This is a genomic window from Luteolibacter rhizosphaerae, assembly GCF_025950095.1.
Lineage (GTDB): Bacteria > Verrucomicrobiota > Verrucomicrobiia > Verrucomicrobiales > Akkermansiaceae > Haloferula > Haloferula rhizosphaerae.
This window is the reverse complement of record NZ_JAPDDR010000009.1, coordinates 1-56919: the sequence shown is the minus strand read 5'-3', so window position 1 is coordinate 56919 and position 56919 is coordinate 1. Positions and strand designations below refer to the sequence as shown.

The 56919-nt window shown below is 62.7% G+C and carries 48 protein-coding genes and 2 tRNA genes (1 of these 50 only partly in view); 22 read left to right on the top strand and 28 right to left on the bottom strand.

Going from position 1 to position 56919, the window contains the following annotated elements; genetic code table 11:
* The 3 genes in view from OJ996_RS17355 to OJ996_RS17345 are tightly spaced (each overlapping or abutting the next) and all read left to right on the top strand, a layout consistent with a single transcriptional unit that may run on beyond the window.
* Positions 1-1451, top strand: partial view of a Wadjet anti-phage system protein JetA family protein gene (locus OJ996_RS17355; protein WP_264514903.1) — the 3' portion only. Its footprint begins 1 nt before the window's first position; the window shows 1451 of its 1452 coding nt (coding positions 2-1452); only part of the start codon is in view: it crosses the left edge, with 2 bases visible at positions 1-2; the stop codon is at positions 1449-1451.
* On the top strand, positions 1448-2119 hold the full coding sequence (locus OJ996_RS17350; RefSeq protein ID WP_264514902.1) for a DUF4194 domain-containing protein: 672 nt from the start codon (positions 1448-1450) through the stop codon (positions 2117-2119). Before OJ996_RS17355 ends, OJ996_RS17350 begins: the two co-directional genes overlap by 4 nt.
* The gene (locus OJ996_RS17345) at positions 2116-5499 is read left to right on the top strand and encodes an SbcC/MukB-like Walker B domain-containing protein (RefSeq protein WP_264514901.1); all 3384 of its coding nucleotides are present in this window, start codon (positions 2116-2118) and stop codon (positions 5497-5499) included. The genes OJ996_RS17350 and OJ996_RS17345 overlap by 4 nt, the downstream gene beginning before the upstream one ends.
* A gap of 62 nt (positions 5500-5561) precedes the next feature.
* Here OJ996_RS17345 and OJ996_RS17340 read toward each other — a convergent pair whose 3' ends face one another.
* Positions 5562-6182 carry a hypothetical protein gene (locus tag OJ996_RS17340; protein WP_264514900.1) on the bottom strand — a complete coding sequence of 207 codons (621 nt, stop codon included), beginning with the start codon at positions 6180-6182 and terminating at the stop codon, positions 5562-5564.
* A gap of 30 nt (positions 6183-6212) precedes the next feature.
* On the opposite strand from OJ996_RS17340, the gene OJ996_RS17335 reads away from it, so the two are divergent.
* Entirely contained in the window at positions 6213-9020 is a 2808-nt protein-coding gene (locus OJ996_RS17335; RefSeq protein ID WP_264514899.1) for a discoidin domain-containing protein, read from the top strand.
* Here the strand turns inward: OJ996_RS17335 and OJ996_RS17330 are convergent, their stop codons facing one another.
* Complete coding sequence (locus OJ996_RS17330) at positions 9021-10217, bottom strand: MFS transporter (protein WP_264514898.1); 1197 nt, start codon at positions 10215-10217, stop codon at positions 9021-9023.
* Between the two features lie 151 nt (positions 10218-10368).
* Positions 10369-10459, bottom strand: a tRNA-Ser gene (locus OJ996_RS17325).
* A gap of 127 nt (positions 10460-10586) precedes the next feature.
* On the opposite strand from OJ996_RS17325, the gene OJ996_RS17320 reads away from it, so the two are divergent.
* The 5 genes from OJ996_RS17320 (at position 10587) to OJ996_RS17300 (ending at position 14881) form a co-directional block, all read left to right on the top strand.
* Positions 10587-11015 carry a hypothetical protein gene (locus OJ996_RS17320; protein ID WP_264514897.1) on the top strand — a complete coding sequence of 143 codons (429 nt, stop codon included), beginning with the start codon at positions 10587-10589 and terminating at the stop codon, positions 11013-11015.
* A gap of 146 nt (positions 11016-11161) precedes the next feature.
* Positions 11162-11623 carry a MarR family winged helix-turn-helix transcriptional regulator gene (locus tag OJ996_RS17315; RefSeq protein ID WP_264514896.1) on the top strand — a complete coding sequence of 154 codons (462 nt, stop codon included), beginning with the start codon at positions 11162-11164 and terminating at the stop codon, positions 11621-11623.
* Positions 11620-12357 (top strand): laccase domain-containing protein, encoded by a 738-nt coding sequence (locus tag OJ996_RS17310; protein ID WP_264514895.1) that lies wholly within the window; start codon positions 11620-11622, stop codon positions 12355-12357. Before OJ996_RS17315 ends, OJ996_RS17310 begins: the two co-directional genes overlap by 4 nt.
* Positions 12354-13196 (top strand): 4-(cytidine 5'-diphospho)-2-C-methyl-D-erythritol kinase, encoded by an 843-nt coding sequence (gene ispE / locus OJ996_RS17305; protein WP_264514894.1) that lies wholly within the window; start codon positions 12354-12356, stop codon positions 13194-13196. The genes OJ996_RS17310 and ispE overlap by 4 nt, the downstream gene beginning before the upstream one ends.
* Before the next feature lie 32 nt (positions 13197-13228).
* A complete protein-coding gene (locus OJ996_RS17300; RefSeq protein WP_264514893.1) occupies positions 13229-14881 on the top strand; it encodes a hypothetical protein in 1653 nt (550 codons plus the stop codon).
* Between the two features lie 13 nt (positions 14882-14894).
* Here OJ996_RS17300 and OJ996_RS17295 read toward each other — a convergent pair whose 3' ends face one another.
* The gene (locus OJ996_RS17295; protein WP_264514892.1) at positions 14895-20564 is read right to left on the bottom strand and encodes an FN3 associated domain-containing protein; all 5670 of its coding nucleotides are present in this window, start codon (positions 20562-20564) and stop codon (positions 14895-14897) included.
* Positions 20565-20688: 124 nt separating this feature from the next.
* Positions 20689-22092, bottom strand: coding sequence for a pyruvate kinase (gene pyk / locus OJ996_RS17290; RefSeq protein ID WP_264514891.1), 1404 nt, complete (start codon positions 22090-22092; stop codon positions 20689-20691).
* Positions 22093-22252: 160 nt separating this feature from the next.
* On the opposite strand from pyk, the gene OJ996_RS17285 reads away from it, so the two are divergent.
* Positions 22253-22693, top strand: coding sequence for a hypothetical protein (locus OJ996_RS17285; protein WP_264514890.1), 441 nt, complete (start codon positions 22253-22255; stop codon positions 22691-22693).
* Between the two features lie 78 nt (positions 22694-22771).
* Here the strand turns inward: OJ996_RS17285 and OJ996_RS17280 are convergent, their stop codons facing one another.
* The 7 genes from OJ996_RS17280 to OJ996_RS17250 form a co-directional block, all read right to left on the bottom strand.
* The gene (locus OJ996_RS17280; protein WP_264514889.1) at positions 22772-22984 is read right to left on the bottom strand and encodes a hypothetical protein; all 213 of its coding nucleotides are present in this window, start codon (positions 22982-22984) and stop codon (positions 22772-22774) included.
* Between the two features lie 118 nt (positions 22985-23102).
* A tRNA-Lys gene (locus OJ996_RS17275) sits at positions 23103-23178 on the bottom strand.
* Between the two features lie 98 nt (positions 23179-23276).
* Complete coding sequence (locus OJ996_RS17270) at positions 23277-24383, bottom strand: lactonase family protein (RefSeq protein ID WP_264514888.1); 1107 nt, start codon at positions 24381-24383, stop codon at positions 23277-23279.
* A gap of 33 nt (positions 24384-24416) precedes the next feature.
* Positions 24417-24980, bottom strand: a complete 564-nt coding sequence (locus tag OJ996_RS17265) for a hypothetical protein (protein WP_264514887.1) — start codon at positions 24978-24980, stop codon at positions 24417-24419.
* A 99-nt stretch (positions 24981-25079) separates the two neighbouring features.
* Complete coding sequence (uxaC, locus tag OJ996_RS17260; RefSeq protein WP_264514886.1) at positions 25080-26480, bottom strand: glucuronate isomerase; 1401 nt, start codon at positions 26478-26480, stop codon at positions 25080-25082.
* 67 nt (positions 26481-26547) lie between these two features.
* The gene (locus OJ996_RS17255; RefSeq protein WP_264514885.1) at positions 26548-27162 is read right to left on the bottom strand and encodes a Pr6Pr family membrane protein; all 615 of its coding nucleotides are present in this window, start codon (positions 27160-27162) and stop codon (positions 26548-26550) included.
* Complete coding sequence (locus OJ996_RS17250; protein ID WP_264514884.1) at positions 27152-27523, bottom strand: winged helix-turn-helix transcriptional regulator; 372 nt, start codon at positions 27521-27523, stop codon at positions 27152-27154. Before OJ996_RS17250 ends, OJ996_RS17255 begins: the two co-directional genes overlap by 11 nt.
* 76 nt (positions 27524-27599) lie before the next feature.
* Between OJ996_RS17250 and OJ996_RS17245 the strand changes: the two genes are divergently transcribed.
* Positions 27600-28196 carry a DinB family protein gene (locus OJ996_RS17245; protein ID WP_264514883.1) on the top strand — a complete coding sequence of 199 codons (597 nt, stop codon included), beginning with the start codon at positions 27600-27602 and terminating at the stop codon, positions 28194-28196.
* A 10-nt stretch (positions 28197-28206) separates the two neighbouring features.
* Here the strand turns inward: OJ996_RS17245 and OJ996_RS17240 are convergent, their stop codons facing one another.
* The gene (locus tag OJ996_RS17240) at positions 28207-29091 is read right to left on the bottom strand and encodes a LysR family transcriptional regulator (protein ID WP_264514882.1); all 885 of its coding nucleotides are present in this window, start codon (positions 29089-29091) and stop codon (positions 28207-28209) included.
* Positions 29092-29178: 87 nt separating this feature from the next.
* On the opposite strand from OJ996_RS17240, the gene OJ996_RS17235 reads away from it, so the two are divergent.
* Entirely contained in the window at positions 29179-29841 is a 663-nt protein-coding gene (locus OJ996_RS17235) for an NAD(P)H-dependent oxidoreductase (RefSeq protein WP_264514881.1), read from the top strand.
* Between the two features lie 480 nt (positions 29842-30321).
* On the opposite strand, the gene OJ996_RS17230 is transcribed toward OJ996_RS17235, so the two are convergent.
* The gene (locus tag OJ996_RS17230) at positions 30322-31131 is read right to left on the bottom strand and encodes a class I SAM-dependent methyltransferase (RefSeq protein WP_264514880.1); all 810 of its coding nucleotides are present in this window, start codon (positions 31129-31131) and stop codon (positions 30322-30324) included.
* A gap of 94 nt (positions 31132-31225) precedes the next feature.
* On the opposite strand from OJ996_RS17230, the gene OJ996_RS17225 reads away from it, so the two are divergent.
* Complete coding sequence (locus OJ996_RS17225) at positions 31226-32236, top strand: methyltransferase (protein ID WP_345783794.1); 1011 nt, start codon at positions 31226-31228, stop codon at positions 32234-32236.
* Here the strand turns inward: OJ996_RS17225 and OJ996_RS17220 are convergent.
* The gene (locus OJ996_RS17220; protein ID WP_264514878.1) at positions 32233-32478 is read right to left on the bottom strand and encodes a hypothetical protein; all 246 of its coding nucleotides are present in this window, start codon (positions 32476-32478) and stop codon (positions 32233-32235) included. The two genes, OJ996_RS17225 and OJ996_RS17220, sit on opposite strands and share 4 nt — an antisense overlap.
* A complete protein-coding gene (locus OJ996_RS17215) occupies positions 32475-32918 on the bottom strand; it encodes a hypothetical protein (protein WP_264514877.1) in 444 nt (147 codons plus the stop codon). The genes OJ996_RS17220 and OJ996_RS17215 overlap by 4 nt, the downstream gene beginning before the upstream one ends.
* Before the next feature lie 112 nt (positions 32919-33030).
* On the opposite strand from OJ996_RS17215, the gene OJ996_RS17210 reads away from it, so the two are divergent.
* A complete protein-coding gene (locus OJ996_RS17210; RefSeq protein ID WP_264514876.1) occupies positions 33031-34140 on the top strand; it encodes a nucleoid-associated protein in 1110 nt (369 codons plus the stop codon).
* An 86-nt stretch (positions 34141-34226) separates the two neighbouring features.
* Here OJ996_RS17210 and OJ996_RS17205 read toward each other — a convergent pair whose 3' ends face one another.
* A complete protein-coding gene (locus OJ996_RS17205; RefSeq protein ID WP_264514875.1) occupies positions 34227-35594 on the bottom strand; it encodes a basic secretory protein-like protein in 1368 nt (455 codons plus the stop codon).
* A 255-nt stretch (positions 35595-35849) separates the two neighbouring features.
* On the opposite strand from OJ996_RS17205, the gene OJ996_RS17200 reads away from it, so the two are divergent.
* Entirely contained in the window at positions 35850-36593 is a 744-nt protein-coding gene (locus tag OJ996_RS17200; protein ID WP_264514874.1) for a dienelactone hydrolase family protein, read from the top strand.
* Here OJ996_RS17200 and OJ996_RS17195 read toward each other — a convergent pair whose 3' ends face one another.
* Complete coding sequence (locus OJ996_RS17195; protein WP_264514873.1) at positions 36594-37883, bottom strand: cellulase family glycosylhydrolase; 1290 nt, start codon at positions 37881-37883, stop codon at positions 36594-36596. It abuts the gene before it with no gap.
* Between the two features lie 97 nt (positions 37884-37980).
* Between OJ996_RS17195 and OJ996_RS17190 the strand changes: the two genes are divergently transcribed.
* From OJ996_RS17190 to OJ996_RS17180, 3 genes are read left to right on the top strand one after another with little or no spacing between them, the layout of a single operon-like run.
* The gene (locus OJ996_RS17190; RefSeq protein WP_264514872.1) at positions 37981-38469 is read left to right on the top strand and encodes an RNA polymerase sigma factor; all 489 of its coding nucleotides are present in this window, start codon (positions 37981-37983) and stop codon (positions 38467-38469) included.
* Positions 38466-38918: a hypothetical protein gene (locus OJ996_RS17185; RefSeq protein ID WP_264514871.1), complete on the top strand. Its 453-nt coding sequence runs from the start codon at positions 38466-38468 to the stop codon at positions 38916-38918. Before OJ996_RS17190 ends, OJ996_RS17185 begins: the two co-directional genes overlap by 4 nt.
* Positions 38919-38939: 21 nt before the next feature.
* Positions 38940-39893 carry a S1C family serine protease gene (locus tag OJ996_RS17180; RefSeq protein WP_264514870.1) on the top strand — a complete coding sequence of 318 codons (954 nt, stop codon included), beginning with the start codon at positions 38940-38942 and terminating at the stop codon, positions 39891-39893.
* 34 nt (positions 39894-39927) lie between these two features.
* Here OJ996_RS17180 and OJ996_RS17175 read toward each other — a convergent pair whose 3' ends face one another.
* On the bottom strand, positions 39928-41202 hold the full coding sequence (locus OJ996_RS17175; RefSeq protein WP_264514869.1) for a putative sensor domain DACNV-containing protein: 1275 nt from the start codon (positions 41200-41202) through the stop codon (positions 39928-39930).
* A 66-nt stretch (positions 41203-41268) separates the two neighbouring features.
* On the opposite strand from OJ996_RS17175, the gene OJ996_RS17170 reads away from it, so the two are divergent.
* A complete protein-coding gene (locus tag OJ996_RS17170; protein WP_264514868.1) occupies positions 41269-42237 on the top strand; it encodes a glycosyl hydrolase family 18 protein in 969 nt (322 codons plus the stop codon).
* An 11-nt stretch (positions 42238-42248) separates the two neighbouring features.
* Here OJ996_RS17170 and OJ996_RS17165 read toward each other — a convergent pair whose 3' ends face one another.
* The 7 genes from OJ996_RS17165 to OJ996_RS17135 form a co-directional block, all read right to left on the bottom strand.
* Positions 42249-43865, bottom strand: a complete 1617-nt coding sequence (locus tag OJ996_RS17165; RefSeq protein ID WP_264514867.1) for a S8 family peptidase — start codon at positions 43863-43865, stop codon at positions 42249-42251.
* A gap of 69 nt (positions 43866-43934) precedes the next feature.
* Positions 43935-45533 (bottom strand): DmsC/YnfH family molybdoenzyme membrane anchor subunit, encoded by a 1599-nt coding sequence (locus OJ996_RS17160; RefSeq protein ID WP_264514866.1) that lies wholly within the window; start codon positions 45531-45533, stop codon positions 43935-43937.
* A gap of 42 nt (positions 45534-45575) precedes the next feature.
* Complete coding sequence (locus OJ996_RS17155; RefSeq protein ID WP_264514864.1) at positions 45576-47339, bottom strand: NirA family protein; 1764 nt, start codon at positions 47337-47339, stop codon at positions 45576-45578.
* A gap of 136 nt (positions 47340-47475) precedes the next feature.
* Positions 47476-48345: an ABC transporter ATP-binding protein gene (locus tag OJ996_RS17150; RefSeq protein WP_264514863.1), complete on the bottom strand. Its 870-nt coding sequence runs from the start codon at positions 48343-48345 to the stop codon at positions 47476-47478.
* A 36-nt stretch (positions 48346-48381) separates the two neighbouring features.
* Positions 48382-49311: an ABC transporter ATP-binding protein gene (locus OJ996_RS17145; protein WP_264514862.1), complete on the bottom strand. Its 930-nt coding sequence runs from the start codon at positions 49309-49311 to the stop codon at positions 48382-48384.
* Between the two features lie 21 nt (positions 49312-49332).
* The gene (ntrB, locus tag OJ996_RS17140) at positions 49333-50217 is read right to left on the bottom strand and encodes a nitrate ABC transporter permease (protein ID WP_264514860.1); all 885 of its coding nucleotides are present in this window, start codon (positions 50215-50217) and stop codon (positions 49333-49335) included.
* A gap of 79 nt (positions 50218-50296) precedes the next feature.
* Positions 50297-51583 carry a CmpA/NrtA family ABC transporter substrate-binding protein gene (locus OJ996_RS17135; protein ID WP_264514859.1) on the bottom strand — a complete coding sequence of 429 codons (1287 nt, stop codon included), beginning with the start codon at positions 51581-51583 and terminating at the stop codon, positions 50297-50299.
* 258 nt (positions 51584-51841) lie between these two features.
* Here OJ996_RS17135 and OJ996_RS17130 point away from each other — a divergent pair, with 258 nt between their 5' ends.
* Both OJ996_RS17130 and OJ996_RS17125 read left to right on the top strand, forming a co-directional pair.
* Positions 51842-52393, top strand: coding sequence for a TetR/AcrR family transcriptional regulator (locus OJ996_RS17130; RefSeq protein ID WP_264514858.1), 552 nt, complete (start codon positions 51842-51844; stop codon positions 52391-52393).
* 14 nt (positions 52394-52407) lie between these two features.
* Entirely contained in the window at positions 52408-53547 is a 1140-nt protein-coding gene (locus OJ996_RS17125) for an MFS transporter (protein ID WP_264514857.1), read from the top strand.
* Between the two features lie 2 nt (positions 53548-53549).
* On the opposite strand, the gene OJ996_RS17120 is transcribed toward OJ996_RS17125, so the two are convergent.
* Complete coding sequence (locus tag OJ996_RS17120) at positions 53550-55190, bottom strand: bifunctional protein-serine/threonine kinase/phosphatase (protein ID WP_264514856.1); 1641 nt, start codon at positions 55188-55190, stop codon at positions 53550-53552.
* Positions 55191-55269: 79 nt separating this feature from the next.
* Complete coding sequence (locus OJ996_RS17115; protein ID WP_264514855.1) at positions 55270-56475, bottom strand: MFS transporter; 1206 nt, start codon at positions 56473-56475, stop codon at positions 55270-55272.
* A 260-nt stretch (positions 56476-56735) separates the two neighbouring features.
* On the opposite strand from OJ996_RS17115, the gene OJ996_RS17110 reads away from it, so the two are divergent.
* The coding region (locus OJ996_RS17110) for a transposase (protein ID WP_264513051.1) at positions 56736-56919 on the top strand (184 nt) is incomplete at its 3' end.

The window sequence follows — 56919 nt, the reverse complement described above, 5'->3', positions numbered from 1 at the left end:
TGTTCGGCGAGCTCCTCTCCACGGCCCTGTTCCGCGAAACCCGCGGTGCCGGTTTCTTCCGTGTGCTCGCCGGAAAGAACGCCCCGTTTTATGTCGATGTTCTTGATACTCTGGAGCGCGAGACCTCGGAACGCGCCGAGGGAGTGGCCCGGGAGGAAGCCATCGCCCTGATCGCCGAAACCCTCGAACGCCACCCCGGCCTGGAGTTCGACCCCGATCCCGAATTCGACGACAGCACGCCACGCGAAACCCGCGAGCGCGCCCGTCTCCTCTTGGAGCAGCTCCTCAAATACCGCTGGCTGGAGGAGCCGCCGCGCCGCGACTGGCGCCGCAAGATCCACTTTGACGCCCACGGTGCCACCCTCATCACCGCCCTGCGGAAGATTGCTTGGCCGGATGCCGCCGTCTTCACCGACAAGCTCGTCGGCGTTTGCGCCATGCTCGCCGATGAAATCGAGCTCGCGGAGCGCCCTTGGCAGACGGTCGAGAACTGCCTGTCGAGCGTCCGCGAGGGCCTGAACGAGCTGCGCTCGATGCAGAAGTCCGTCCAGCGCTTCACCCGCCGCCAGTTGGAGGAGGAGACGCTTCAGGGGAATCTCTCCGTGGTCTTCGACGACTATTCCGAGCAGATGTCCCACTCCTGCTACGCGGCCTTGGTCCGTTCGCGTCTGCCCCTGCGTCTGCCGGAAGCCGTCCGCCGTATCGCAGATCGTCTTGCGGCGGATGGCGGCGCGCTCGCGGAGATGCAGACGGAAGTGCTCCGCCGCCATCCGGAGATGGGCGCGGATGTTGCCCGCGCGAAAGTCCATCAGGCACTCGATGAACTCTCGGAGCTTCTTGAGCGCGTCTTGCCGATGGCCGATGAGATCGACCGCCGCACCGCCGATTTCACCCGCCGCTCGCTCGCCCGCTTCCGCTACTTGCAGGACGTCACCGGGGAGCGCCGAACCGAGCTGAAGGGCTTCTTTGAGCAGGTGAACCGCCTCGCCGCGGGCAAGCGCCTATCCCAGCTCTCCGGCGCGCTCCCGGATCTCCCGGATCTTTTGCTCCCGGCCGTGAAGCTTCCGGCGGGGCTTGATTCTCTCCACACGCCACCCCTCCGCCGCACCCCGGTGGAGCAAGAGGCTTTCGAGGACAGCGTGGTCGATAGCGACCGCCAGGCCGGGCTCCGCGATATGGAGCGAGCCCTTCGTGAGACCCTCTCGGTCCAGCGCGCGAATGCCTTCGTGAAATCCCTGCCGGGCGGGAAAGGGGACCGCATCGAAAGCCATGAACTCGCGGTCGAGGGGGATCGCGGCCTCACCGATCTCATCTCGCTCCTGCTTCACTCGGAGTCCGCCGAAGCCCGCTACCGGCTCGAAGTACGACGCGTCTCGGAGGAAAACGAACCACCTCCCGTGGACACCTTGCAGGACTGCCGCATCGAACGTTTCGCCATTATCAAGAAGTGACCGATCCCTCTCCAGATTCCGCCTTCGTGGAAGACGCGCCGAAGGGCCTCCTCAGCCTCCCGGAACAGGAGCGCGAGCGCTTGTCGGAGGCCCTGCAAGAGCTGCTCGCCTCAGGCTCCATCAATGGCCTCGAGCCCTCGCAGACTGCCCTCTATCACTGGTGTCGGCAGTATCTTGAATGGCTGCAGGAAATCGCCGCCCTCTCCGGTTTGGATGTGGCTCTTCTCCATGAAGAGCGCCTCGTGCAGGCCACGCCCCGCATCGCTTCGCTGCGTCTTCGTCTGCGGCAGGATGCCACCTTGGTCTGGCTCGCCCTCTGGTATGCGGCGGATGTCCGCTGGCGGGACGAGGGGCAGGACCAGGCTTTCCTCTCGGTCGCGGAGTTGAATGATCTCCTGCAGGACCAGCTCCTTCCGGATGCCACGGCCGTCATCCCGCGCGCCCGTCTCCGTGAGATCCTACGCCAGGCCGTGAAGTTCAATCTGGTCCGTCTTGAGGCCGCGGAGCCCTTCGAGGAATCCGGTATCGAGATCCTCCCCGCCATCCGCCGCGTCATTCCCTTCCGAGATCTCGCCGCTTGGGCGGAAACCGCCGCCGCTTTCGGGCGGGTCGAAAAGCCCGCCGATGCGGTGGAAGAAGAGCTTCAAGCTGTCGAAGAAGAATCATGAGCCGCGCCATCCGTCTCTCAAAGCTCCATGCCCTGAATTGGTATGGCTATCGCGATTCCCTTGAGGTTAAGGGGAATCTCGTCCTCGCCGGGGTCACGGGTTCGGGGAAGTCCATCCTCATGGACCTCCTCATGCTCGTGCTGGTCGGCCCGGAGCGCGCTCGCCATCACTTCAACCGCAGCGCCACCGGCTCGAAGAGCGACCGCACCATCAAGGGCTATTGCCTACTCGATACGAAGCGCGAGGAGAACGGTCAGCCCCAGTACTTCCATGACAAGGGCGTGACCACCTACGTCGCCGCCGAGTTCACCTGGCCGGATGGCTCGCGGGTCGAGACATGGGGGCTGCGTTTCGAGTATCGCGGCACCGAGGAGAGCGATGGCGTGACCACTGCCTTCTACTGCCCGGCCTCGCTGGAGCGCTCGGACTTCCTCAGTGATTCGGAGGACGGCAAGCAGCGCCCCAGCCCTCTCGCGCACTTCAAGCGCATGATCGATTCGAAGGGCGGGCGCTTCTTCGTCTCGCCGCGCGAGTACTTGCGCGACATGGCGAATCCCTCGCACCTCAATTTCAATAAGGATGTCCTGCATCGCCTGCTGCCGAGCGCGATGTCCTTTACGAACTTGAAGAGCTTCGATGACTTCTGCCGCCAGTTCGTGCTCCCCGCGGAGGCCGTGCCGGTGGATGACGTGATCTCCAGCTTCCGCGACTTCCAGGCCTACGAGCGGGAGTTGCGCGAACTCCGCGCCCAGTTGGACCGCCTGCTTCGCATCCGTGATCTCGCCGCCATCCTGCTTGAGTCCGAGCGCGATCAGTTGGTCGCTTCCTTTCTGGCCTCGGAATTCGGCTGGAAGCATGCCGCTCAGGAGTTGGCGGAGAACGAGGAGAAACTGGAGCGCCTCAAGGAGGAGAACCGGGGCGACGAACAGCGCTTGGTCGAATTGGCGGAGATGACGGAAGAAACAGGCCGCCGTCGCGAAAGCCTCCTCTCGCTTCTCAACGAGTCCTCGGACGGTCGGCTCTACAAGAAGCTGGTGGATGACATCGGCAAGCTGGAGAACGAGATCGAACGCCTCCGCAACTCGGCGGCGAAGATCGATACCGGCATCGGCAAGCGCCTGAAGACTGCCCGTTCGTGGATGGAGGATATCGGCAAACTACCGCTCCAGCCCTTTGTCGATACCACCCGCATGGAGGATGCTCTGGAGCTGCTGGGAAGCTGCGAGCGCAATGAATCTGCAAACTCGCTCTCGATCCTCGCCGATGCCGCGGACGATCTCTGCCGCGGTGTCCGCCAGCGCTTCTCGAAGGATGCGGAGGAACTCCGCCGCCTGCGCGCGGAGAAGTCGGAACTGGATGCCCAGATCGATTTGCTCAAGCGCGGTGTCTCGCCCGGCCCCCAGCCGCTTCTCGCCGCTCTGAAGGAAAGCCTGCCCATCCTTCCCGGGGAAGCCCCGCCGCGCGCCTTGCGCGAGCTTTGCGAGGTGGATGATGAAAATTGGCGCAATGCCGCCGAAGTCGCCTTTGAAGAGAAGTTCTCCGTGTTGGTGTCCCCGGCGCATTACGAACAGGCCTTGGAGCTTCTTCATTTGCTCCCCGCTGCCGATCTGGTGAGGGCAGGCACCCAGCGCTTGATCGATGCCGGAGCCATGCTCGCCTCGAAGCCCGTGCGGAAGAAGGGCTCGCTGGCGGAAGTGCTACGCACCTCGGAGCCCGCCGCGCGTGCCTGCATCGATCATCTCTTCGGTGAGGTGATCCGCATCTCCTCGCCCCTCGAACTTTCCTCCCACGCTTCCGCCATCCTCCCGGATGGCTTGCTCAAGCGCGGCGGGACGGTGCTCCGTCACGCTCCCTACAATGGAACTCCCTTCATCGGTGAGGAAGGCTTGAAGCGTCAGCTCGAACTCAAGCGCGCGCGCTTGGGCGAGATCGAGGCGGCCCTGCGTCGCTTGGAGCCCTTGGAGCAGGAGATCGAACGCCTCGTCGCCGCGCGTCAGAAGGAGCTTCCGGATCATCAGGATCTCGCCAAGCAGCTTTGGGAGGTCGAAGCCTTGCCGAAGAAGCAGTCGGAGCACGAACAGCTCATGGAGCAGCTGCAGGCCATTGCGACCGATGAGTTCGATCGTCTCGGCGATGAGATCGAGGAACTCAAGCAGAGGGCCGCTGGCTGGGAGCAGGAGAAAGTGGCCATACTGCGCAAGGGACGGATCTCGGAGATCCAGCGTCTGGAAAACGATCTCAAGGGCTATCGCGAAACCGCCAATCGTCGCGAGGAGGACTTCTCCCGTACCAAGCTGCGGATCGACATCTACCGCCACCATGACCGCTACCTCTCTTGGAAGGAGGAAGCCTCCAGCTACACCCCGGCTTTGGATGTGCTGGCTCGCGAGTTCACCAAGGCCGCCGCTGCCGCCGAGATCAAGGCCACGACGACCAAGGGTGACCTGAAGGTGGCCATGCTCGATTTTAAGAAGACCTTCCATCCGAAGTTCGACGACCTGCCGGAGGACGGCTCCGATGCCGAACCCTACGAGCGCCGTCTCGCGGTGATCGAGGAGGCGAACATCCCCGACTACGAGAAGAAGTCCGCCACCGAGCGCAAGCGCTGGGAATCGCTCTTCCGCACCCAGGTACTCAGCCGCATGCAGCAGGCTCTGAAGAACGTGGAGAACATCATCTCGCTGCTCAACCAGCAGCTCAAGAGCCCCATCGGCCACGACCGCTATAAGATCGAGCGCAAGCCCAACCCGGACTTCAAGATCTACCGCGAGCTTATCGATCTCAATGCCCTCCACCACGAGGACGAGCTCTTCTTCGCCAGCATGAGCGGCGAGCTTAAGGACGCTCTCGAGGCCTTCCTTGGCATTCTCGTGAAGAACGCTGGCAGCCCGGAAGCCGCTCGCCTGTTAGACTACCGCCAGTACTTCGACTACGACCTCTACGTCACCGATATCCGCGATCCGGATGCCAAGCCCGTCAGCGTGGACAAGCAGAGCGGCAAGATGAGCGGCGGCGAGAACCAGAGCCCCTACTTCGTCGCCATCCTCGCCAGCTACCTCCATGCCTACAACCGCCACGAGCGTCGCCGCAAGGAACCCTCCCTCGGCCTCGTCCCCATCGACGAAGCCTTCTCCAAACTCTCCGGCGAGCGTATCCAGAACTGCATCCAGGCCATGAGCGAACTGGATCTCCAGGGCATGTTCTCCATGTCCAGCGGTAACATCCCTTACGCCTTCAACCAGTGCGACCAGCTCATCATCATCTCCCGCAAGGAAGAGCGCAGGGGCAATCGCATCGGCGTTCGCAACGTCCCCGTCGTCCTTTTCCGCGACAGCCCCGAAGGCCGCCGCTGGATCGAAGAGCGCGAAGCCCAATCCTAACCCGGGAGCGCGGGCTGGGAGCGCGGAGCCTCCGGCCCGCAGAAGCCACCCTAACAGCTGCCTCACCCCAAGCCTCGAAGAAAGCTCGCAATAGGAGAAAGCCTAGCCCGTAAGCCTCCTCTTCTCTTCTTCTCCCCGCTCTCCGCTCTCCGCTCTCCGCTCTCCGCTCTCCGCTCTCCGCTCCTACTCTGTCCGCCATCCTCCATCACCTCGCCGTAATCTATCGTCGTTCCGCCGCCGGCATCCGGAACGCTGCGAGAGACTACACCCTCGACTACGAAGCCTTCCTCCGCGCCGCCAATCTCCACGACGGCGATGAGCGCGAAACCGCCGAGCAAGAACTCCTCCTCGCCGAGCAATTCTCGAACGGTCTTTTCCGCATCGACCGCCACCCTCGCAGCGGCCAGCCCCAAGTCCTTCGCCTCGCCCGCGAGGGTGGGGAAGCATGGCTCTTTTCGCGCATCAACGAGCCATCGCCCGCCTCCATCCGCGAGTCGGTCTCCGTTTTCTTCCTCAATGCCGCATCGCAGGCCCCGGAACCCTGGGCCGCTTCTTGGTCCGAATGCTTCACCGGCCTCTCCACCCGTGCCCTCTCCGGGGCAAGCATCCTTCCCTTCAAACTCGACGACCCCGCTGCCAACGAAACCCTCCTTGCGACCCTCCGCGGCGTCATCGCTTGGCAAGGCGAGTCCCTGATCCGCTACGCCAGCTCCGTGATCTGCGGCGATTCCAAGCGGCTCCAGTCCCTCGAGGGCCGCCTGTTACCCCTGCTCAGCGAAATCACCGGCCACGCTTCCTTCGAGGACTTCGGCATTCTCCCCAAGCCCCGCTCCGTTACCTTCCAAGGCCCGCTGCTCCTTGCACGTGGGGAGGCCCTGCTCGACTTCTCCGCTTTTCCCGCTCCGCACACTCTCTCCGCCGCGAATCTTCCCGGTGCCTCGCTCCACACCAGCGCCCCGCTCTGCCTCACCGTGGAGAACGAGGATGTCTTCCTCGAACTCGCGAAGCGCAATCCCGGCGTTCTCTTGGTCCTCACCAGTTTTCCCGGCTCCGCCACGCTGCAATTCCTTTCCCTCCTGCCCGCCGCTCTGCCTTTCCATCATTTCGGCGATACCGATCCCGCAGGCTTCGATATTCTCCGCGATCTCCGCGCGAAGACCGGGCGCGAGGTCCGGCCCTTCCTGATGGACTTTCGCCCTTCGGAGTCAGCACCGCTGCTGAGCCCCGAAGAACTCCTGATCTTGGAGCGCCTCACGGGCGCCAATGAACTTCAAAGAGCTCCATCACCAGCTCGACGCCATCCGGCGCGGAAACCGGAAAGGGGACTTCGAACAGGAGTCCATCCCTGTCGTGGAAGTGATCGCTGCCCTCCGCACTCTCATCTCCGAATCGACCCGCTGACGCGCTTGCACGAAAGGTCCGCTCCATCTACGTCGTTTCATCTGCCAACGATGATTGATCTGTCAAAAAGCATTCTCCTGCTTGCCCTCGCCGGGCTGTCCTCTGCGGAACCCGCGAACCGCTATCTCGCTTACCCTCAGGTCTCGAATCGTAGCGAGGGCCTTGCTTGGCCCAAGGGGCAGGCCATCCCGACCTTCGCCACCCCGGCCCCGGTTCAGGACACGATCATGATCCAGGACCTCTCGAAGGACGAGCAGATCACCTTCTCCGCCCTCCAAGGCCGCGTGAACCGCAAGCAGCCCCGCCTCTTCCTCGCCAACCGCCGTTCCGAGGAAGGCCCCTTCACCTGGCTGGAGACCGCCGGCCTCGACCGGAAAATGTTCGCGCCACAGACAAAACATGACCTTTTGGCGAAATACGCCGCCGAGATCGACGGCGTCGTCCTCTACAATCCCGACCTCAGCCCTCACTACCGCAATCTCGCCGGAACCCTCGCTCCGCAGCTCAATGCGATCCCTGTCACCCCGGCGATCTATGAAGAGATCAAGAAGGCGGGCATCGATCTCAAGGTCCTCGAAGACCTGACCAAACTCACGCTGACCACGCCGCTAGAGATCTACGGCCACATGCTGGAGCACTACTGGCCCAAGTCGGAGAAGCGCATCATCCTCAGTTCCAAGCCTCACGACGAGCGGGGTGGGGGAGATTATCACCACACTCGCGACATCGCCGCCGCCACGGGCGCCGCTGTCGTCTGGCTCGATACCCGCGTCCCGGAGGAGCGGGACCTGCTCCGCAGGTTCTTCGCCGGCATGAAGGCCGGAGACGCCATCGCCCTCGGCTGGTACGCCACCGAACGAACCGGCATCACCACCGCGTCCGAATTCGGTATCGGCACCATGCCCTCCGACCACTTCATGAATGCCAGCGTCCTCGCCGGCACCGATCACAAGATCAAGATCCCCGCCGTCCCCAAGAAGCCCGCGCTACAAAACAAGGTCTATGTCGCCATCTTCATCAGCGATGGAGACAACATCCAATACAACCAGCACGCCATGCGGCGGAACTGGGACCGCATCTCCGGCGATCGCGGCAAAGTTCCGCTGAACTGGACCATCGCTCCCGGCCTCGTGGACATCGCGCCGGTGATCATGAACTACTACTACGGCAGTGCCACGCCGCAGGACTGCTTCGTCACCGGACCCTCCGGCATGGGCTACCTCATGCCGACGAACACGCTCATCGAACCCGGTGCTCCGCTGGGCGAGTCCTTGAAGGATCCGGCGATGATGGATGGCTACACCCGCATGACGGAGACCTATCTCCAGCGCTCCGGTCTGCGTGTCGTCACCATCTGGGACGACGCTTCTTCACCCTTGCGTGCCGCCTATGAGCGCAATTGCCGCAACCTCTACGGAGCCACGGTCCAGAATTTCAAGGACCAGCCCTCCGTCGCCGGTAGCGTCGAGAACGACCGCGTGCCCTTCGACAAACTCCAGATCCCCTACACCGGCTCCTACGAGCACATCGTCGGCTCGCTTTCCCGTAACATCCGCCACTGGGATGGGGCTGCGCCCTTGTTCCTCTCCTATCAAGTCGATGTCTGGGGCCAGATGCGTGCGAACCGTGTTATCGAACTCCGCGATCAGATGGAGCGGGAGTTCCCCGGCAAGGTCGAGTTCGTCCGCGCCGACCACTACTTCAACCTCCACAACGAAGCGAAGGGTCTCGCTCACAACCTTTCGATGTCACCCGACACCAAGGGGCCGGAGGAACTCCTCGATGGCACCGCGGCGACGCTTTGGACCGCGGATTCTCCCGGCGAGCAGACCGCCCAATTCGATCTCGGCATGAATCGGCAGCTCAAGCGTGTCGTCATCCGTCACGCGGGTGACAGCGGCATGGATCCCTCGCTTAACACTCGCAGCCTTGTCTTGGAATCCAGTACGGACGGACAGGAATGGAAGCAACTGGCCGCCCACGAAGATAACCGGGACAACGTGTCCGACCTCGATCTTGAACCCAAGGATGCAAAGCACCTTCGCATCCGCATCAGCAATCCGGGCAGCGATTCCATCGCCCGCATCGCGGACGTGGAAATCTTCGGAAGCAAGCCCTGATCACTCCGCGACCTTCACCTGGCGGAAGACCCAGATGCTGGCGAGGCTGATGGTGATTGCCAGGAGGCCGAGTCGGTTGAAGTGCTGCATCTCTCCTCCGCTGCCTTTCACCACGATCGCGCTGCCGATCGCCGCGGTCACCCCGGAGGAAAGATCCCGCGCGCAAGAGACCAAGCTCATGTAGGCACCTCGCCGCGCGGATGGAACCGCGAGGGAGATCATCGCCTGCGCAGGAATGAAGCGCCCGCTGGCGAAGATGAAGAAGATCGCCGAATTGAGCAAGATGTGCCAGAGCGGCAGCGGTCCGGAGGTCGAGATGTGGAAGATGATCAGGCAGGCGAAGGCAATCAGGATGGTAAACATCCGGAAGCGTCCGTGCTGGTCCGCGAGCTTTCCGACCAGCGGTCCGGTGAAGATCGTGACCACGCCTCCCACCAGATAAACGAGGAAGAGGTGATTCTCGGCGAGGCCGACATTTCCGACGAGATACGGCGAAAGGTAAGGGATGACCATGAAGTGTCCCATCACGCAAACCATCATCAGTGCGATGCCGGTCCATGCGTTGCGGTTCTTCAACAAGCTTAGGAAATCCTTCCGGTGATCCGTTCCCTCACGGTTGAGATGCCCTCTTACCGGTGGGAGCATGATGATGAGGGCGACCCACACGAGACTGGCCACCGCGGCGATCACGAGGAAGGGAGCTTCCCATTTCCACCACTGTGCCAGCTTCAGCCCCAAGGGCACGCCGAGTGCCGCCGCCACGGAGAAGGCGGTCATGATGATGCCCATGCCTCGCGCCCTACGCTCTGCCGGAACCACATCGCCGACGATCGTGAGGAGGGTGGCGCTACTGATGCCGCCAAAGGCGCCGCACATCGCACGCGAGATCATCAACATGTCCGGCGTGGTGGAGAGTCCGCAGGCCAGCGTGCCCAAGGTGAAGCCCGCGTAGCACACGAGCAGCAGTTTCTTCCGATCAAAGCGATCCGCGAAGGGAGACATCGCCAAGCCTGCCACGCCGGCGGTGATGGCGAATGCCGAGATGATGTGACCGAACTGTGCCGCAGTGATGTTCAGCTCGCGCATGAGCTGAGGGCCCAGCGGCATGATCACCATGAAATCCATGATGTGGGTGAACTGCACGCAGGCGAGCAGCAGCAAGAGGGTGCGTTCGGAGACGCCTCGGCCGGATTCCATGGTTCAAGCGCTCGTTTGAGCGCGCCGCCTCCGTCGCACCGAACCGGCCCATGCGCAAGCCCTGCCCGTAATTCGTCCGCGTGGTGAGGTGATCAGGACGTCGTTGATGGGAAAACGCCCCTTCATCGAAGAAACCAGTTGAAAATCAAACTGGCGGACCGGGAGGGATTCGAACCCTCGATACCCTTTTGAGGTATGCACCTTTAGCAAAGGTGTGCTTTCGACCACTCAGCCACCGATCCTCGGAGTTTGCGTCGCGCGGGGGGAGGCTGCACACAGCCGGAGAGTTTCGTCAACTATCCCGCGGAGGAATCTTGCCAGTTTTTCGCAGGCTTGAATTCGGCAGGGAAGCCATGGCGCTATGAAGGCATGCGCTTGCTCCTCCTGCCCGTCCTTTGCCTACTCTCCTCCTGCTCGCTGTTCGAGGACGAGAAGAAAGAAGAACCGAAGGAGACTACCCGGCCAAAGCTCGTCGGCAGAGTCGCCTCCACGCCTTCCGGAGCGGATTTCGTCCTGATCGAAGCTTACGGGGCTTGGAAAGTTCCGGACGGGGGATTGCTGTCGGGGATTGGTAGTGAAGGACGTACCGCGAATCTGGCGGTGACGGGGGAGAAGTCGGGACAATTTTTAGCGGCAGATATTCGTTCAGGAGTAGCGAAGGTCGGGGATTCAGTATATTATCGCCCCGTAGCAGGATCGGAGGAGGCCGTGGCCACCGATGAGCCTGCAACAACGGGGGCTCCCCCGCCACAGCTTGAAACGCCAAAAGCAGTGGAAGAGGACCCTGCAAGCCCATGAATTTCAAAAAGATCGCCGCAAATCCCGAGTGTTAGGCGATAAATTTGAAATTTGGTCTTGCTTACAGTCCAGCATCCTTGTTAGGTTCTCCCTCGCAAAGGCTGTGCTCCCTTACATGTCCCGAAAGATGAATACTACAACCAGCCATGAAACTGAGCACCTCGGGCGCCGCAAGCGCCTCATTGCATGCCGATGCAGATCGCCTCGCTGACTTCGTCCTGTTCACGCAGCGCAGCTGTATCCTGAACCTGTCAAACGAACTCAACAAAGGCAACGTGTCGTTCCCCCAGTTCTTCCTCCTCGCCTACCTTTCTAGCGAAGAATATCTGACCATGTCGGATATCGCTAAGAAGATGGGACACTCGACCGCCGCGGCCACTGGCCTCGTCGATCGTTTGGAAAAGCTCGGGTACGTCGAGCGCGTCCACGCCGCGGAGGATCGCCGCAAGATCATGGTTCGCATCACCAATAAGGGTGTGGACCTGGTCGGTAAAATGCGGAAGGAAATCGCCGCGGACCTCGCAGGAATTCTGTCCGAAATGGACGAAGACCAGGCAGAGGCCGTCGAGCACACGAAGCGTGCCATTCGGGCGCGCGCTATCGCGTGAGCGACGAGGCCGCCGATATACCCCTAGGCGGATCGATCGCGCCTCCGTCACGGTTTGTGCCCGTGACGGGGGCGCTCTCTTTTCTTGATCCGATCAACCGGCTCGCGGGTTTCCGCGCGGGCTGGATCGGTCGTATCGAAGGGGTCGAAACCACGACCGACCGGGAGGAAACCCTGGCCCGGTTGCGCCCGTTGCACGAGGCCGCGGTGAAGCGGGACTTCGGAGCCGAGCGCTGGTGGCGCGCGGAGCAGGTTCACGGGAAGGGCGTCGCCCTAGTCCCGGGAGCGGACACCATTCTTTCAGGAGATGGATTGCCGGTGGTTCCGGGAGTCGATGGCCTGGTCACCCTGCAGCCCGGGGAAGTCTTGGGTATTTATGTGGCCGACTGCGGCGCCATCTGGCTAGCCGATCGCGGCACGGGAGCGGTCGGACTACTGCATTCAGGCAAGAAAGGCTCGGAGCTCGGGATTCTCGCAGAGGGTATCGGCCTGATGACGAAGAACTTCGGCACCCGTCCTGAGAATGTGGTGGTGGTCCTCGGTCCCTGCATCCGTCCCCCACATTATGAAATCGATTTCGCCGCGGAGATCGCCTGCCAGGCCGAGCAGGCCGGAGTGGGGGAGTTCCATGATCAGGGCGAGAACACCGCCTGCGATTTGCGGGAGCATTACAGCTACCGGATCGAAAAAGGCTGCACGGGCCGCATGCTGGCGCTCATTGTCCGCGAGGCATGAGCGAAGCACTGGTGATCGAGGCCCCGGCGAAACTGAACCTGTCCCTGCGGGTGGTGCGGAGGCGCGAGGACGGCTTCCATGATATCGATTCGCTGATGGTTCGCCTGCCAGGGCTTTGCGACCGGCTCACGATTTCAGCGTCGCAGGAGGATCGTTTCACCTGCGATGACCCCACGGTGCCGGCGGATGGCTCGAATCTCGTGCTGAAGGCGCGGGATGCTTACCGCACCGCCAGCGGCGTCTCGACTCCGCTCGCCATCCATTTGGAGAAGCGGGTCCCTCATGGCGCCGGCCTTGGCGGGGGGAGCAGCGATGCTGCGGCCACCCTGCGAGCGATGGATCGGCTCCATGGTGATGCGCTGGGGACGGAGCGATTGATGGAGATCTCCGCCACCTTGGGTTCGGACATTCCTTTCTTCCTCGGTCCGCCCGCGGCACGTGCCACGGGGCGGGGCGAGAAGATTGAGGCTGCGGAAGTGCCGCCGTTCCTGCATGTGCTTCTGCTCAAGCCCTCCTTCGGCGTGGCGACGCCGGATGCCTACAAGCGCTGGCTGGAGTCGAAGGAGCTGCCGGGTATCTCTTACGGGCCGCAGGTTTTCCCTTGGGGGGAGCTGGTCAATGACCTCGAGCGACCGGTTTTCCAGAAACATCTCTTCCTCGCGGAGATGAAGGCATGGTTGCTGGCATGTGCCGGTGTGTCGGGTGCCCTGATGAGCGGCTCCGGTTCGACCATGTTCGCGGTGTTGGAGGATCCGGTCGCGGCTCCGGGAATCGCCGGGGCAGCAAGGGAAGAGCTGGACCCGACCCTTTGGTCCTGGGACGGCGTGATCGGCAGTTGAGAGAGCGGGAGACGGGCTCTAACGTGCCGGGCATGACCTTCCTCCGTGTCCTCGCGGCCCTGTTGATCATCGGGACGGCCTTCGCGCAGAAGAAGCCGAAGGCCCTGCCTCCCCCGGCGGACGTGGCGAAGAATCTGGAGACGCTGCAGAGCTTGGTCCCCGCGATTCAGAATGCGGAGAAGGATCTCGCCGCCCTGCGGGATGAATTGGCGAAGGCGACGACAGAAGAGGCGAAGAAGGAGATCACCACGCGGGTGGATGCGCAGCGCGAGCGGGTGCAGCAGTTGCGGGCGAACTTCCGGATCGTGGCCAGCGGGGTGGAGGAGAAGGCCTATCTGAGCGCCGCGGAGGAGGAGGCGAGCTTCGACAATGAGTTCAAGGATCTGCTCAAGCCGCTCTTCAACGGCCTGCGCGAAGCCACGTCCAAACCGCGGGAGATGGAGGAGCTGCGCTCCGAACTGCGGGTCTGGGTGGAACGCGAGAAGGTGTCCCGTGCGGCTCTGGGCCGAACGAGCACGGCGCTGGATGCGGCGGATGATCCCAACGTGAAGAAGGAGCTGGAAAGCACGCGCAAGCTATGGGCCAGCCGGGTGGATGAGGCGACCAGCGAAACCGAGACGCTGACCCGCCAGATCGAGGAGCGGGAGAAGAACACGCCCTCGGCATGGGAGGCGATCTCGGGGATCTTCACCGACTTCTGGCGCAGCCGGGGGCTGAACCTGCTGATGGCTTTCGGCATCGCGATCGGTGTCTACATCGCCACCCGCCGGATTTACCGGGCTGTGCGCCGCTACAGCCCGATCCACCGCAAGCGCGGGAACGGGCTGGTGGCGCGTTCGACCGATCTGATCGTGGCTGGAGCCGCGGTGGTGCTGGCGGTGATCGCGGCCACGCTGGTCTTCTACCTGAAGGGCGACTGGTTGATGCTCGCAATCACGATCATCTTCGTGATCGGCATCCTCTGGGCCTCGAAGCACGCGCTGCCGCCTTACATCGAGCAGATCAAGGTGATCCTCAACTTGGGCTCGGTGCGCCAGGGCGAGCGGCTGATCCACGAGGGAATCCCGTGGCGGGTGGATACGCTGAACATGTACTGCGACTTTAGTAATCCCGACCTGACCGGCGGGACCATGCGTCTGCCGGTGAAGGATGTGCTGCCGTTGCACTCCCGGCCCTCGGAACCGAAAGAGCCGTGGTTTCCCAGCAAGGAGAACGATTGGGTGAGACTGGACGACGGCTGCTTCGGCAAGGTCATCCAGCAGACGCCGGAGCAGGTGGTGATCTTGCGGCTGGGCGGAAGCTTGAAGACCTATCCCACCGCGGACTTTCTGGAGCAATGCCCGGAGAATCTTTCGCGCGGCTTCCGGATCAGCAGTACCTTCGGGATCGGCTACGGTCATCGCGCCGCCGCCACGGAGGAGATACCGAAGATCCTCCAGGAAGCCGTGCATCGGCATCTGGTGGAAGTGTTGGGGCGGGAGTTCGTGAAGTCGGTGAAGGTGGAGTTCAAGGCCGCGGCAGCGAGTTCGCTGGACTACGCCATCCTGGCGGACTTTAACGGTGAGGCGGCGCAGCGCTACGCGGCCTTGGAGCGCATGATCCAGACTGCTTGCGTGAATGCCTGCAACGAGCAGGAGTGGGACATTCCCTTCCCGCAGATGGTGGTGCATCAGGCGGTTTCCTAAGGAGAGAGAAGATTCAGCGGGCCACACGCAGGCGGTAGAAGCGGCGGCCGGGTGGCGGTGCGGGATCGGTGACGGCGAGCCAGCCATCGATTCCCGGCTGTAGTGTGGATTGCGAGGAATCGAAGAGCACCGCTGCATTGATCCAGTTGCCCGGATCACTGGTCGCTTCCACGCGATAGACGATGTCGAACAAGGAGGGATCGTAACGGAAGCGGAAGGTGAAGCTTGAGCTGGCGCGCTCAAGCCGCGGTAGCTCCACCGGGCCACTGCCCGCCCCCAGTGCGTATCGCAGGAGATTCGATACCCCGTCTCCGAAAGGCGCGGCGTTCTCCCCCGAGATGGCCGGATTGAGAAGATCTGTCGGAGAGAAGACTCCGGCCTGCCAAGCGGCGAAATGGGTTGGCTCCCCGTCCAAGCGGACCTCCAGAATCTCCGCCGCGATCAGGCCTTCGCCGAGATTTACCGTGATGGGAACACGCGTGAGCATGGCCGCGGGAAGGAGTGACCAGGTGCGACCACCGAAGACATGCGGTCCTGCGGCATCTGCCCGATAGACCTGGGGTGCGGGATCGATCAAAGCACTCTTCCAGTTGCTGCCCGGCGGGAGCAGGAGCCCACCTTGGAACCTCTGGCGGGGGCTGGGTGCCGCGACATCGAGGTAAAGATCGAGGCTGGCTAGAGGAACGGTGATGGATCCTGCCACCAAGGTGCCGTTCCCTGCATTTGCCGCTTGGGAGAAGTCCGGAGAGCCTGTGCGCGAGAAGACTGCGGACAGGTGAAGTCCTCCGATAGAGTCGGCGCGCAGGATCTCGTTCTCCAATTGCACGGAGCCACTGCCTGTTAGGTCTCCTCCGCGACCGCTGCCCGTGAGAACGGCGGCTGATGCGAGGTTGACCGCGCTGCCGATCCTGCCGCTGAGGGCCAGCGTGCCGTTGTCGAGTTGCACCGGGGCGAGGTAGGCGGGGCTATGGGCGGAAAGCTTGAGCACTCCGCCGCCGCTCTTCACCCAGCCGAAACTGCCGGATAGCGTGCCGCTGAGTTCGAGCTGGTTGCCACTGCCATCGACATGCAGGTCGCTCGGTCCTTGGATGACGATCGGGTTGGTCACCACCGCACGGTTTTCGCCATTGCCCGGATCGTAGCGCAGCGCGCCCAGCACGCCCATGCCGGCACCCTCGGTCACACCGCTACGGCCCATGCTGTTCAGGTAAAGCGGGCCGCCGAAGCTGTAGATGCGCGGTTCCGTGACAAGCCCGCCGGAGCTCAAGCGGAGTTGACCGCCGGGCTGCACCGTGACCGAGGAACTCTCGGTCATGGCGGCGGGTTCGGTGACTTGCAGCACTCCTTGGCTGATGATTGTGGGACCTTCCCAGGCCTTGCCTGCTCCTGTTAGGGAAGCCTCGCCGGGGCCGGTCTTGGTCAGGCCACCGGATCCGCTCCAGATGGTCCTCATCCGCAGCGCGCCGAATTCCTCGCTGCCTAGCGTGTTGTTGACCTCGACGGTGAGCGGGGATTCCAAGACGCACTCGGATACCAGCTCGAACTCGGCCCAGCCGGTGCCTGTGCCGTTCACGCGGATCATGCTGTCGCCCTGGGTCGATTGGAAGTAGAGCGGATTCGAGACATTCTGGGCCCGGACGCGATTGCGGAACGTGGTCGCACCTTGCTCGAAGGTGATCTCGCCCACGCGCACCGGGCCGGTGAGATCGACGTTGCGATCCCCGCTAACCGGGGCGGGAGCCATGATCCGGGCGCGGGCGCCGGCGCTGTTCGGGAAGGGCGGATTGGTCCAGTTGCCATTCGCATTCCACGCCGCGGTGCCGCCGGGAGTGAATTGCGAAACCGGCACCGTGGGTTGGAAGGCAGCTTCTAACAGGGCGCTCCAAGTTCCGTCGGAGAGTCGCGCGCGGGCCTTTACCGTGGCTGCTCCGGACAGCGCGAAGGGGCTGCTGTAGAGCGTGCTGCCACCCGCTGGATTCCCGCTTGTGGCATCGCGGGGATCGGCTCCGTTCACCGTGTAGTAGATGTCGCCTTGGCTGGCGGTGATCGCCAACGTCTGGCCCGGTGGGAGAATGCCTCCGTGCTGGCTGAAGACGGGTGCATCGATCGCGGGGTACAGCCCGTTTGCCCTGAGTTCTTGGATTAGTCCCCGGCTGTCGCTGCTGCTATTGATGATCGGCAGGTGATAGTTCACCGTGTGATCGCGCTCGACCAGCCACGAGCCTTCGCGGGTGAAGAAGTTTCCGCCCGGTGCGCCTAGGTTTGGCGCGGGAGGATAGGCGTCGGCTTCGACGTTGTTGAGGGGCACCGGTTGCTCGATGGTGCTGCCGTAGGGTGTCTTGTCCGCGGTGTCGCCCCAGCGCGCGGACTCCGCCACGATGGCCTTGTCGATCTGCGCGGCGATCGAGAGGTAGCGGCTCTGGCTGTTCGCAAGGCTGATGGCGCCGCCGTCGAAGAGGTGCTTCTTCACCCTGTCCGCGAAGAGGAGGCGGAACGCGGGATTCAGGCGCAGGCGCTGGAAGAGCGTGCCCGGGGTCAGATTGCCGTCGTTGCGGTTGTAGCGGTTCCACGAAAACTTGTTCAGTGCGATCTCCTGATCCCAGACGCTGAAGCGGATCTTGCCGTCTCCGCTGACGTTGTTCACCGCGGCATAGCCGTTGTGGTGAGGCCAGTCCTCCGCATCCGCGTAGAAGTGGAGGATCATGTAGTCGGCAAAGTTCTCCACATCCAGATAGGGCAAGATCGCCTGATAGCCGGCGGGCGTGGAGATGCTCGCCGAGTTCGCGATCGTCATCATCTGGCTCCAGCGCGGGCCACCGGTGGCGAAGTCCGAGTTCACTTCCCAATCCTCCGTCTCGCCTCCGAGATGCTCGGCGTAGAAGTCGTTCTCCAAGCGTTCTGTTAGATCGTGTAGGCCGAAGTAGAGGCCGTTTACATAAAGGTGCACGTAGCGCCCGTAGCTGGTCGGCTGGCCCATGTCGCCGAAACTGCGCTTCATCCACACATCGCGCATGTACTGGGCATCGTTCGGCCGGTAGCGCGGTGCATCCCAGCTCACCAATCCCCAGCTATCGCTGAAGCAGGCTCGCAGGACCAGCTTGTTGAACTTGTCGACCGGCGAGTTCGGGAACAGGGGATACTCCAGCTTCGGAATACCCACGGATGAGCTAAAGGTGAGGCGGAGGGAATGCTTCTGCATCCGGGCGGGACGGCGGCTGGCATTGCCTTGGATCTCCACCTTGCAGTCGGCTTGGAAGCCTTCGGTTCCGTCCACCGGCAGATACTCCACCGAGCATTCCTTTTCCACGCGGTTCAGCGGGCTGGCGTAGATCCCGCCCGGCGGTTCGATGAAGTCCGCCAGCGGCATGTTGACTGAGACGCTGGGAATGTCTAACAGCGCCTCGCGGATGCTATAGCCGGGGAGCGTGCTATTCACGACCCGCGGGTCCATCTCGTAATCGGAGGGCACGATGGCGCCGGCATCCGAGCTGTAGCCCCAGTTGCTCGGCCAGCCCGGTGGATTTGCAGGCTGCTGGGCGACGGCATTCACGAACACATAGCTGTGCGTTTGCACGGGAGGCGTGAACCAACCGCTGCGATAGGCGACGGCTCGCACCTTGCTGGTGGTGGTGATCGGAATGTTCCCGCCGGTGTAGACTGTTCCCGCCGTGGCCGAGGGCTTCGAGCCGTCGATGGTGTAGCGGATCTGAGCCTGCGGTGTCGGACTGGTCAGGGTGAGATTGAAGGGGGTATCGTGGAAACCGCGGCCGACCGAGAAGACCGGGGGCATCACCACGCCTGCATAGCCGCTGCCATTCGCGGCTCCCGGGGTGGGCGGGGAGAAGAAGCGGAGTGCTCCGCTGGTGGGATTGCGGCCATAGGAGATGTCCGCGAACTGAGCGGGGAAGCCGGGTGACAGTTGGTCATCGATGGATCCGTCCGGGCGGCTCAGCGCGAGATACTCGCCACCTGCCGCCAGCGAGAAGTTCGTGTGCAGATGGCCCAGTGCATCCGGACTCCCGTTTCCCGAGGCGAAGACAACGAGATAGCCATTCGCGGGCAGGCTGACCGCGGGGAACACCCACTTCCCCGGCTCCAGCGAGCTATCGGTGAGGCGGTAGCCGGCGAGGTTCACTGCCTGCGGATTCGGGTTGTAGATTTCGACCCAGTCGGAGCGGTCGCCATTGCCGTCGTCGATGCCGGTTTCGTTGCTCGCGAGCACTTCATTGATGCGCAGCGGCAGCGGGGTGGGGGGCTGGCTGGCGGGGTTGTTCGGATTCGTGTTCGCGAGGATCTCGAAGGAGTCGTCGAAGCCGTCGCCATCGCTGTCGCTCAGCTTGGGATTGGTGAGATACTGGAGCACTTCCTCGCCATCGCTCAGGCCATCGCCATCGCTATTCGCGCTGAGCGGATTCGTGAAGCTGGTCTTCACCTCGTAGCCGTCGTCCAGCCCGTCGGCGTCGCTATCGGGATCGAGCGGTAGGGTGCCGGCTTGCAGTTCCTCCAGATGAGTCAGTCCATCGTTGTCGGGGTTACCGGTGGCGGTCTCATCCAGGTCTTGGAAGTGCAGCAGTTCCCAATCATCACCGAGCCCGTCGTTGTCGCTGTCATCCTCGACCTGGAGGACGAATGTTTTCTCATACCACGCGGCGTTCGCGTCGGTGGAGCGCAAGCGTATGGAGAGGGTGTCGCCACCTTCGTATTCGGCCAGTTGGCGGTCCACCACGAGGCGGTTCCCTTCGATGGTGAAGTCAGCGTTGTTAACCGCGCCCTCTCCTGCCACCAGCGTGTAGGTGAAGGTATCGCCCGGGGTCGGGTCGGTGCTGGTCAACTGCCCGACCGTGACTCCTTCCGAGGCCGTGCGCGCGACCGTGCTGCCGGAGAGCTGGATGTCCGTGGGACCGCTGGGCAGGGTCAGCGCGCGGAGCTCGAAGCCGTTCACCGCGAAGAGCTGGACATGCGGTCCGGCGGCATTCGAGGACGGCGTGTATCGTATCAAGACGTCCTGCCCGGCCTGCGCGATCAGGTTGAGGTTCACCGTCGAAGGCAGCGTCGCCGGATCCTGGTTGCCGCTTCCGGTGTAGGTTTGCACCGATGCGGGATTGCCGCCCGCGGTGCTGTCCGTCCCTTGGAACGGCCCCTGCACCGGTCCGTAGCTCGCGCCGCCATTGGTCGAAATCTCCACCCCGAAGCTCGTGTGCACATGTTCCGTGTCGTGGTGGTAAGAGCGGTAGGAATAGGGACCGGTGGGTAAACCCGTGAGGCGGAAGACCATCCGCGTGGGCAGGCCGGTGCTGCCGCTGTAGTTGCCATTGCCTCCCTCGCCGGTCCGGGTATCGATGCCGATGAAGTCGGTGAGGAGGTCGACCTTCTGGCCGCTCCAGTTCGCATCGTTCGATGCGGGCCGGTCGATCATCTGCTGGACCCGGTTTAGCGACGTGTCCGGCCAGGCGACCTTGAGGGACACCGTGGTATCGAAGGCGCTGTAGGAACGGGCAGCCTGAAAGTCCGTCGCCACCTCGTGCCCCGCATTGTAGGGCTGGTAGCCGCTCTGGTTGTGCGGCCCGCCTTCCTGGTTGGTCGAGTTAAAGTCGATCAACAGGTCCGCAGCAGCGAGCGGACCCGTGGATAGCAGGGGGCAGAGCACGATGGACCATGCCGCCGAGCGGAGAAACGCGAGCATCGAGGGTTGGGCTTGGGTTTTCAGGGCTGCGCCTCGACGGCAGCAGCCCTAATCCAAACCCTTACCAGCTTCGCCGCTCGCGGCAAGCTGGAATCTGTCTGACAACTTCAGCCTTTTCCCATCCTCACGCGTGATGCAGCAGGATCGAGTTCGCGGCGAAGTGGTCGGAAAGAATGTCGGAGACGATCACCAGTGGCGTGCCCTGCTTCACCAAATCGGCTTGGCGGAGCATCTCGATCGCACGCTGGATGGTCTCGTCGATGGTCGCCGCAAAGGGCAGGCGAAAGGCCTCGATGTTACGGGTCAGCGCGAGCTGGCGGCAAACGCGGTCCTTCGGGGTGAAGGCATAGAAGCCATTCGTGCGCGGGCGGAGCATGGCGGTGTGGTTTGCCATCACGCCGCGGCGGGTCAGCACGATCAGGCGGGCATCCGGCAGCGAGTCCACCAGCGTGCAGGCCGCACGGGCCGCCTTCTGGCGCTCATCCCGCAGCAGCACGCACTGGCCGAAGCCGAGGCCGCCGGTGCGCTCGATGCGCATGCTGATCTTCACCAGCGCTTCCACGCAGCGTAGCGGGTGCAGGCCCACGCTGGTTTCTCCGGAGAGCATCAGACAGTCGGCCTCTTCGTAAGCGGCGTTGGCCACGTCCGTTACCTCCGCGCGGGTCGGCGTCGGGTTCTGGATCATGGATTCCAGAAGCTGGGTGGCCACGATCACGCGCTTGCCCAGCTCGTGGCAACGCTTCACCAGACGGCGCTGGAGGATCGGCAGCTCCTCGAAATCCACCTCGGTGCCGAGGTCGCCGCGGGCCACCATGATCACGTCCGTGGCTTGGATGATGGAGTCGATGTTCCGGATCGCTTCCTGGTCCTCGATCTTCGAGACAATCTGCGCGCCGCCTTCCAGCGCTTCCACCGCCTCGCGCAATTCGCGCACATGGGCGGCATCCCGGACGAAAGATCCGGCGATGTAGTCGGCATCGCATTCCACCGCCAACGCAAGATCGACGCGGTCCTTCTCCGTCAGGGCGGGCAAGTTCAGGCGCGTGCCCGGAAGATTGATGTGGCGGCGGGAGCCCATCTTGCCCGCCGTCTTCACCTCGCAGATGATGCGGTCGTCCTTCCGCGTTTTGATCTGCATTAGCATGGTGCCGTTATCGACCACCAGCGTCCGGCCTTCCGCCACGTCGTCCATCAGGCCGTCGTAGTTGACCGTGGTGGAGAGCGGGATCGAAGCCTCGGCGGTGGACTTCCGGAACTCCACTAGATCCCCGATCTTCAGTTCGTAGGGCTTCTCGAGGTCGCCGGTGCGGATCGAGGGACCGGTGAGGTCGAAGAGCACCGCCACATGCTGCGAACGCTCCGCGGCCGCCCGGCGCACGCGGCGCGCCATCTCGCGCGCCCAATCGTGCTTCGCGTGGCTCATGTTCAGCCGGAACACGTTGGTTCCCAAATCGATGAGCTGGCCGATGATTTCTTCCGACTCCGTCGCGGGGCCGAGGGTGATGATGATCTTGGTTCTGCGAGACATGGAGCGCGGGGAGTCTGGCGGCGACTCCCGGGGGAGTCGAGCGGCGAGACGTGCATGTTTCGTGCCGGATCTGCCACCGGTCCTCGACCGGCCGCCAGCGCGCATTTCATTCATTTTCGTCGTTTGACAGTCCGGAATGCCGATCTGTTAGTGCGGGACCATGAAACCACTTCTCAAACCGTTGTTTGTCGCCCTTGTCGCCGCCTCGTCCGTCACCGTGCTCAGCTCCTGTTCAAAGGAGGCCCGCCAAGAGGCCGCCGCCGAATCGGCGGTCGAATCCGCCGTGGATGTGACCGAGGACTATTGCGAGCTATTGGAAAGCATCAAGGACAAGGACTCCGCCAAGAAGGCCATCGATAAGATGGACGGATTGGCCGACAAATACGCGAAGGTCGCCGAGAAGGGCAAGAAGGCCGGAGAGACTCCTCCGGATGCCGAGGCGATTGCCAAGACCCAAGAAAAGATGAAGCCGCTGGTCGATCGCATGACCGCAGCGCTTACCACGGCCATGCCGATCATCGCCGCTGATCCGGAGCTGATGAAAGCCTTTCAAGAGAAACAGATGAACATCGCGAAGAAGATGGAAGAGGCCTCGAAATAAGACTTCCTCCGACAGCCGTAGCTTAGGAACGCGTCTTCCCGGTGCTCGGGAAGGCGCGTTTTGTTTTCCGGAGCGGGATCAGCTCATGGCGACTTCGATCAGGCGTCCGACGAGAAGAAGCGCCGCGACAATAAGGAGCTGAACCACCATCACGCCCCAGAACAGGATTCCGCTTCCGCTGCGTTCGATCGACAGGTCAGCACCTAGGAAGCTATCGAGCAAATTGGCTTCACCCCGCCGGATATCGGAGAGGGTGAAAAGAAGAACACCGATGCCGGGCAGATAAGCCACGTCAGCAATCTTATCTAACAGCAAGATCCGGCGCGATTCCAATCCAGCCGGCTCTTTCCACGTTGTCTTTCGCTTGGAAACGAAAAACCCGCCGGACGCGGCGGGTTTTTCAGGAGAGTGGTACCCCGTCTTGGACTCGAACCAAGGACCAAAAGATTAAGAGTCTTCTGCTCTACCAACTGAGCTAACGAGGCTTTGTGTGACCTGCCTTGCGGCGGGGCCGGAAGAATGCATTTGATCCGACCCCGCGCAAGAGAATTTTAAGGGAAATGTTGCCTCGTGGGGAGGCCGCTTATTTTGGCAGGAAGAGGATGCAGATCGGGTTCGGGCAAGCGGTGGTGGCCTTCGGTTCGCCGAGCTTGCCGGTGGCGGGATCAAGGGGCAGGGAGGAGAGTGTGTTGCTGTCCTGATGAGCGCAGAGCAGCCACTTGCCGTCCGGGGAAATCGTGAAGTGGCGGGGAATCTTGCCGCCGCAGGGAACGATCTGGACCGAGCTCAGCTTGCCCGACGCGGAATCGCGCGCGAAGACCGCGATGCTGTCGTGGCCCCGGTTCGAAGCGTAGACGAACTTGCCATTCGGGTGCACCGAGATCTCGGCCGTGGTGCTGTTCCCGGTCCAGCCTTCCGGCAGGGTAGTAATGCTATGGAGCGTGGTGAACTTGCCCTCCTTCGCCTCGTAGCTGCACGCACTCACGGTGTTATCGAGTTCATTCACCACATAGGCATGGCGGCCGTCGGGTGAGAACTCCATGTGTCGAGGTCCGGCACCAGGGGCGGAGGACCAGGAGCCCGGATCTTCCTTCACCGGCTTGGCGGATCCCTCTTCCACCGGCCAGCTCAGCACTCTGTCCAAGCCGAGGTCCGGCACGTGGAGAAATCCGCTGCGGAAATAGACGCCATGCGCATGGGGGCCTTCCTGGCGGTCCTTGCGCGGGCCGGTGCCCTCGATCCGCTTCACGAAGTCCGGCGCTTCCACTCCGCCCATGGGGTTGATCGGAAGCATCGCCGTGCTGCCATCGCTATAGTTCGCTGTGGCCAGCGCGGTACCCCTCTCGTTCACGGCCAGGTGACAGGGATTGTGGCCCCCCGAAGATGCCTCGTTAATAAATTCCAGCGTCTCCCCGAGCCGGAAGGCAGCGATGCTGCCCTTCGGATGTGCTTCGGAGCGGCCGACGGAATAAAGGAGCGGCTTGGAAGGGTGCAGGGCCAGGAAGCCCGGGCCCTGATATTTCGCACCGAGCTTTACGTCCTCGAATGCGCCCGTCTCCGGGTCGAAGCTGGAGAGGTAGATGCCCTCGCTCTTGCCGCTGCCACCGGTATTCGTGCCGATGGCAATACGCTGGGGTGCGGCGAAGGCCAAGGGCGATAGCGCGAACAAAAGGAGTGCGGGTTTGATCATCCCCATCACTACGCCATGCGTGCGGCCGGACATTCAACGGCTTTCCGCGTTCTTACTCACCGAGATGTTCTCTTCGATTTTCTTCGCGACACCGGCCTCCGGATCGACTTCCACGGTCATGGTTCCGGCGTAGGTCCCGGCTGCCGCTTGGCCGCCGTGGGGGCCGGAGATTGTCAGCACGAGCTGCTTGCCTTGCCATTTCGCGGGCTGCACGTGGGGATTCTCCAACGCCTTTCCTTCAGCGCTGGGCGCCGGCAACTTCAGCGGCTTCCAACCCGCCGTGGTTCTTACGAAGGCGAAGGCTTGAATCACCGACTTGTTCCCGGCGGCAAAAGCCACCCCATCACTCGCCGGGCTCCACAGCACGGTCCCGTCCTTCACCTCGCCTTCCTTTAACTCATCATCCACCGCGAAGGTCAGGAACTCTTTCCCGGAAACCCCTTCGAGCTTCACGGTGTCGGCACCTGTGGTCCTTTGCTCCACCAGCAGCACGAGATCGCCCTTCGGTGAAGGAATGCGCACGGCCTTGTCGTCTGCGGCGAATGACGGAGACGCGGCGATGAGAGAGCAACAGAGGATGGTTCGGAATGGATGCATCCGTCACCATAGCCCTATTCCGGCCAGCTTCCAATTTTCTTGCAGGCTCATCGCCCCGAAGACTCAGGAGGCGATGAGCATGGCGCGGCTCAGGAACGCTCAGAAGCCGAAGTAACGCTGCGCGTTCCCGCTGCACACGTCCTTCACCAGCTTCGAGAGCGCCTCGAAGTCATCCGGCAGCTCGCCGCGGTCGGCCTCGGTGCCGATCAGGTTGCAGAGGATGCGGCGGAAGTACTCGTGACGCGGGAAGGAGAGGAAGGAGCGCGAGTCCGTCAGCATGCCGACGAAGCGAGAGAGCAGGCCGGTGGCGGAGAGCGCGTTGAGCTGCATCTCCATGCCGTCCTTCTGATCCATAAACCACCAGCCCGAGCCGAACTGGATCTTGCCTGGTGCCGTGCCGTCTTGGAAGGCCCCGGTCATGGCGGCGAAGAGGTAGTTGTCCCGCGGATTGATGTTGTAGAGGATCACCTGCGGCAGGGCACCACGGTTGGCCAGCGTGCCGAGGTAGGTGATCAGGGCGGCTCCCTGGCGCTCGTCGCCGATGGTATCGAAGCCCGCATCCGGCCCGAGTAGGCCGAACATGCGGGGATTCACATTGCGGAAGGGTCCGAGGTGAAGCTGCTTGGTCCAACCCTTGGCCGCATCCTGCTGGCCGAAGAAGACCATCAGGAAGAAGCAGAACTTCTCTTTTTCTTCGGAAGTTACCGGGATGCCACGGCGCGCCTTGTCGAAGATGATCGAAGCGTCCGCATCGTCGCAAGGCAGGGCGGGGCAGCGGTCGAGCCCGTGATCGGAAAGGCGGCAGCCGGCTTGGTGGAAGGCGTCATGGCGCTTCTGCAGCGCCTGCAGCAGATCGGAGACGTGATGGATGCTGGTATCGGTGATCTCTTCCAGCTTCTCGATCCACGCGTCGAAGGCCTTCGGTTGGTCGACTTGGAAGGCCTTGTCCGGGCGGAAGGTCGGCAGCACCTGGGTGCCGATGCCGCTCTTCGCGATGGTCTCATGGTGGCGCAGCGGGTCGGCGGGATCGTCGGTGGTGCCGACCATCTTCACCTGGAACTTGTCGAGAATGCCGTGGACGCAGAAGTCAGCTTCGGCGAGCTTGGCGTTCGCCTCTTCCCAAATTTCATCGGCCGTGTCCGGACTCAGGAGCTTCTCGATGCCGAAGTAGCGGCGTAGCTCGAGATGGGTCCAGTGGTGGATGGGATTCCGCAGGGTGTAGGGAACGGTCTCCGCCCAAGCTTGGAACTTCTCGCGCGGGCTTGCCGAACCGGTGATGTATTCCTCGTCGATGCCATTGGCGCGGAGCAGGCGCCACTTGTAGTGGTCACCGCCGAGCCAGATGTCCGCCAGGTTATCCCAGCGATGATTGGTGGCGATCTCCGCAGGGGAGAGGTGACAGTGATAGTCGAAGATGGGTTGATCCTTCGCGGCCTCGTGGTAGAGGCGGCGTGCGGTCGGCGAATGGAGAAGGAACGATTCGTCGTCGAGGTAGGCCATGGATTTCCGTGAGGATGGCAGGATGGCGATGCACCGCAAGCCGATCCTTTATGAGTTGTCATACAAATTAACCCGGCTTCTTGGCGAGCGCTCGTCCGCCACCGATGATCGCGAGGGCTCCGACTGAGAAGGCGGCCGTCATAAGCAGGCAGTTCAAGATCGTGCGCGGCCAGCCGAGACGGTCGGCTTCCAAGAAGGGGTAGGGATAGGCCGGGCCGCGGGCGAGTGTCCAAATCAGATAGGCTGCAGGCCAAGCCAACCACGGCAGCGCCTGCCGCCACGGCAGAATATCCTTCGGGACGAAAGCGATCCAGAATCCCAGTTGGAGGAGCGGGGTCACGCGGTGGAGCAGGTTGTCCGCCCACCATTGCTTGCCCTCCGGCTTCCAGAGATTCGCGAGCAGGACCACGTAGACAACCCCGACAACGAGAATGTAGAGCAGCAACGCGCCTTGGACGGGGGCGCTGCGGTATCTCGATCCGGAGGGCAGCAGGCAAAGCACATGGACCAGCACCAGCAGCGCGTTCGTCAGGATCGTGAAGTATCCCGAGAGCTTCCAGAGAGTGGCACCCAGTCCCAACCCGCGGGCCGCGAGCATGCCGGTGCTGATCTGGAATTGCAGGACTAGACCGGCGAGGCCGGCGGCGATGATGATGATGCGGAAGACCTGTTCAGGCTTCATGCTCGGGGCCGGGTTCAGGGAAGCTGCCGCCCATCGTGCGCGTTCCCTTGCACTGTGCCAGCCCCCAGCGGATCATCGGCAGCAGAAATTGGCGGGTGCTCCTGCCACGCGGGGTGAGCTGGTAGAGGAAGCGGCGCTTGTCCTCCTTGTCGGGGATCCGCTTCACGAGTCCGTGCTCGGCGAGGAGCTTCAGCCGATCCGCCAGAATATTCGTGGCGATACCCTCGGGGGACGACATGAACTCGTCGTAGCGCTGCTTGCCGAGGAAGAGATCGCGGATCAGCAGCAGGGTCCAGCGATCCCCGAAAAGATCGAGCGCGCAGGCCAGAGGGCATGGGGAACGGCGGGCGGCTGATCTCATGCCAGGTAAAATAACTTGCAAAGTAAAAGTAATGCAAGCATGGGTGATGTGGCTTGCGAATCGCAAGTGAAATGCCATGGGTGAAGAACGGGACGAGGAAGCGATTCAGGCAGCTCTGGAGAAGCCGGGTGCAGGCCTGCCGGAGGCAGAGCGGCGCGTGGTGAGGATGGGGCTGGTGCGGTATGCCGCGTCTCATGACCGGGACGCGGCATTGGCGGACTTCCTCTCGGGAGCGGGGGCGATACTGGAACTCGTGACCGGGCTGGATGAAGCCAGGCTTCGCAGGAGGGTGCTGGTGGAGCGGGTCCCCGGGATGGAAGACAGCAGTCGCTACTGGTCGCCGGGAATGATCGTGCAGCACCTCGCGATCGTGGACCGTGGCGTGCTGATGCTGGTTCATGGGTTGCTGGTCGGAAAGCTACCCGGGCAGAGCCGCGGCCCGGCCGATGTGAAGCCGTCACCGGATGCCGGACCCGAAAGCCTCGATCTGTTTCGCGACACGACGGCCTCGTGGGCCAAGTTTCTCGGGAAGGCGGAGAGCCTTTGCGGTACGATCCAGCATCCGCATCCGTGGTTCGGGCCACTGGATGCTCACCACTGGTTCTGTGTCGCCGTGCAGCATCACGAGATCCACCGGATGCAATTGGAGGCCGTGCTGGCCTCTCCAGCCTAGGGCACGCGGGCTACTCCGCCGACGGCAGGGCATCAACCAATGCCAGCAAGGACTCGGCGTTGTGGCTCTTCTGCCAAGCCACCACCATTTCCCAGGTGGCGCCGGGATCGGCGATTGGGACGAGGATCATCCCCGGGCGCTTGTGACGCCGGAAGATGGCAGGCAGGAGGGCCACCGCACCGTCGTTCGCGACCGCCGAGAACCCTTCGGCGATGCCGCCGGGAATCTCGATCATCTTCGGAGTGAAGTTCCCGTGAAGCCGGCAGAAGCGGACCAAGCGGCTGCGAATGCCCGGGACCTCGTTCTCCGAGCCCACGATGAAAGTCTCCGTTCTCAGCTCGGCGATCTTCACCTTCTTCTTGGAAGCAAGGGGGTGATCCTCCGGTAGGCTGACAAAACACCTGAGCACCGCGACCTTCTTCATCTGAAAATCGCGCCGCGAGAGAGCCGCGCTGCCCTCGAGGAAGGCGAGGTCGATCTCACCCTTGCGCAATGCGGTGATCTGCTCCCCCGGGAAGAGATCGAGCAGCTTCACCTTGGTATCCGGATAGAGCCGCCGCAGTTTCCTGAGACTGGGTTCGAGGTGCTCGTGGAAGGCGGAAGCGAGATAGCCGATGCGCAGCTCCCCGGCATCGCCGCGGATGATCCGGCGAACGGCCTGAAGGTTCGCATCGTAATTCGCGAGGAAGGATGCCATGCGCTTCACGAGTGCCCGTCCCCCGATGGTGGGCATGACACCGGTCGAACTGCGCTCCAGAAGCGGGCCTCCCAACTCATGCTCCAGCGCCTGAACCTGACGGGACAAGGCCGATTGGGAGATGTTGAGTCGGGCGGCGGCACGATGCAGGCTGCCCTCCTCGACGACGGTCAGGAACGATCGGATCTGCAGGAGCACGGCAGCGATGGTGATGCAAGGATTGCATCACGGCAATGCCGAATGAACGTTACCCGGCGATCCGGATCCTCGTTAGGGTGAGGACCTATGAGCAGCCCCGTAACAAGTATCACTCCCGCCCGTCTCATCGAACGCCTCAACTGGCGCTATGCGACCAAGCAATTCGACCCGGAGCGTAAGATCAGCGCGGAAGATTGGTCCGCCTTGGAAGAAGCCTTGGTGCTGTCACCCTCGAGTGGTGGCCTGCAACCGTGGAAATTCGTGGTCGTCACGGATCCCGCGCTGAGGGAGAAGCTGGTGCCCGTGTCCTACGGTCAGGAGCAGGTCAAGGATGCCTCGCACCTTGTCGTCTTCGCGGCAAAGACCGGCTTCGGAGAAGGCGAGGTCGATGCCCATATCCAGCGCATCGCGGAGATCCGCGGCGTGTCGCTCGAGTCCTTGGCTGGTTTCCGCGGCATGCTCCTGGGAGGAATCGTAAATGCAATGGACGCGCCGACCCGCCAGGCTTGGGCGGCACGCCAAGCTTACATTGCGTTGGGGAATCTCCTCACCAGCGCGGCCTTGCTGGGAATCGATGCGTGCCCGATGGAGGGTTTCTCGTCCGAACAATATGACGAGATTCTGGGCTTGAAGGAGAAGGGCTTGAGCAGCGTGGTGGTTTGCCCGCTCGGATATCGGGCCGCGACCGATGCCTACGCGGAGCTGCCCAAGGTGCGCTTCGCGAAGGAGGATGCTCTGGTCTATATTTGATCACCGGGGATGGCGCGGATAAGCGCTCCCACGCCGCCTCTAGTTTTACCGTAGGCGGCATCAAACACAACCCATCACGAGGCTTCTCCAAGGACGGACCGCCGGTTGAAAAAGTGCTCGACCGATTAAGAAGACTTCGAACAACCTCAAGAACTACGGGCTCTGGACTATGAGGCGGAAGACTTTTATTGTCGGGATTATCCTCTTCGTTCTTGGTGGTGTAATCGGCTTTATAGCAGATCTCTATAAAATTCCATGGCTGGTGATTCCGATGCTGGCGCTGATCATGACAAGCGGCATCATCGTTGGTCGTGGGGTTATGATCTTTGCGTTTAGGAAGTAATTATTCCGCATGTGCCTTGGTTGACGGGCAAGCGGTCTCCTCCCGGCAACCAACGGTGTTGGTAGTCCGACCCATTTGGAAAGCGAAGCATGGTGCTTTCCAATTTCCTATCACTCCAGCCTCTCCGGGCCCGGTTCCTAGGGACGTCGGAAGATCATGAAATGCTGCCAAGGAAGCGGGCGGAGATTCGACACGAACTCGAAGCCCGCGGACTCCAATTCCAGCCGTGCCTGAGCCTCGGTCATCTTGTGAAGGGGCTTGATCGGCACCCTCGGGTCTTCCCCCCGGAACTCCAGCAGGAAGATTCGCCCGCCGGGCTTCAGCGCCTTGTGGAGCGAGGCGAGCATCTCGCGCGGATGGGAGAACTCGTGGTAGGCATCCACCATGAGGGCTGCGTCGAGGGATGCCTCGGGGAGCATCAGGTCGTCGATCTTGCCGAGATGGGGCTGGACATTGCTGATGCCAAGTTCGGCGGACTTCTCTTTCAGGAAATTGAGCATCTCCGGCTGGATGTCGACGGCGACGACCTTGCCCTGCGGGATCTTCGGCGAAATACGAAAGCTATAGTAGCCGGAGCCGGCACCGATGTCCGCGATGACATCGCCGGGCTTCAGGTCGATGGCGGCGATGGCCTTGCTAGGAGCTTCCTCCTGCTCGCGCTCACCGCGCTCCAGCCAGCCGATGGCGGGATGGCCCATGACCTGAGAGATCTCGCGACCATGGAAGAACTTGCCGATGCCATCGGGTGAGGCGGGGCCTTCCGTGTAATCGACATGGACGGGCGCGGGTGCCGGGGTGGGGGAAGGAGTTTCAGTTGAAGATTGCGGTGCACTGGTGGCGGTGCCCGGGCTGTCGTCGGTTTTCCGGTCCTCCGCGGACTGATGGAAAGTCCAACCCGCGATGGCGGCAGCGCAGGCGAGGGCCAGGAGCAAGGCAACACGACTCATGCCCGACTCTTTGCCGGGACTCGCCCGGATGCCAACCCCCAAGTCACCTTTCGGTGCATTGCCGGAAGCGCCGGATGCGGGCATGAATGTTGGTATGGATCTAACCCCTGACCGTATCCTCGAGGTTGGGACCAGCTTCTGGTCCTCGAAAGCCCTTCTCGCCGCCGTCGAACTCGGCGTCTTTACCGCGCTCGCAGAGAGTCCCGCGGATCTCGAGACGCTGAAGCGGCGCTTCGGGTTCCAAGAGCGGGGTGCGAAGGACTTCTTCGACGTGCTGGTGGCGCTGGGATTCTTACAGCGCGAGAATGGGATTTACCGGAATGCTCCGGAGCCTGACCTCTTCCTCGATCGGGCCAAGCCCTCATATATCGGGGGGATTCTGGAGATGGCGAGCAAGCGGCTATACGGCTTCTGGGATCACTTGATTCCGGCATTGCGGAGCGGTGAGCCGCAAAATGAAGTGCGCGAAGGAGGCGATCCCTTCGCGGCGCTCTATGCGAGCGAGGAAGGCTTGAAAGGATTTCTCGGTGCGATGACTGGCGGTAGCCGCGGAGCGAATCTTGCGATGGCACGGAGCATTCCGTGGGAACGCTACCGGACTTGCGCGGATGTGGGTACGGCACAGGGCGATCTGGTGGCGCAGATCGCGCTGGCGAATCCTCATCTGAAGGGCACGGGATTCGACCTGCCCCCGGTGAAGCCGATCTTCGAAAGTTACATGGCAGACTTGGGGCTGGCAGGGCGGGTAAGTTTCACCAGCGGGGACTTCTTCGAGGACGAGTTACCGCAGGCCGATGTGATCCTGATGGGCCATATCCTCCATGACTGGGATTTGCCGACCAAGAAGATGCTGCTGGAGAAAGCCTATCGTGCCTTGCCCGCAGGCGGCGCGGTGGTGATCTACGATGCAATAATCGACGATGATCGATCACAGAACGCCTTCGGCCTGCTGATGAGCTTGAACATGCTGATCGAGACCCAAGGCGGCTTCGACTACACCGGGGCGGACTGCATCGGATGGATGCAAGAAGCCGGGTTTACGGAGTGCCGTGTGGAGCATCTGGTGGGTCCGGACTCGATGGTAGTAGGGATCAAAGGAGCCTAGGCACCCGGTGGCGGCAGGGATCGGGGAGGAATGAAGCTGCTCAAGCGGGTCCTTCGTTCTTCCTCATCCTGTGCGGCCTCCTTCCGCATCTTCGCGAGACGGGCGTCGAATTCCTCCCGCTCTTGCTTGAGCTTCGCGATCTCATCCTCGGGCAAACGAAGCTCTTCGGGCAAAGGCGCCCCGCAATGCTCGCAGGGCCTTTGCCGCGAGTAGAGGACCTTATGGCAGTTCGGGCAGTTCATCGGCTGCCCGCAGCCAGGAACTTGGATCGTTCGATCCGGACTTCTTCTGCCAGGTTCTCGGCCAGCTTCCGCCCGGGGCCCTGCAGGTCGGCAAGACCACTCCGGTCGCCGAGTTGCAAGAGGCTGATGGCGCGGGTCATGGGGTGGCCCTTGAGGAACCGGTCGATCTCGCTCTTGCTGGAACCGGCGAAGAGGCCGGCATAGAACAGCGGCTTGGGATCGCGAAGAATCTCCGCCTTTTGGTAGTGAACCATATGCAGCGCCAGTTCGCATGAGCGCTCTAGACGGTCCGTGTCCGTGTTTCCCAAATGGTCCAGATAGGCGCTGGCATTGTCGCGCAGCTTGCCGTGGACGATCCATCGCTGGTTCACGCGTTGCACCTTCGCAAGGACCTTTTCGCCCTCGTCCGTCAGGACAGGGCAGATAGTTGGGTTTGGCATGTTCCGGGGTGGGTGTGGGGAACGGCTGGTCGGCCCAATCCTAGCATCCGCTGCAAATCTTTCAACCGGTCTTGCACGGGGAACGCGGGCTCCCTAGCGTCCCCGCCCCCGCATGTCCGCCAAGATCCGCTTCACGTCCGCCGCCGTCACCCGTCTCGTCCTCGCCAAAGTGGGCCACCCGCAGCGCGATGAACCCCTGCAGACCTCGAAGCAGGTGTTCGAGGTGGCGGAAGAGGATCAGAGCGCGCTCACCGCTCTCTTTCTCAAGGCCTTCAAGAATCTGGCCGGCTACCGCTTCCACCACCACTCCTCGCTGGACCAGCACGAGATGAACGCCTGTTCGAAGGCGATCTTCGAGTCCCCGGAGGGGCTGTTGGAGAAAGGCTGCGATATCGCGAAGCGGCTCTACTCAAAGTCGAACCATCCCAACATCAAGTCGGGGGATCTTTGCATCGCTTTCGTGGAAGGCATCGAGGTGAACGGCGAGCTGGTCAACGGCCTCTGCATCCTGAAGTCCGAGAGCGTGGTGCCTTTCCTCAGTATCTCGACCAAGGATGGCGACCTGCATCTTCACACGGAGCAGGGGATCAACCCGGAGAAGATCGACAAGGGCTGCCTGATCCTGAACTTCCATCCGCACAAGGGTTACCACGTGTTGACCTTCGATCGCTCCGGCAGCGATTCACGCTTCTGGGTGCGCGACTTCCTGGGGGTGGTGGCGGTGACGGACAGCCCCTTCCTCACGAACAAGTTCACGAACATGGCCGTGGCCTTCGCCAAGGAAGAGGAGAAGGCGAAGAAGCAGCTCAAGAAGGAGCAGAAGACCGAAGAGCAGGAAGCTCCGGAAGACGATACCCCACCGTGGGAAACCGCCTCCGCGGCCAAGGATGCCATCACCTACTTCGAGGAAAAGGAACAGTTCAGCCTGCAGGAGTTTGAGGAGCAGGTGCTACGCACGCCCGAAGCGGTGGAAAAGTTTCGCAAGCATAAGGAGAAGGTGGAGGAAGAGCAGGGCCAGCGCTTCGACGATTCCTTCGAGATCTCCAAGAAGGATGTGAGCAAGGCGAAGAAGAAGATCAGCACCGTGTTGAAGCTGGACACCGGCGTGGAGATCCACGTGAAACCGGGCTTCGTCGATCAGCCGGAAGAAGTGCTGGAACGCGGCTTCGACGAGGACAAGGGGATGAAGTTCATCAAGGTCTACTTCAACGGCGAGATGTAAGAGATCCGCTCTCTTGCTCTGGAAATGAAAAAGCCAAGCTGTACAGGGCAGCTTGGCTTTGTGATTTTTGGTTGAGGGGCAGCGGCTTACTGCTCGCGCTTGCCTCTCTTGATGGCGGTCTTCCACTCCTCGCCGAGCTCTTCGAGCGTCTTGCCGGTCCACTCCTTCCAGAGCTTCTCCTCGTAGTCGCCTTCGCGGGCGACGGCGTTGAGCTTCTGGAGCAGGCCCTCGTCCTTCTCGGTGACGACCCAGTCGATAAAGTTGCCGGTGACGCGGTAGCTGTCGCTGTATTTCGCGCTGTCCGCGCGGTCCTTGCCTAGGCCGGCACCCCGGCTCTTGGGCTCGAAAAGGAACCAGCGGATGTAATCGCAGATTCCTTCCGTGACCCAGCCAGGGGTTTCCTTCGGCTTGCGGTTGGTTTGGTTGGCGCGCCAGTAGTTCTGCACCACGTGACCCATCTCGTGAACCGTGCAGCCCTTCGCCTCGCCGGTGAGCTGGTCCTGATAGAATTCTGTCTTCATTGTGATGCGGTTACCGGCAGCGTAAGCTGGCGGACCGATCCCGCGCTTGTACTCGAAGGTGACCACATCCGGGGCGCGATAGCCCTTGCTCGGCAGGAGTTCGACCAGTTTCGGATACCATTCCAGAATCACCGGCACGAGTTCCTTCTCGCTCCACTCCGTCAGATCGGGAGCTTCGGTGGAGATGATGATGTAGCGATACTTTCCATCCTTGGACTTGTATTCGCGGACGATCTTCGCCTCGGGGTTAAGACGCTCGATCTCGGGTCCACGTGCGCTGATCACGTCGATCTCGCTGAAGAACGTGTTCGCCTTCGGGCCGCTTTCGGAGGGCCGCTCGACATCGAAAAGCAGGTAGCGGTAATCGCCGAGAGAGCGCGAGCCCTTGTTGTTGATTTCCGCGGCGTGCTGGCCTCCCACCTCGCCCTTCTCCGGGCGGGTGTCCACGTTCGCGAGCAGCACCCAGCCGAACTTGGTCGGATCGACCCCGCGCTTCGGGGCGGGATCGAAATCCTTGCTGCGCCCGTTGGCCGCATAGAGCTTGTAAACCTGCGGGCCGCAAATACCCCCATGCCAAGAGTAGGTCACTACGGACTTCACCGGCACCAGTTCGCCCAGATCAGCGGCGATGCGTCCGCCCGGGGTGCCGAGATCGAAGATGAAATTCGAGGCCGGCTGGCTTGCGCCGGTCGGCACCTTGCCGTCGTTCAGCACGGAGAGTTCGCCGCTGGCTTCGTCCTTCGCGCCATCGACCAAGGTGAAGACCGCCTTGGCCGCCGCATCATTGATGGCGGGTGGCGCGATCGGATCGAGTTTGAAACCTTGCTCGGCGCTGCCCTGCGCCTTCACCACGTTCGCGGCGGCGGATAAGACCGGAGAAAGCGTCAGAGAGATGGCGCCTATCAGCAGGGGGACAATCGAGGACGGGTGCATGCTATCAACGTCGGCTTGGGTTCGCGGTTTAGTATCTCGCCGCGGTTTTCAGACGCGATGACAGCGCGAAAGCGGTCCGGGGTCCAACTTTCGTTTGGGCCCGGGCCCTATGGAAATGCTCAGGAGGAGGCTTCTTGAGTCCAACAGGCCCAACGGCGCAGGGATGCTCCGATAAACCTGCAAGGAGTGCCGTCATGACGCAATTGTCCGGCGGATTCTGCTCTCCACCCGGGCCCGGAATCTTAAGCTCCGCGCATGGCCACCCTGACGGAATCCTTCGCCGATCTGGAAACCACCCGCGGGACGATGCGGGTTCACACCTTTTCTCCCACGGGGGAAGCCAAGGTCCCCGCCGTGATCTTCTATTCGGAGATCTTCCAAGTCACCGGGCCGATCCGGCGGATGGCGGCGGCCTTGGCCGGCGAAGGCTATCTGGTCGCGGTGCCGGAGGTGTATCACGAATTCGAACCGCTGGGTACGGTCCTCGCCTACGACCAAGCCGGCTCCGACCGCGGCAACGAGCTGAAATACACCAAGGAACTCGCCTCCTACGACGAGGACGTCGACGTGCTGGTGAAATGGCTTTCGGCACACCCCGATTGCACAGGCAAGATCGCCAGCTACGGCGTCTGCCTCGGCGGCCATCTCGCCCTGCGTGCCGGATATCATGCAGGCATCTCCGCGGTCGCGGCCTTCTATCCCACCGATGTCCACTCCGCCACGCTCGGCGCGGGCAAGTCCGACGATACCCTCAAGCGCATCGCGGAAATGGATGCTTCCCTCCTCTTCGTCTGGGGGCGACTGGACCCGCACATCCCGAAGGATGGCAGGGAGCTCATCCACCGCACACTGGAAGAGTCGGGCCTCAGCTTCGAGTGGCACGAATTCAACGCCGCCCACGCCTTCCTCCGCGACGAAGGCCCGCGCTACAACCCCGCCTTGGCACGGGTCTGCATGGCAATCCTCACAAGATTCCTCGGAGAGTCGCTCCGGGCCTGATCACTCGAAGCTCAAGAACACCGGGCTACCACCGATCACCAGCTTGGCCGATTTCGGCGTCGGCTGCACCGGCATCGCGAAACTTTCGGCTGTCTCCTTGAGCGTGATCTTCGTGGCTCCTGTTAGTTTCCCCGGCAGCCGGTCGAGGGTCACCTCTTCGGCGGTATTATCTCCCGTCGGCTTCCACACGGCCCAAAGCTTCTTCTTCGTGCTGCCGTGTTCATATTCGTGAATGCGAATCTTCCCCGCTTCGTTCTTCACGATGCGGCTGAAGCGGTATTCGCCTAAGGTCTTTTGCAAGTGTCCCACTGCGTGAAACGAAGGCTTCGGCTGGAAGTTCCGTGTCAGCCCGGAGCTCGCATGCAGGCTCGCCTTGTCGTCATCGTTGAAGAAGTAGATGTAGGCCCGCTCCACCGGCATGGCAGAGAAGACCAGCAGTGATCGCACGATCCATTGGGCCTGCTGCTCGTCGGTCACGCCCACCCACTTCGCGAAGTCACCGCTAGTCTCTTGCGGCTTGGTCGTGCTGTCGTAGCCGAATTCCGTGATCCACACCGGCTTGCCCTTCGCATGCTGGTCGCGCCACTTGCAGAGGTCTTCGATGCTCTTGAGGTAGGTTGGTAGCGCCGGATCTTCCGGATAGCTCCGCTTCCAGGTCGGCCAATTCTCGAGCTGTGCATAACTGTGAATGGTGAGCACATCGACCAGCGGGGTAAGCCCCTCCAGGCAGGCCACGCTCTTCTCATAGTCACCGCTCTTCCCGGCGGTGAGATTGCAGGTCGCGATCTTCAGCTTAGGGTCGCCCTTACGCACTCCTTCGGCCATCGACTTCAGCATGCGGGAGTAGTCGGCATCGCTCCACTTGCCCGGCTCGTTGCCGATCTCGATCGACTCCACCAGCTTGCGGCTGCCGGATGGCCCGAACTCCTTCGCGAACGCCTCTCCGTAGCGCCGCGCATCCGCTTCAAGATCCTTCCAGTCACCTTGCTGGATCGACTCGAACATCAGGCAGGCATTCGTCGCCCAGCCCTGCTTTTGCCAGCCGCCGTAGACTCCGCTCCAGTCGACCCGGTTCTTCGCGAAGGGAAACTCCGGCAGCACCGCGGTCTCCTTCCCCAGATCCCATTCCACCGGATGGTAATCCCGCACCAGCCGTCCCACCGGTTGATAGAGCTCCGGCTTGAACTGCACGGTGTGTCCGTTGATGCCGATGAAGTCCCGCATCAGTGGGCGAGGCTCGGCGGCCAGAGGGCTCGTGGTGAGGGCGAGAAGGATGGGGACGCAGCGCATCGCCACCCATACGGCGCATCCCCGGCGCCTTTCTTCAAGCTCCGGTGATAAAACATCACCCACGTGGCGCTGTCAGGAATGAGACCCCGTCTCCCCCATGGCAACCCGCGACACGGAACAGGACTGGAATGAATGGCTCGCCGAGCATGCGGGGCGCTTTCTCCTCTTCGCCCGCCAGCAGACGCGCTGCGGTCAGGATGCGGAGGATGTCCTGCAGGACGCCTTAGTGGAGTCGTGGAAACGGGCTGGTGGCCGCCCGGATATCGCGCTCGTCTACGCCACCATCCACCGCCGGGCCATCGATCTCGCCCGCCGCACCAGCCGCCGGCTCGTCCGCGAACGCGCCACCGAGCCGGAGGAGTTCTTCGCCAGTTCACTCGCGGATGCGGAACTGGCGGCCCAACTCGAAAAGGAGATCAAGCGTCTTCCCGAACCACAACGTCAGGTCCTAACCCTGAAATTCTGGGGCGGGCTCACTTTCGCCGAAGTCGCGGCAGCCCTGGATATCCCGCAGGGCACGGCCGCCTCCCGCTACCGCCTGGCGCTCGATGCCCTGCGCCAAACTCTCAGCCTCACGCTCATATGAATCCCTCGGATGAAGAAATCGAAGCCCTGCTGGCTCGCCTGAGTCCCGCTGCTCCGGATCCGGCCCTCATGGCGCGCCTGCGGGCGGCCCGACCAAAGCGCTCGCGGGGGAAGAATATCGTCTACCTCGCTCTGCCCTTCGCCGCCGCTGCCGCCTTGGCCTTCGCTCTCGTGCCACAGGAGCCGGCCGTCGCCAGTCCGGCCCCGGAGCTGACTCACGAGACCGGTCCGGCCCCGGAGCCTGCGCCTCTCGAGCCGGTCGGCAGCCTCCAGCACCTCATGGAGGTGGCGGATCTGGGCGTGATCCAAGGCGAGGACGAGATGCCCCTTCGCCTGATCCGCACCCGCTGGATCGATGAGATCATTTACCGCCCCTCCGATGGCGGCGAGCCCGTGGCGGAGGGGCGTGTGCGGGAAGAAATCCTGCCGGTTTCCATGCCGGTCTACTGAATGATCAACCGATACGATACGATGAAAACGAGATACATGATGTTGTGCCTTCTGGCATCCCTGCCGGGATACGCGTCGGCTCAGGAAGGGATTCCGGGAGTGCCACCAGCTCCGCTCCCGCCTCCCGCCCCGGGGGATCCCGCAGTCGCGGTGATGGAGATCCGCTCCGATGATGCGATGTCCAACTTGGGCATGATCGCCGATGTGGCCACGCTCCGGGAGGGGGAGTTGGCCGAACCCCTGAAGTGGACTTTCCAGAAGACGCAGGGCTTCACCGATGAACTGCAGCGCAGCGGCCCCGTGACCTTCCTGGGCGTCTCCGCTTCGCCACCGCCGCGCGAGTTGGCGGCCCATCTGCCGATCCCCCGGGATACCGGCCTGATCGTGGAAGGCATCGTGCCCGAGGGCCCGGCCGCCAAGGCGGGCTTGGAGCAGAACGATGTGCTCACCAAGCTCGACGATCAGATCCTGATTCATCCCCGGCAGCTCTCGGTGCTGGTCGCGAACCGTAAGGAGGGGGATAGCGTGAAGCTTTCCTTCCTTCGCAAGGGCGAGCTCAAGGAGCTCGATGTGGTCCTCGGAGTCCGCGAGGTCAAGGCCCCGGAGAACACCGTGGGCGGAGGGATCTTCATGGACAAGGACGTGCTCATCGCCGGGGAAACCAATGCACCGCTGCGCACCTTCGTCCGGAGGTTCAATCTGCCCCCCGGGGCCGCGATGAAGCAGGCCGAGGCGGAGCTTGAAGTCGCCAAGGCGAAGGCGGTCGAGGCCGTCCGCGCGAGCGAAGGTGCCGCCGAGGCCCAGCGTTCGGCACTTCTCGGTGCTATCGCCGAGTCCCGCAAGGCCGCCGATGTCCTGAGTCAGGAACAAAGGAAGGCCGTCATCGACGCGACCCAGCAGGACCAGAAGGCGGAGATCGATGAGATCCGCCGCAAGCTCGACGAGGTGCTCAAGCGCCTCGACGAAAAGAAGTGAGCCAGCGGTGAGAGGCGGGAGAAGCTCTCCCGCCTCAGACCACCGAGTGCATCCAGAAGACCACCGAGTCATCCACGTTCGCGATCATGCGGACTTGGCTGTCTTGGGAAATCACGAAGCCGATTACCTTCGGCTCCACCGAGCAGAGGCGATAGACGGCGCGGTGGCGGGTGCCATCCGCCTGCACGTTCCAGTCGCTCAGCTCGCTCCCGTTCAGGTCGTGCGCCTGGCTCACTTGGAAGACGTTCCGGTCCACCCGGATCTCGCCGCCGAAGCCGATCACGCAGACCCGTTGGTCCACCACCATCGCCCCGTCCACCTGCATCAGGTCGGAGAAGAAGCGGGCCAGCTCGAAGAAGGCCTCTTCCAAGCGATCCAGCTCGGGATCGTGGCTGTTGCGGAAGATGTTCCAAGCGGTTTCGAGATTGCAGCCTTCCGGGCAAAGCATGCCGATCCGTCGGATGATGGACTTCATCAGGTGCGGGAAGCGCATCCCGGCGTCATCCTGTTCGGAGGTATACTTGCAGTCGATCCAGCGCGTCGCGGCTTCGATGCCTTCCTCACCTTCGGGCAGGAAGACCACGCTGCCACCGTGGCCGCTGCTGCGGACCAGGTTGATCACGCGCTTCACGAATTGCAGCGAGACCAGATGCGCCAGATCCGCGTAGTCGGCCTCGCTCAGATTCGGTGGCAGGCAGCCGTCCGAGAGCTGGTGAACCATTCCGAGCCGTAGGTGGGCGAAGCGCTCGTTCAGCAGGCGGGATTGGAAGACATCCAGCCGCGGTCCGTGAAATTCGCGTCCTCGCCATTCCCCGATCAACTGGTAGTTGTGGTAGAAGAGCAGCCAGCCGGGATCGCGGACGTGGATGATGGGGTGGGGGATTCCGTCGCCCGCAGGCTTGCGTCCGCCTGCTACCAGGTTCATCCAGCGCGGGCCTGTATTCAGGATGCCCCAGATCCGGAAGCCGCGGCCCTTCACCGGCCAGATCGCCACCGCGGAGTGGAAGAAGCTCGCGGCCGGGCTCAGGCGCTTGATCTCGTTTGCCGTGAAGGGATGGGAGGCGGTGAAACGCATCGCATGAGTGCCGTCCGGCGGACCCCCGGAACTCGCGAAGGCATCCGGAGGGGCGATGATCACGCGGGCACGCACGGCCCGGCCTTCCTCCTTCAGCAGGCTGGCGGAGTAAAGGGCGTTGCAGGCCTCACGCAGTTCCGTCTCGCTGGGGCCGGCGGTGTGATCGGCCAGCAGGCATTGGAGACGGCCCACCATGCCGGCGAGATCGAGCGGAGTTGAGGAAAGGTCTGACATCGTCGATGCGGTGACGATAGATAGGAAGGTGGCGGCGCGTTCCACAAGCCGCCTTTCTCCGAACCCATGAAACGGTCCATCCTCTCCGCCCTGGCTCTCCTCCTCGCGCTTAGCCCCTCCGCCTTCGCCGAGCGCAAGAAGGTCGTGGCCTACGTCCCGAACTGGATCAACCTCGCCGAGTTCTCGAAGGGGATCGAGTATGACAAGGTTACCCACCTGAATATCGCGTTCGAGAACCCCGTGGACGATACCGGGGAGATGTCCTTCAACTCCCGGAATGCGGAGCTGATCAAGCGCGCCAAGGCCGCGAAGGTGAAGATCCTCGTTTCGATCGGCGGTGGCGCGGCTTCCGGGAACGAGGAACTGAAGGCGCGTTACGAGAAGCTGATGGGGCCCGAACTCCGCAAGCAGTTCGCGGAAAAGCTTGTCGCCTATCTGGAGAAGCATCGCTTCGACGGCATCGACGTGGATATCGAAGGCCCTTCGATTACTGCGAACTATAGCGGCTTCATGGACGAGTTGGCTTCGTTGGTGAAGGCGAAGAAGCTGTTGCTCACCGCCGCGCTCTCGAAGGGCTACGGCGGCGACCGCGTGCCGGATGCGACCCTTGCGCATCTCGATTTCCTCAACATCATGGCCTACGACGCCACCGGCTCTTGGGATCCGGACCGGCACGGCCAGCACTCCTCGCTCGAGTTTGCTCAGTCCTCGCTTAAGTACTGGACCGGTCGTGGCGTGCCGAAGGAGAAAGCGATCCTCGGCCTGCCCTTTTATGGCTACGGCTTCGGTCCTGCCTTCCGCCAGGGAGGCTATGCCTATGCCGACGTGCTCGCCTTGCATCCGGATGGCGACAAGCTCGATCAAGTCGGGGAAACCATCTGGCACAACAGCATCCCCACCATCCAGGCGAAGTCCAAGCTGGTCATGGAAGATGACTTCGGCGGCGTGATGATCTGGTCGCTCAATCAGGACGTGCCCGGAGAGAAGTCGCTCCTGCGGGCGGTGAATGGCGTATTGAATCCCCCGCGCAAGTAAGCGCCCCGCCCTCAGATCCCTGCGACGTTTCCGTCCCGCACGTTGTTCTCGGGAGTAAGATCCACCGCATTGCCTCCTAGGCTTACCTTGGAGCGAATCTGCACGGGAAAGCCCGGCAGGTTCTGGCGGTAGGGCACGGTGAAGGATTGGACCGCTCCCGGTGCGATCGTCGTCGCGTTGATCTTGGTGGTCCCGGCGGGCGTGCTGACTTCTAACAAACTGTTCACTAGGATCTCGGTGCCGCGGTTCTGGATGCTGACCAGGATGCCGCCATCGTCAGGCAGAAGCGTTTGGCTGATGATTGCGGCATCGTACCTTCCCCGCTGACCGCGGTTCATCACCCGGTCCAGATTGAGCACGCCGGAGCCGTACTCGGTGTCTGCACCCGCTGCGCCTTCGTCATCCGCATTGGCCAGCACGATCCTCGCGGCCTCGGGCGCGGGGATGCGGTGTCCCGAACCATCGGCCATCGTCGCCGCGATGGCTCCGCAAACGATCGGCGCGCTGGCGGAAGTCCCGCCGAAGGAGATGTAGCCTCCCCCCGGTTCGGCCGCATTCACGCCATAGCCCGGCGCGGTGATGCCCAGGCTGCTGCCGAGATTGGAGAAGGCCATGCGTTCCGCTCCCGCTTCGATGGCACCCACGGCGATCACGCCGTCATAGGCCGCGGGGTAGCGCGGTTCGCGGAGCCCTTCGTTGCCGGAACTCGCCACCACCACGATCCCCGCATCGATCACCATCCGGATGGCATCGCGGATGATCGGCAGGTCCTCGGGACAGCCGAGCGAGAGATTGATGATTTCTGCGCCATGATCCAAGGCGGCCAGCAAACCCGAGGAGATCGAAAGCGCGTCGCTCTTGCCCGCATCGTCGATCACCCGGATCGAGATGAGCTCCACTGCGGGAGCGATCCCGCGTGCCATGCGGCTATGCCCCGCGATCAACGAGGCCACCGCGGTGCCGTGGAAGAAGGTGGCGGATGGGTCCGGGCCGAAAGGCAGGATCTCCACCGACCGGGAAATGGAGGGCAGACCGGGGTGGGGGATGATCCCGGAATCGAGCACCGCCACCTTCACGCCATAGCCCCAGCGCGAGTTGTCACCGCTCACCCCGAGCCAAGGCAGCAGTTGATCTCCGAAAGACAGTGCTTCGCGTTTGCCGATGCCGCCACCGGCCTTTGGTATCGGTGCTGTAGTCGCGATCCCCTTGTTCACCGAGAGCGAACGATCGCCGATCACCTCGGTCCACTTCGCCTTGTCCTCGTCCGTCTTCCAAGCGACTCGCAGGGCCCGAAGCCGGTCGGCCCGTTCGGTGATCTCCACCTCGTGCTGCCTTGCTGCCTCCAGAAACTCCGTGTAGCTCTCCAAGCTCGGCAACCTCATGACCAGCTCGCCCTCGCGGTAGCTGGAGTAGATCTCGATCTCCAGTTCTTCCTGAGCCGGTGAGACCGTCGCCCGCTCCACCGGTAGCCGGACTTCCTCTTTCGGCAGAGGCGGCAGACCGGGCTTTGCCTTGGCCGGACCTGCCACACGCGGCAATGCCACCGTGCTGCGGGCGAACCAGAAGGCGGTCAGCCCGAGAAGAAGAACGAGGATGGCAGGTAGGAATCGTCGCAGCCGCGGCGTCATCAGCATTTCCGGTTGGCGAGGATCACATCGGAGTAATCGCCGTCGGAAGCAAAAGTTGCCGCCGAAAAATCAGTGGGCCGCCCGCGCCGGTCCGAAGTTCCCCGGCATCTTCGGGGCATAAACCGATTGGAAGAATAGCTGGCGCTCGAGCAGTTCGGAGACGAGGAGGAGCGGAAGCGAAAGCCAAGGATTCACCAAGCTCAGGGCGATCGCGATCAAGGCGATCTGGAAGCGTCCGTCCATTACGGTCCCCAGCGGACCGCGCTGGAGCCGGGCGGTGTGGATGTCAGGTGTCCAGTCCGCGTTCCGGTCGTCGGAGAGCCGGATGATTCTCAATTCCGGGATCATCTTGCCGATCACCACGGCCGTGAAGATGAGGGTGGCCAGCGGGGAAGGCCTCGCGATCAGGAAAGCGAGTGCGCCGAAGGACGCTGCATTCCCGAAGAAACGTGCTGCCGTGAGCGGGAAGCGCCACGAGGTACGATGGGTGTCGTGGTAGATCATCACGCTGGTGAAGATCGCGATCAGACCCAGCGGAATGACCGAGTAGCTTGCCGCGGATGCGATCAGCGCCTTGAAGGGAAACTCGGGCAGGTAGGGCAACGCCGCGAGCAGCGGCGGGATCGGTGCGAAGAGCGAAAAGGCCAGGATCTCCCGCGACAGCCAGGAGGTGCGCAGCCCCAGGAAGAAACGCCATGCCTTCAAAGGGTGGCCGAGGTGCAGCACCGAGGCGCCCATGCCCGCGAAGAAGATCAACGTGGCGAGGATGGTCAGCACCTCGTGTCCCTGCGCACCCGCAAGCAGACCGACTCCCGCCTGAGTCAGCGCCAGCATCAATACCAGCGGCCAGTGCGCATGCTGCGGCACCAGCGACTCGCGGTCGCCGGACACCGCGCTCTCCGGAATGTCCCGGCCCACATAGCGGGTCGTAGGCAGCGTGATCGAGGGATCCGGTGCGCCGGGAAGAAATGAAGGAGCCTTTCTCTTGCCCTCAGCTCCTTGCTCCATGCTCCTCGCTACCTTCACAATGCGGATCGCCTCGGTCGGGCAAGCCTGCACGCAGGCCGGTGCCTCACCTTCGGCCAGCCGCTGGTGGCACATGTCACATTTGCGGACGATGCCCCGCTTCTTCGAGTACTTCGGCACGTCGAAGGGGCACTTAAGAATGCAGTAGGAGCAGCCGATGCATTGGTCGTCGAGGTGCCGCACGATTCCCGTGTCGGCATCCTTCTCATAGGCTCCCACCGGGCAGCCGTTCATGCAGCCGGGATCGGCGCAGTGGTGGCAGGCGGTGGTGATCGTCTGTTGCCAGCCCGGGGTGTCGCGCCCGCCGCGGATCACGCCGGTGTCGCGCCAAGCTTCTTCATCGTCGAGGCCGTTCAGCGAATGGCAGGCCGAGACGCAGGCCTTGCAGCCGGTGCAGCGGTCCAGTGAAACCTCGAAGGCATATTGCTCGCCATCGCCCGGCTTGCTCAGGGGAATCAGCGTGCGGTAGTGCGGTGCCAGATCCGGCTCGCGATCATGGTAGTCCGAGTAACGGGCGATCGGTGTCTGCAGTTGCTTCTGCTCGGCGATGAGGACGTCGATCAGGGTCCGGACTTCCGCCGAGGCGCCGGCCGACTTCGTAGCAGTCGGGATCGCAGGCAGACGTTGGAGCGTGGCAGGCACGGGGCAGGGGATCGTGGTTGAAACGGTAGCGGCTTGGATGGATCAGGCGGCAGCGGTCGCGGCCGCATCGGTGTCGGCGAGTGCTTGCAGTTCCGGCACGGACAGGCGGCGGCTGAAGGCGGCGAAGGACTCGCTCTCCTCGCGCCGGGCCAAGTAGGCGCAGAGGAGTTGCTCGACAAAGGGACCGATCTCGTCGGCGCGGACCGACTTCCAGACCTCGCGGGCGATCGCCTGCTGGTCATCCACTCCGCCGCCGAGCACGATGTTATAGCCATCCACCGTGGAGCCGTCCTCTTCCTTCACGCGGGTGCCCATCATGCCGATGTCACCGATGTAGTGCTGGGCGCAGGAGTGGTGGCAGCCGGTGAGGTGGATGTTCACCGGTTGGTCGAGAATCATCTTCGAGGCGAGGTGCGCGCCAAGCTCCACCGCATTGCCCTTGGTATCTGCCGCGGCATACTTGCAGCCGCGGCTCCCAGTGCAGGCGATCAGGCCGCCCGTGATGGTGTTGTTGCGGTGGTCGAGACCCGTCGCTTGGATCGCGGTGATCGCCGCCTGCAACTTCTCCTCGGGGATGCCGGGGATGATCAGGTTCTGCCACACGGTCAGGCGGATCTCCCCGCAGCCGAACTCGTCGGCCACATCCGCCAGCGCCAGCATTTGCGGCACCGAGATTCTGCCCACCGGCGTGAGCACGCCGATGTAGTGCTTGCCATCGTTCTGCTGGTGGATGCCCAGGTAACCCTGCTTCGCCTTCGGCGCGGAGGGCTCGCAGGATTCCAGCGGGAAGTAGCGCAGCGGGAAGGCCAGCTTCTTCTGGGTTTCCTCCAGCGTCTTCTCGAAGCCCCAGTCATCGACCAGATACTTCAGGCGGGCGCGCTTGCGGTTGGTGCGGTCACCGTTCTCGATGAAGACGCGGATCAGGGCGGCAGCCACCGACACGGTTTCCGCAGGCGTCAAGAGCACCCCGCAGTCGGTCGCGAACTGCTGGTGGCCGGTGATGCCGCAGAGCTGCATGCGGAAGTAGACGCCGGGCTTCAGCCCTTGCTCGTTCTCGCCCACCTTCACGGCGTAGAAGCCGATGTCGTTGGTATCGGCGCAGACCGAGACGCTACCGCCGGAGTCGTAGGAAATGTTGAACTTCCGCGGCAGGCCGTAGAGGTCGCGGTTCTTGAGAATGTAGTGATGCATCGCCCGGGCGTAGGGCATCACGTCGATCAGTTCGTCCGGATCGAAGCCGGTCGTCGGCGTGGCCGTGATGTTCCGGATGTTGTCCGCACCGGAGCCCTGCGAGGTGAGGCCGATCTCGCTCAGGGTCATCAGCACGTCCGGCGCATTCTCCGGCATGATTTCGCGCACCTGCACGTTGGCACGGGTCGTCAAGTCCACATGCCCCGGGCCCCATTTCTCAGCCACCACGGCGAGTCCCCGGAACTGCTGGCTGCTGAGCGCGCCCCCGGCGATCCGGCAGCGCAGCATCAGGCTCTCCTGAGCCGGGGAGACGAAGAAGAGACCGTGAAACTTGTAGCGGAAGACGTCTCCGTCCTTCGGGAACTCCCCGCTCGCGGCATTGGCCAGAATGGCGTCGTAGCAATCCAGTCCGTGCTGCTCGTGCTTGATCCGCTCTTCCTTGCACAAGTCGTCGATCGGTGTGCCGTGGACGCTTTGTTCCGGTTCATGGGTGAAGCGGCGCTCGCCGTCTTGACCGAGGAAGGGCAGTTCGCGTCCCTGCAAGATGCCGGAGACGAAACCGGAGAGGTAGGAGCTTTGTTCGGGAGTGAATCCTGAGTCGCTGAGGTTGACCATGGCAGTGTCCTTTCTGCCCTGAAATAAGCACTGGCCATGCTAGGACCCTGTCTTCGCGCAGGACTTTGGCGCAACTTGGTCACCGAATCCATGAACGGACGTCATGCATGATGTAATCCACTCAGGATGAGGTGGATTAGTGCGTCGAGACCGCCCCGCCGGGTACCGGGCTCCTTTCCGGAACCGTCACGGACTCCATGGTCGGCGGGGTGATCCGGCTCGGTCGGATGTGCGAGCGCTCGTTCAGGAAGGTCAGCAGGTGATTCCGAATCTCCTGATACCGCGGATCCGCCAGCACGGCCGCCCGATTGCGCGGTCGCTCGAAGGGGATAGTGAGGATGTCGCCGACCTCGGCTTCCGGGCCGTCGGTCATCATCACCACCCGGTCGGAGAGGAAGATCGCCTCGTCCACATCATGGGTGACCATCAAGGTGGTCAGCTTGTTGCGCCGCCACAATTCCAGGAGCACCTCTTGCAGCTCCATTTTGGTCAGCGCGTCGAGCATCCCGAAGGGCTCGTCGAGGAGCAGCATCTTCGGCTGGAGCGCGAAGGCCCGCGCGATGCCGACCCGTTGCCGCATCCCCTGGGAGAGCTCGCCGGGATACTTGTGCATCGCGTTGCCCAAACCGACCACCGAGAGGTAATACTCGGCCAGCTCGCGCCGTTCTGCCTTGGGCGCGGTGAAATAGACCTGATCCACCCCCAGCATCACGTTCTCGAAGGCCGTCATCCACGGCAGCAGGCAGGGCGATTGGAAGACCACGCCGCGATCCGGTCCGGCCACGTTCGTCTCCCGGCCGGAAAGGATCATCGCGCCATCGGTGGCATCAGTGAGCCCCGCCACCATCGAGAGCACCGTCGATTTGCCGCAACCGGAGTGGCCGATTAGCGTGACGAATTCACCGGGAGCGAGGTTCAGGTTGAACTCCTTCACGATGACGGCCGGCCCCTTCGGGGTCGGGTAGGCCTTGGAGAGCTTGAAGAGTTCGAGAACGGGAGCGGACATGCGATTCGGGGTTTGGGGATGAGAAAGGGAAAGCACTTAGGATGCCTCGATCTGGAGTTCCTCGCGTTGGAGCTGTGAGCGGCGGCGCGGTGCAGGACGATCGAAGATCGAGAAGTCCCGCTTCTTGCCGAGATCCTCCGGCAGGATGTCCGGCGCCGATAGTTTCTTGGTCAGCAGGGGAGTGCTGTCCTTCTTCGCGCCGAGCAAGGTATTCACCAGACGCAGCTTCAGGTCCTTGAATTCCGGTGTCGTGAGCACTTGCTTGCGATCGCGCGGCCGGGCCAGATCCACACGGATCTCATCCCCCAGCGTCGCTCCCTCGCGGCCCGGCAGCAGCGGGATCACCCGGTCCGCCACCAGCAGCGCCTCGTCCGGATCGTTCGTGATCCAGATCACCGTGGTCCGGTTCTGCTGCCAGATGTCCGCAATCTCGTCCTGCAGCGTCGCCCGTGTCAGCGCGTCCAGCGCGGAGAGCGGTTCGTCCAGCAACAGGATCCGCGGATTCGCCGCAAGCGTCCGCGCCACCGAGACCCGCTGCCGCATCCCGCCCGAGAGTTCCCGCGGCAACTTCCCGGATGCTGGCGTGAGCTTCACCATGTCGATGTATCGTGCCGCATGCTCCGCCCACTCATTCTCGCTCAGTTGCGGGTAAATCTGATCGACCGCCAGCCGCACGTTCTCCGTCACGGTCAGCCACGGCAGCAACGAGTAGTTCTGGAACACGATGCCGCGCTCCGGCCCGGGACCTTTGATCTCCGCGCCATCCATCTTCACGCTGCCGCTGTCCGGCTTCAGCAGTCCCGCGATCAGGTTGATCAGCGTGCTCTTGCCGGTGCCGGAGTAGCCGATGATCGAGACGAAGTCGCCTTCCTCCACGCTCAGGTTCAGCTCGCGCAGCACCTCGCTGCGATCGCGGCCGCGGCCGAAGCCCTTCGCGGCCGAATTGATTTCAAGGATCGGTGGCATGTTCTGTTAGGCTCGGGGTTCTCAGGCCGTGCGGAAGCGCCCTTCCACCAGGCTCATCATGCGGTCCAGCACGTAGCCGATCACGCCGATCGTCAGGATCGAGAGGATGATATGGGCGAAGCTGTTCGCGTTGTACTGCTGCCACAGGAATCCTCCGACCCCGGGCTTGCCGATCAGCATCTCCACCGCCACGATCACCAACCACGCGATCCCCAGCGAAAGCCGGAAGCCCGTGAACATATACGGCAGCGCCGAGGGGATGAGCACCTTGAACAGCGTCTTCGTCTTCGAGAGCTTCAGTACCTTCGCCACATTCAGGTAATCCTGCGGCACCGCGCGGACCCCCACCGCCGTATTCAGCACCGTGGGCCACATCGCACAAATCGCGATAGTGAAGAGCGCCGCCGCATCCGAGGTGCCGAAGCTCACCCGGCCACTCGCATCCATTACCTTCAAGCCGCTGAAGAGCACCATGCCCAAGGGCAGCCACGCCAGCGGCGAGACCGGCCGCAGGATCTGGATAATCGGGTCGAAGGCCTTGGTGAAGTTCTTCGATAGCCCCAGCAGGAAACCGATCGGCGTGCCGATCAGCAGCGCGATGAAGTAACCCTGCGCCACCAGCTTCAGCGACAGCCACGCGAAGCGCAGGATCCCCTGGTCCAGCTCGCCGCGCTTGGCCAGCGGCTCCGCGATGTAGGGCTTGCTCGCCGTCCATGTCTCGGAGGGCGAGGGGAGATTCTTTGAAATGCCATGGCGCTCGACCTTCGTCACCGGATCACCCCAGTCATCGACCGTTTGGGTGGTGGTGGACTTGCCGGCTATGATCGCCCAGCCGCCGAGGCAGAGCAGGATGCCGACCAGCGGCAGCAGGAGAATGTCGAGCTTGAGCGAATGGAAAAATTTCATGGTGCGGGTCTTGTTGGAGAAAACCCGCGGGCGACCGGATGGCAGCCACCCGCGGGGAACCGATGTACAACCAGGAAAATCAGCCCTTCAGGGTCTTCACGTCGAAGGAGGCGGCATAGGCTTCCATGTCGCCCTTCGGATCGAACTTGGAACCGTCGAAGAAGGACTCCGGAGCATCGTTCATGCCGTCGTGCGTATAACCGATCTCCTTCATCGCCTCTTCGTAGAAGTCGGTGCGCATCACCTGCTTGGTTACGCCCTCGTAGTCCGGCGCGCCCTGGGTGAAGCCCCAGCGGCGGAGCTGCGTCAGCCACCACTTGCAGTACTTCGGCTGCGGGAAGTTGCAGTTCCGGTCGCTGAAGATCATGTAATCCGGATCGCGGAACTTCCGTCCGTCGCCCATGTCATACTTGCCCTGCAGCCGCTGCAGGATCGATTCTGGCGGGCAGTTGATGTAAGTCGGAGCGCTCACGATCTTCGCCTGCTCGGTACGGTTCTCCATCTTGTCGAGCCACACGCTCGCTTCATGCAGGGCCTTCAGCACCGCCTTCACGGTCTTCGGGTTCTTGTTCGCGAACTCCTCGGTAAAGGCGCAGACCTTCTCCGGGTGGTCTTTCCAGATACCCTGCGAGTTGATCGCGGTGAAGCCGATGTCGTCCGCGATCGTCTTCGCGTTCCATGGCTCGCCCACGCAGAAACCGTCCATCTTGCCCACCTGCATGTTGGCTACCATCTGCGGCGGCGGAATGGTGATCAGGGAAATGTCCGCACCCGCACCCGCGGCGTCGCCGGGATTGATGCCACCGGCGGCTAACCAGTAGCGGATCCACATCGCGTGCGTTCCCGGCGGGAAGGTCATCGCGAAGGTCATCGGATGCCCTGCCGCTTTCGCGGCATCCACGAGCGGCTTCAACGCCTTCGGGTCCGCGCCCACTTTTCCTTTGAGGGATTTCGCGAGGCTGATCGACTGTCCGTTGCGGTTCAGCAGCCACGGGATCACCATTGGCACCTTCGGCGCACCGCCCAGACCCATGGTCGAGGCGATCGGCATGCCGATCAGCATGTGCGTCGCCTGGATGTCGCCGTTCGCCAGCGAGTCGCGGATCGCCGCCCAGCTCGCACCCTTCGTCACCGTCGAGTTGATCCCGTACTTCTTGAAGAGCCCTTTCTCGTGCGCGATCACGATCGGCGAGCAATCCGTCAGCGCGATGATGCCGAAGTTGACGTTCGCGGTTTCCGGCGCATCCGAGGCGCTCTGCGCACCGGCCCAACCCGATGGCAGACCGGATGCCAGCAAGCCGAGGGCGGAAGCTTTGGTGGTCCGCGTCAGGAAGCCGCGGCGGGAAAGGGAGTGGTTTTCGTTCATGGCGCGATATCGATGTGGATCGCCCTTGGAACAGCTTTCATCGCGCCAGCGTGCCAACCGCCGGATCGATGGAATGAGGCGAAATCTCATGTCCCCACTGAGGTTCTCTCATAATCAGGCCCTTCAAATTCAGGCGTTTCATCGGGTGGATTCGACTCCATGCGCCGAACGCATGAATGCGACAGGATGGCCCGAATTCCGCCTTCATCATCGGTAGGCCTTGACAGGGGAGTTCTTTAGGAACACCTGTTCCTAAAGATGCCCGCCGAGCGACAACGCAGACACGAACCCGGTCGCCGCGGTCGCATCGTCGCCACGGCCATGGAGGTGATCGTGCAGGACGGGCTCGCCGGCTTGAGCCATCGCAAGGTCGCCTCCGCTGCGGATGTCCCTTTGGGTTCCATCACTTATCAGTTCGCCAGCCTCGACGATCTCGCGATGGCAGCCTTCGAGCGTTATGTCGGCGAGTGTTCCGATCACTTCGAGCAAGCGCTCGCTTCGATCTCTTCTCCCCGTGAGCTTCCCGCCGTCCTTGCCGCGGAGGTGGGTGCCTATCTCGCCTCGGGCAAGCAACTGACCCTCGCCTACGAGCTCTATCTGGGCTCCGTGCGGAACCCGCGGCTCCGCACCCTCATGAACCGCTGGCTGCGGAACAGTCGCGGCTCGCTCGCCCGCCATCTCGATGAAGCCACCGCACGGGTCGTCGATGCGCTGATCGAGGGGCTTCTGCTTCACACCCTGCTCGAGGATGAGCCGATGGACCGCCTCGAGTTGGAGGCCGCCTTCTGCCGCTTGCTGCCCGCCGCATGAATCCCAATCCACCCATGGCAGCCGTCCCGCCGCAACCCGCGACCCGCTTTGCGACCCGGCTCTCCTTTCTCATCCCCGGCGTGGGCATCGCCTGCTGGGCACCCTTGGTTCCCTTCGCGAAGCAACAGATCGGCTTGGATGAAGCGCAGCTCGGTATGCTGCTACTGTTCCTCGGCACCGGATCCGTAGTGGCCATGCCACTCGCGGGAGGCCTCGCGGGCAAGATCGGCAGCCGCGTGGTGATCGCCGTCGCTTCCGTCGGCATCGCCTGTGTCCTGCCCTTCCTCGCCATGGCCGCCACCCAGTGGCAACTCGCGACCGCCCTCTTCTTCTTCGGCGCCTTTCTGGGAGCGGTGGATGTGGCGGCGAATATCCACGGCATCGAAGTCGAGCAGCGCGCGGGCGTCCCGCTCATGTCGAACTTCCACGGCTGCTATAGCTTGGGCGGCCTCGCGGGATCGGCGCTTGTCACCGGGATGTTATCCGCAGGCATGAGCCCGCTGGCCGCCACGATTAGCATCACCGTCTTCCTTCTGATCTGCGTGTTCATCTCCGTTCCGCGACTGCTCGAGGTTCGTTCGGCGAGCGATTCTCCCTTCTTCGTGAGGCCGCGGGGAATCGTCCTTCTTATCGGCACGCTCACTTTCATCGTCTTCCTGATTGAAGGAGCGCTGCTCGACTGGAGCGCGGTGATCCTGAAGGAAAGCCGCGGCGTGGCAGAGGCGAATTCCGGGGTCGGCTTCGTGCTCTTCTCGCTGGCCATGACCTTGACGCGCTTCACCGGCGACCGCGTGACCGCGCGCTGGGGCGGTAGACGGGTGCTCTTGCTCGGCTCGCTACTCGCCTCGGCTGGCCTTGCTCTGGTCGTGACCGCACCGTGGACCTGGCTCGCCATCGCGGGCTTCCTCTTGATCGGCTTCGGTGCCGCGAATCTGGTACCGGTGCTTTTTAGTTCAGCTGGACGCCAGAAAGTGATGCCGGTCGATCTCGCCATCTCGGCGATCAGCATCACCGGCTATGCAGGCATCCTCGCCGGACCGGCTGCCATCGGCTTCATCGCGAAGTACCTCAGCCTCGGCGGAGCCTTCCTCCTCTTGGCGATCATGGTCCTCGCCGTCGCGAAGTTCTCGCGGGTCGCTTCGGGAGCGAATTGATATCACTTGCTTGCCGACCCCAATCGGATCGCCAGCACCACCGCGAGAATGGCGAGGAAAATTGCCGCGCACTTCCAGAACAGCACCGGATGTCTCTCGATCAAGGGTGCTTTCGCCGGGTGCCAAGGTCTCACCTTTTGGGGATTCGCCAGGTCGAAGAGCAGCTCGCTGAAGTGCGAGTAGCGCTCTTCAGGATCGATCGCACAAGCCCGCAGAATCACCGCATCCAGCCACGGCGGCACCAGCGGATTGTGGGTGCCGGGCGGCTTCGGGTCGCGGAAGTTCGGCGTCTGGAAGCGCTCGATCTGTCCGAAAGGCAACTGCCCCGCCACGGCCTCGTAGAGCGTCACCCCGATGGAGAAGACCTCGGTCCGCTCGCTGATCGGCGCGTTCTTGAAGCGCTCCGGTGCCAGATAGCTCGCCGTGCCCGCCCGCGAGTTGCGGGAGAAGACCTCGCAGCTTGATCCCAGGTCGATCAGCTTGAAGAACACCGAGTCATACGCGGAGCCGATCAGGATATTCTCCGGCTTGATGTCGCCGTGCAGGAGATCGTGGCGCAGCAGCCGGATCCCGGTTCCAGCCAGGAAGTGGCCGAGTTGCACGGTCTCATCCACCTGGAGCCGACGCTGCTTCAGCAGGTTCGCCAAGCCCGGGGCATCGACGAACTCCATATTATAATAGAGGGAGGATCGCGCCGGATTCTCCCATGCCTTCACGAAGGGGGCCTCCTCGGAGAACCGGATCGCATTCCATGTCTCCTTCAGGAACGCCTCCACCATCGCGGCTTGGTCGATCGCTTCCAGCGGTGCGAACTTCATCACCTGCCGGCAGCCTTCGCGCTCCGCCAGCCAGCAGCGGTCATTCGCGCCGAAGGAGCGGATCAAGCTCCAGCCATCATGCTTTTGCCCCGCCGCCAGCTTCTCGGGCACGGGCAGTTGGTGATCCTCACGCCGCGCGGTCCATTCCAGCGAATCGATATCGATCCGGATCGCTGCGCAGTCGTCGCGCGTTTCTTCCGGTGAGGCATCGCGCGCCTGCTTTGCCAGATGCCGCGCGCTGGTGCCGCTCGCCAAGGCCTCGTAGATCGCATCGTCCGGCAGATGATGGTGGATCCCGTCGGAGCACAGGAAGAGCGTGTCCCCGGCCTCCAATGACATCTTGAAGCTCGTGGCGCTCAAGCTTTCTCCGGCACCCAGCGCCTTGGTCAGGCGGTTGGTCTGCAGCGGATCGATGTCATCGGTCGTGAGTTGCTGGAGCTCGCCTGCACGCAGGAGATAGATCCGCGAGTCGCCGATGCCGAGATGAGTGAGAATCCCCTCGTCATAAAGGGCCACTGCCAGCGTGCAGACCATTTCGGTGCGGGCGAAGCGCGCGAGCGATTCATTCCAGAGCCCGCGGTTGATCATCCGCACTGTCTCGCGCAAGGCCTTGCCCGGTGTCCATCCCAGCGGGTGACTTCGGTAGTGCGTGCCGATCATCGTCACGGCATGCTCGGCCGCTTCCCGCGCCGCGGCAGCCGTGCCAGCGCCATCCGCCAGCGCTGCGATGAATCCGCCGTCCCATTGGGTGATCGATACGGCATCCGATGACGGCCGCCCGTCGTCATCCCGTGGCAGGCAGTGGGACGAGGTACGAATCTTCATAGCCGATGGCACGCCAGCCTCACCCCCTCATCTACACAAGCCATTCGTCATTCGGAAATTCGACATTCGTCATTCTCGATTAGATCCGCGCATCCGCCATCGCACCCCAGGTCGTCCGCCAGCGGGTCTTCACCATCGCCAGGCCGGAAACCGCGATGAAGCAGAGCACCGAGAAGGCGATGAATCCGAGTGCGCAGGAGCCGAATGTCTGCTTGGCCAGCCCCAGCGAGCTGGCGAGGTAGAAGCCGCCGATGCCGCCGCCGCACCCGACCAAGCCGGTCATCACGCCCATGTCCTTGCCGAAGCGTTGCGGCAGCAGTTGGAAGATCGAGCCGTTGCACATCCCGAGTGCCGCACTCACGCCAAGGAAGAGCCCCACGTTCAGCCAGAAGGAGTGGATCCCTGCCGCAATGAGCAGCAGTGCACCGGCGCAGCTATAGAGAACCAGCATCGTGCGAATGCCTCCGATCCGGTCGGAGATCGCTCCGCCGATCGGGCGTGCCAGCGCACCCACGCAGGTGCAGATCGCCGCGAAGTCGCCGGCCTTCACTGCGGACAGCCCGAACTCGGAGCGGAAGTAGAGGTTGTAGTAGCTCGCCAGACCCACGAAACCGCCGAAGGAAACGGTGTAGTAAAAGCAAAACCAATGCGCATCCTTTTCCTTCAGCAGCCGCACATAGTCGGAGAGCTTCTTCTTCACCACCGCTCCCGGCGCGTCCTTCGAGAAGATCGTGTAGGCTGCAAAGGTCAGGATCGCGGGAATCAGCGCGAAGCCGAAGACCGCCTGCCAGCCGTAGACCGCGGCGAGTCGCGGCGCGATCAGGCTATCGAGCACCACGCCCACGTTACCCGCACCGGCCAGTCCCAATACTACGCCCTGCATGTTCGGCGGATACCAGCGGCCCGCCTGCGGCAGCGCCACCGCGAAGGATGCCCCGGCTATGCCGAGCGTGAACCCGAAGATGAGAGTCGCTTGGAAATCCTTCAGTCCGAAGATCCAGCCGCAGGCCAGCGAGCCCATCACCAGCAACTGCGCCACGATCCCCGTGGTCTTCGCTCCGATCCGGTCCACCAATAGACCGAGCGCCAGCCGCAGGATCGCTCCTCCCAGGATCGGCACCGCCACCATGATGCCCTTCTGCCCCGGGCTCAGCTTCAGAGTCTCCGCGATCTGCGGCGCCAAGGCCCCCAGAAGCGTCCACACCATGAAGGAAAAATCGAAGTAGAGGAACGCGGTAAGCAGGGTCGGCCAGTGGCCGGAGGACTTGAGGTCGCTGAGTTTCATCGGACGTTGTCCCGAAAGAGCAACGGGCGGGCCATTACCACGCCGATGAATGTGGAATTCTCATGGAAGTGTCATGCCTGCCATGAGTTCATCTCATCGACATTGCCCAAAGGTCCAAAGGTCCGCCTGGTTCAGGATCCCCTTGCGGGCGGCATACCTCCACGGTCTCCAGAGCCCCGAAGGGGCGGCAAGGAGAAAGCCCGGGGTTGATCTTTCCTCGAAAGTGAGGACACGGGAAGTAGGGTAACTTCCCAGAACCGATGAATCCGAAAGATCCGCTGCGCCCCATCTCCAATCCGGCCAAGCGCAGGCAATATGACGAACAATTCAAGCGCGACGCCGTCGCCTTGCTCGAGACCGGCCGCAGTGCCACCCAGCTCGCCCGCGAACTGGGCATCTCGCAGTGGAATCTCCGCGACTGGAAGCGCCTCTTCGGCAGCGGCG

Excerpts from the sequence above, each read along its gene's own strand:
- pyk (WP_264514891.1), bottom strand. The coding sequence starts at position 22,092 with ATGTCTCGCAGAACCAAGATCATCATCACCCTCGGCCCCGCGACGGAG.
- OJ996_RS17255 (WP_264514885.1), bottom strand. The coding sequence starts at position 27,162 with ATGAAGCCTGAACAGGTCTTCCGCATCATCATCATCGCCGCCGGCCTC.
- OJ996_RS17270 (WP_264514888.1), bottom strand. The coding sequence starts at position 24,383 with ATGATCAAACCCGCACTCCTTTTGTTCGCGCTATCGCCCTTGGCCTTC.
- OJ996_RS17120 (WP_264514856.1), bottom strand. The coding sequence starts at position 55,190 with ATGAAGATTCGTACCTCGTCCCACTGCCTGCCACGGGATGACGACGGG.
- OJ996_RS17155 (WP_264514864.1), bottom strand. The coding sequence starts at position 47,339 with ATGGTCAACCTCAGCGACTCAGGATTCACTCCCGAACAAAGCTCCTAC.
- uxaC (WP_264514886.1), bottom strand. The coding sequence starts at position 26,480 with ATGGCCTACCTCGACGACGAATCGTTCCTTCTCCATTCGCCGACCGCA.
- OJ996_RS17285 (WP_264514890.1), top strand. The coding sequence starts at position 22,253 with ATGAAACCACTTCTCAAACCGTTGTTTGTCGCCCTTGTCGCCGCCTCG.
- OJ996_RS17230 (WP_264514880.1), bottom strand. The coding sequence starts at position 31,131 with ATGAGTCGTGTTGCCTTGCTCCTGGCCCTCGCCTGCGCTGCCGCCATC.
- OJ996_RS17170 (WP_264514868.1), top strand. The coding sequence starts at position 41,269 with ATGAAACGGTCCATCCTCTCCGCCCTGGCTCTCCTCCTCGCGCTTAGC.
- OJ996_RS17200 (WP_264514874.1), top strand. The coding sequence starts at position 35,850 with ATGGCCACCCTGACGGAATCCTTCGCCGATCTGGAAACCACCCGCGGG.
- OJ996_RS17180 (WP_264514870.1), top strand. The coding sequence starts at position 38,940 with ATGAAAACGAGATACATGATGTTGTGCCTTCTGGCATCCCTGCCGGGA.
- OJ996_RS17235 (WP_264514881.1), top strand. The coding sequence starts at position 29,179 with ATGAGCAGCCCCGTAACAAGTATCACTCCCGCCCGTCTCATCGAACGC.
- OJ996_RS17315 (WP_264514896.1), top strand. The coding sequence starts at position 11,162 with ATGAAACTGAGCACCTCGGGCGCCGCAAGCGCCTCATTGCATGCCGAT.
- OJ996_RS17225 (WP_345783794.1), top strand. The coding sequence starts at position 31,226 with ATGGATCTAACCCCTGACCGTATCCTCGAGGTTGGGACCAGCTTCTGG.
- OJ996_RS17125 (WP_264514857.1), top strand. The coding sequence starts at position 52,408 with ATGGCAGCCGTCCCGCCGCAACCCGCGACCCGCTTTGCGACCCGGCTC.
- OJ996_RS17135 (WP_264514859.1), bottom strand. The coding sequence starts at position 51,583 with ATGAACGAAAACCACTCCCTTTCCCGCCGCGGCTTCCTGACGCGGACC.
- OJ996_RS17205 (WP_264514875.1), bottom strand. The coding sequence starts at position 35,594 with ATGCACCCGTCCTCGATTGTCCCCCTGCTGATAGGCGCCATCTCTCTG.
- OJ996_RS17330 (WP_264514898.1), bottom strand. The coding sequence starts at position 10,217 with ATGGAATCCGGCCGAGGCGTCTCCGAACGCACCCTCTTGCTGCTGCTC.
- OJ996_RS17115 (WP_264514855.1), bottom strand. The coding sequence starts at position 56,475 with ATGAAACTCAGCGACCTCAAGTCCTCCGGCCACTGGCCGACCCTGCTT.
- OJ996_RS17220 (WP_264514878.1), bottom strand. The coding sequence starts at position 32,478 with ATGAACTGCCCGAACTGCCATAAGGTCCTCTACTCGCGGCAAAGGCCC.
- ispE (WP_264514894.1), top strand. The coding sequence starts at position 12,354 with ATGAGCGAAGCACTGGTGATCGAGGCCCCGGCGAAACTGAACCTGTCC.
- OJ996_RS17190 (WP_264514872.1), top strand. The coding sequence starts at position 37,981 with ATGGCAACCCGCGACACGGAACAGGACTGGAATGAATGGCTCGCCGAG.
- OJ996_RS17175 (WP_264514869.1), bottom strand. The coding sequence starts at position 41,202 with ATGTCAGACCTTTCCTCAACTCCGCTCGATCTCGCCGGCATGGTGGGC.
- OJ996_RS17185 (WP_264514871.1), top strand. The coding sequence starts at position 38,466 with ATGAATCCCTCGGATGAAGAAATCGAAGCCCTGCTGGCTCGCCTGAGT.
- OJ996_RS17145 (WP_264514862.1), bottom strand. The coding sequence starts at position 49,311 with ATGCCACCGATCCTTGAAATCAATTCGGCCGCGAAGGGCTTCGGCCGC.
- OJ996_RS17150 (WP_264514863.1), bottom strand. The coding sequence starts at position 48,345 with ATGTCCGCTCCCGTTCTCGAACTCTTCAAGCTCTCCAAGGCCTACCCG.
- OJ996_RS17195 (WP_264514873.1), bottom strand. The coding sequence starts at position 37,883 with ATGCGCTGCGTCCCCATCCTTCTCGCCCTCACCACGAGCCCTCTGGCC.
- ntrB (WP_264514860.1), bottom strand. The coding sequence starts at position 50,217 with ATGAAATTTTTCCATTCGCTCAAGCTCGACATTCTCCTGCTGCCGCTG.
- OJ996_RS17245 (WP_264514883.1), top strand. The coding sequence starts at position 27,600 with ATGGGTGAAGAACGGGACGAGGAAGCGATTCAGGCAGCTCTGGAGAAG.
- OJ996_RS17210 (WP_264514876.1), top strand. The coding sequence starts at position 33,031 with ATGTCCGCCAAGATCCGCTTCACGTCCGCCGCCGTCACCCGTCTCGTC.
- OJ996_RS17215 (WP_264514877.1), bottom strand. The coding sequence starts at position 32,918 with ATGCCAAACCCAACTATCTGCCCTGTCCTGACGGACGAGGGCGAAAAG.
- OJ996_RS17130 (WP_264514858.1), top strand. The coding sequence starts at position 51,842 with ATGCCCGCCGAGCGACAACGCAGACACGAACCCGGTCGCCGCGGTCGC.
- OJ996_RS17320 (WP_264514897.1), top strand. The coding sequence starts at position 10,587 with ATGCGCTTGCTCCTCCTGCCCGTCCTTTGCCTACTCTCCTCCTGCTCG.
- OJ996_RS17165 (WP_264514867.1), bottom strand. The coding sequence starts at position 43,865 with ATGACGCCGCGGCTGCGACGATTCCTACCTGCCATCCTCGTTCTTCTT.
- OJ996_RS17265 (WP_264514887.1), bottom strand. The coding sequence starts at position 24,980 with ATGCATCCATTCCGAACCATCCTCTGTTGCTCTCTCATCGCCGCGTCT.
- OJ996_RS17300 (WP_264514893.1), top strand. The coding sequence starts at position 13,229 with ATGACCTTCCTCCGTGTCCTCGCGGCCCTGTTGATCATCGGGACGGCC.
- OJ996_RS17250 (WP_264514884.1), bottom strand. The coding sequence starts at position 27,523 with ATGAGATCAGCCGCCCGCCGTTCCCCATGCCCTCTGGCCTGCGCGCTC.
- OJ996_RS17295 (WP_264514892.1), bottom strand. The coding sequence starts at position 20,564 with ATGCTCGCGTTTCTCCGCTCGGCGGCATGGTCCATCGTGCTCTGCCCC.
- OJ996_RS17345 (WP_264514901.1), top strand. The coding sequence starts at position 2,116 with ATGAGCCGCGCCATCCGTCTCTCAAAGCTCCATGCCCTGAATTGGTAT.